General features: G+C 23.9%; 46 protein-coding genes and 3 tRNA genes (1 of these 49 cut by a window edge). 21 read left to right on the top strand and 28 right to left on the bottom strand.

Going from position 1 to position 51109, the window contains the following annotated elements; translation table 11 throughout:
• Nucleotides 1-64, bottom strand: the 5' end (the start) of a protein-coding gene (gene lptC, locus H0H35_RS02490) for an LPS export ABC transporter periplasmic protein LptC (RefSeq protein WP_317167204.1). Its footprint begins 488 nt before the window's first position; the window shows 64 of its 552 coding nt (coding positions 1-64); the start codon lies at nucleotides 62-64; the stop codon falls past the left edge of the window.
• Nucleotides 65-98: 34 nt separating this feature from the next.
• Between lptC and H0H35_RS02495 the strand changes: the two genes are divergently transcribed.
• Nucleotides 99-171 (top strand) — tRNA-Phe (locus H0H35_RS02495).
• A 17-nt stretch (nucleotides 172-188) separates the two neighbouring features.
• On the opposite strand, the gene H0H35_RS02500 is transcribed toward H0H35_RS02495, so the two are convergent.
• Genes H0H35_RS02500 through H0H35_RS02510 form a run of 3 tightly spaced genes read right to left on the bottom strand, consistent with a single transcriptional unit; the run spans nucleotide 189 to nucleotide 4465 of the window.
• Nucleotides 189-2798 carry a BamA/OMP85 family outer membrane protein gene (locus H0H35_RS02500; RefSeq protein ID WP_185882878.1) on the bottom strand — a complete coding sequence of 870 codons (2610 nt, stop codon included), beginning with the start codon at nucleotides 2796-2798 and terminating at the stop codon, nucleotides 189-191.
• Nucleotides 2799-2807: 9 nt separating this feature from the next.
• On the bottom strand, nucleotides 2808-3539 hold the full coding sequence (locus H0H35_RS02505; RefSeq protein ID WP_185882879.1) for an isoprenyl transferase: 732 nt from the start codon (nucleotides 3537-3539) through the stop codon (nucleotides 2808-2810).
• 41 nt (nucleotides 3540-3580) lie between these two features.
• A complete protein-coding gene (locus H0H35_RS02510; RefSeq protein WP_185882880.1) occupies nucleotides 3581-4465 on the bottom strand; it encodes an NAD kinase in 885 nt (294 codons plus the stop codon).
• A gap of 89 nt (nucleotides 4466-4554) precedes the next feature.
• Here H0H35_RS02510 and H0H35_RS02515 point away from each other — a divergent pair, with 89 nt between their 5' ends.
• The 3 genes from H0H35_RS02515 to H0H35_RS02525 are packed head-to-tail and all read left to right on the top strand — an operon-like array spanning nucleotide 4555 to nucleotide 6648.
• Entirely contained in the window at nucleotides 4555-5481 is a 927-nt protein-coding gene (locus H0H35_RS02515; protein WP_185882881.1) for a mevalonate kinase family protein, read from the top strand.
• A gap of 11 nt (nucleotides 5482-5492) precedes the next feature.
• Nucleotides 5493-6245 carry a pseudouridine synthase gene (locus H0H35_RS02520; protein ID WP_185882882.1) on the top strand — a complete coding sequence of 251 codons (753 nt, stop codon included), beginning with the start codon at nucleotides 5493-5495 and terminating at the stop codon, nucleotides 6243-6245.
• Nucleotides 6223-6648: a type II 3-dehydroquinate dehydratase gene (locus H0H35_RS02525; protein ID WP_185882883.1), complete on the top strand. Its 426-nt coding sequence runs from the start codon at nucleotides 6223-6225 to the stop codon at nucleotides 6646-6648. Before H0H35_RS02520 ends, H0H35_RS02525 begins: the two co-directional genes overlap by 23 nt.
• Here H0H35_RS02525 and yihA read toward each other — a convergent pair.
• From yihA to atpD, 7 genes are all read right to left on the bottom strand, one after another.
• Nucleotides 6622-7236, bottom strand: a complete 615-nt coding sequence (gene yihA, locus H0H35_RS02530) for a ribosome biogenesis GTP-binding protein YihA/YsxC (protein ID WP_185882884.1) — start codon at nucleotides 7234-7236, stop codon at nucleotides 6622-6624. The two genes, H0H35_RS02525 and yihA, sit on opposite strands and share 27 nt — an antisense overlap.
• Entirely contained in the window at nucleotides 7211-7993 is a 783-nt protein-coding gene (locus H0H35_RS02535) for an alpha/beta fold hydrolase (protein ID WP_185882885.1), read from the bottom strand. The genes yihA and H0H35_RS02535 overlap by 26 nt, the downstream gene beginning before the upstream one ends.
• A 5-nt stretch (nucleotides 7994-7998) precedes the next feature.
• Nucleotides 7999-8715: a ribonuclease III family protein gene (locus H0H35_RS02540; RefSeq protein ID WP_238892318.1), complete on the bottom strand. Its 717-nt coding sequence runs from the start codon at nucleotides 8713-8715 to the stop codon at nucleotides 7999-8001.
• A gap of 23 nt (nucleotides 8716-8738) precedes the next feature.
• The gene (gene fabF, locus H0H35_RS02545) at nucleotides 8739-10001 is read right to left on the bottom strand and encodes a beta-ketoacyl-ACP synthase II (protein WP_185882887.1); all 1263 of its coding nucleotides are present in this window, start codon (nucleotides 9999-10001) and stop codon (nucleotides 8739-8741) included.
• 10 nt (nucleotides 10002-10011) lie between these two features.
• Nucleotides 10012-10278 (bottom strand): acyl carrier protein, encoded by a 267-nt coding sequence (locus H0H35_RS02550; protein ID WP_185882888.1) that lies wholly within the window; start codon nucleotides 10276-10278, stop codon nucleotides 10012-10014.
• A 1128-nt stretch (nucleotides 10279-11406) separates the two neighbouring features.
• Nucleotides 11407-11646, bottom strand: a complete 240-nt coding sequence (locus tag H0H35_RS02555) for a F0F1 ATP synthase subunit epsilon (RefSeq protein ID WP_238892319.1) — start codon at nucleotides 11644-11646, stop codon at nucleotides 11407-11409.
• Nucleotides 11643-13163 carry a F0F1 ATP synthase subunit beta gene (gene atpD / locus H0H35_RS02560; protein WP_185882889.1) on the bottom strand — a complete coding sequence of 507 codons (1521 nt, stop codon included), beginning with the start codon at nucleotides 13161-13163 and terminating at the stop codon, nucleotides 11643-11645. The genes H0H35_RS02555 and atpD overlap by 4 nt, the downstream gene beginning before the upstream one ends.
• Nucleotides 13164-13246: 83 nt before the next feature.
• On the opposite strand from atpD, the gene H0H35_RS02565 reads away from it, so the two are divergent.
• The 3 genes from H0H35_RS02565 to H0H35_RS02575 all read left to right on the top strand — a co-directional run bounded on the left by H0H35_RS02565 (nucleotide 13247) and on the right by H0H35_RS02575 (nucleotide 16878).
• Complete coding sequence (locus H0H35_RS02565; RefSeq protein WP_185882890.1) at nucleotides 13247-14185, top strand: bifunctional riboflavin kinase/FAD synthetase; 939 nt, start codon at nucleotides 13247-13249, stop codon at nucleotides 14183-14185.
• Between the two features lie 18 nt (nucleotides 14186-14203).
• Nucleotides 14204-14800 carry a hypothetical protein gene (locus H0H35_RS02570; RefSeq protein WP_185882891.1) on the top strand — a complete coding sequence of 199 codons (597 nt, stop codon included), beginning with the start codon at nucleotides 14204-14206 and terminating at the stop codon, nucleotides 14798-14800.
• A gap of 155 nt (nucleotides 14801-14955) precedes the next feature.
• Entirely contained in the window at nucleotides 14956-16878 is a 1923-nt protein-coding gene (locus H0H35_RS02575; RefSeq protein WP_185882892.1) for a PD-(D/E)XK nuclease family protein, read from the top strand.
• Here H0H35_RS02575 and leuB read toward each other — a convergent pair.
• Genes leuB through H0H35_RS02595 form a run of 4 tightly spaced genes read right to left on the bottom strand, consistent with a single transcriptional unit; the run spans nucleotide 16875 to nucleotide 21134 of the window.
• Nucleotides 16875-17939 carry a 3-isopropylmalate dehydrogenase gene (gene leuB / locus H0H35_RS02580; RefSeq protein ID WP_185882893.1) on the bottom strand — a complete coding sequence of 355 codons (1065 nt, stop codon included), beginning with the start codon at nucleotides 17937-17939 and terminating at the stop codon, nucleotides 16875-16877. The two genes, H0H35_RS02575 and leuB, sit on opposite strands and share 4 nt — an antisense overlap.
• Complete coding sequence (gene leuD / locus H0H35_RS02585; protein ID WP_185882894.1) at nucleotides 17939-18538, bottom strand: 3-isopropylmalate dehydratase small subunit; 600 nt, start codon at nucleotides 18536-18538, stop codon at nucleotides 17939-17941. Before leuD ends, leuB begins: the two co-directional genes overlap by 1 nt.
• The gene (gene leuC, locus H0H35_RS02590; protein WP_185882895.1) at nucleotides 18525-19916 is read right to left on the bottom strand and encodes a 3-isopropylmalate dehydratase large subunit; all 1392 of its coding nucleotides are present in this window, start codon (nucleotides 19914-19916) and stop codon (nucleotides 18525-18527) included. Before leuC ends, leuD begins: the two co-directional genes overlap by 14 nt.
• Before the next feature lie 12 nt (nucleotides 19917-19928).
• Nucleotides 19929-21134: a 2-isopropylmalate synthase gene (locus H0H35_RS02595; RefSeq protein ID WP_185882896.1), complete on the bottom strand. Its 1206-nt coding sequence runs from the start codon at nucleotides 21132-21134 to the stop codon at nucleotides 19929-19931.
• Between the two features lie 161 nt (nucleotides 21135-21295).
• Between H0H35_RS02595 and H0H35_RS02600 the strand changes: the two genes are divergently transcribed.
• Together H0H35_RS02600 and tyrS are read left to right on the top strand one after the other, a co-directional pair.
• On the top strand, nucleotides 21296-22849 hold the full coding sequence (locus H0H35_RS02600; protein WP_185882897.1) for a hypothetical protein: 1554 nt from the start codon (nucleotides 21296-21298) through the stop codon (nucleotides 22847-22849).
• A gap of 405 nt (nucleotides 22850-23254) precedes the next feature.
• Nucleotides 23255-24517 (top strand): tyrosine--tRNA ligase, encoded by a 1263-nt coding sequence (gene tyrS / locus H0H35_RS02605; protein WP_238892320.1) that lies wholly within the window; start codon nucleotides 23255-23257, stop codon nucleotides 24515-24517.
• Nucleotides 24518-24565: 48 nt separating this feature from the next.
• On the opposite strand, the gene H0H35_RS02610 is transcribed toward tyrS, so the two are convergent.
• Nucleotides 24566-27181, bottom strand: a complete 2616-nt coding sequence (locus H0H35_RS02610; RefSeq protein WP_185882899.1) for an ATP-dependent Clp protease ATP-binding subunit — start codon at nucleotides 27179-27181, stop codon at nucleotides 24566-24568.
• A 95-nt stretch (nucleotides 27182-27276) separates the two neighbouring features.
• Between H0H35_RS02610 and prfB the strand changes: the two genes are divergently transcribed.
• The 6 genes from prfB to menD are packed head-to-tail and all read left to right on the top strand — an operon-like array spanning nucleotide 27277 to nucleotide 33820.
• Nucleotides 27277-28380: a peptide chain release factor 2 gene (prfB, locus tag H0H35_RS02615; protein WP_185882900.1), complete on the top strand. Its 1104-nt coding sequence runs from the start codon at nucleotides 27277-27279 to the stop codon at nucleotides 28378-28380.
• Nucleotides 28381-28425: 45 nt separating this feature from the next.
• Nucleotides 28426-29817, top strand: a complete 1392-nt coding sequence (locus H0H35_RS02620) for a type III PLP-dependent enzyme domain-containing protein (protein WP_185882901.1) — start codon at nucleotides 28426-28428, stop codon at nucleotides 29815-29817.
• Between the two features lie 7 nt (nucleotides 29818-29824).
• Complete coding sequence (speB, locus tag H0H35_RS02625; RefSeq protein ID WP_185882902.1) at nucleotides 29825-30667, top strand: agmatinase; 843 nt, start codon at nucleotides 29825-29827, stop codon at nucleotides 30665-30667.
• Nucleotides 30657-31364, top strand: a complete 708-nt coding sequence (cmk, locus tag H0H35_RS02630; protein ID WP_185882903.1) for a (d)CMP kinase — start codon at nucleotides 30657-30659, stop codon at nucleotides 31362-31364. Before speB ends, cmk begins: the two co-directional genes overlap by 11 nt.
• The gene (gene fabG / locus H0H35_RS02635; protein WP_185882904.1) at nucleotides 31364-32101 is read left to right on the top strand and encodes a 3-oxoacyl-ACP reductase FabG; all 738 of its coding nucleotides are present in this window, start codon (nucleotides 31364-31366) and stop codon (nucleotides 32099-32101) included. The genes cmk and fabG overlap by 1 nt, the downstream gene beginning before the upstream one ends.
• Nucleotides 32102-32110: 9 nt before the next feature.
• Complete coding sequence (gene menD / locus H0H35_RS02640) at nucleotides 32111-33820, top strand: 2-succinyl-5-enolpyruvyl-6-hydroxy-3-cyclohexene-1-carboxylic-acid synthase (protein WP_185882905.1); 1710 nt, start codon at nucleotides 32111-32113, stop codon at nucleotides 33818-33820.
• Here the strand turns inward: menD and H0H35_RS02645 are convergent.
• The 3 genes from H0H35_RS02645 to H0H35_RS02655 form a co-directional block, all read right to left on the bottom strand.
• Nucleotides 33756-34316: a SanA/YdcF family protein gene (locus tag H0H35_RS02645; protein WP_238892321.1), complete on the bottom strand. Its 561-nt coding sequence runs from the start codon at nucleotides 34314-34316 to the stop codon at nucleotides 33756-33758. The two genes, menD and H0H35_RS02645, sit on opposite strands and share 65 nt — an antisense overlap.
• Nucleotides 34317-34394: 78 nt before the next feature.
• On the bottom strand, nucleotides 34395-37685 hold the full coding sequence (locus tag H0H35_RS02650) for a preprotein translocase subunit SecA (protein WP_185882906.1): 3291 nt from the start codon (nucleotides 37683-37685) through the stop codon (nucleotides 34395-34397).
• A gap of 32 nt (nucleotides 37686-37717) precedes the next feature.
• Nucleotides 37718-37951 (bottom strand): DUF2795 domain-containing protein, encoded by a 234-nt coding sequence (locus H0H35_RS02655; RefSeq protein WP_185882907.1) that lies wholly within the window; start codon nucleotides 37949-37951, stop codon nucleotides 37718-37720.
• Between the two features lie 44 nt (nucleotides 37952-37995).
• Here H0H35_RS02655 and fmt point away from each other — a divergent pair, with 44 nt between their 5' ends.
• Nucleotides 37996-39021: a methionyl-tRNA formyltransferase gene (gene fmt, locus H0H35_RS02660; protein ID WP_238892322.1), complete on the top strand. Its 1026-nt coding sequence runs from the start codon at nucleotides 37996-37998 to the stop codon at nucleotides 39019-39021.
• 94 nt (nucleotides 39022-39115) lie between these two features.
• Nucleotides 39116-39382 carry an HU family DNA-binding protein gene (locus H0H35_RS02665; protein WP_185882908.1) on the top strand — a complete coding sequence of 89 codons (267 nt, stop codon included), beginning with the start codon at nucleotides 39116-39118 and terminating at the stop codon, nucleotides 39380-39382.
• 85 nt (nucleotides 39383-39467) lie between these two features.
• On the opposite strand, the gene pdxH is transcribed toward H0H35_RS02665, so the two are convergent.
• Entirely contained in the window at nucleotides 39468-40118 is a 651-nt protein-coding gene (pdxH, locus tag H0H35_RS02670; RefSeq protein ID WP_185882909.1) for a pyridoxamine 5'-phosphate oxidase, read from the bottom strand.
• A gap of 86 nt (nucleotides 40119-40204) precedes the next feature.
• Here pdxH and H0H35_RS02675 point away from each other — a divergent pair.
• Both H0H35_RS02675 and H0H35_RS02680 read left to right on the top strand, forming a co-directional pair.
• A tRNA-Met gene (locus tag H0H35_RS02675) sits at nucleotides 40205-40278 on the top strand.
• 42 nt (nucleotides 40279-40320) lie between these two features.
• Nucleotides 40321-42360, top strand: a complete 2040-nt coding sequence (locus H0H35_RS02680) for a phenylalanine--tRNA ligase subunit beta (protein ID WP_185882910.1) — start codon at nucleotides 40321-40323, stop codon at nucleotides 42358-42360.
• A 6-nt stretch (nucleotides 42361-42366) separates the two neighbouring features.
• Here H0H35_RS02680 and H0H35_RS02685 read toward each other — a convergent pair whose 3' ends face one another.
• Nucleotides 42367-43797: a glycine--tRNA ligase gene (locus tag H0H35_RS02685; protein ID WP_185882911.1), complete on the bottom strand. Its 1431-nt coding sequence runs from the start codon at nucleotides 43795-43797 to the stop codon at nucleotides 42367-42369.
• Between the two features lie 4 nt (nucleotides 43798-43801).
• Nucleotides 43802-44758, bottom strand: a complete 957-nt coding sequence (gene trxB / locus H0H35_RS02690) for a thioredoxin-disulfide reductase (protein ID WP_185882912.1) — start codon at nucleotides 44756-44758, stop codon at nucleotides 43802-43804.
• 43 nt (nucleotides 44759-44801) lie between these two features.
• Here trxB and H0H35_RS02695 point away from each other — a divergent pair, with 43 nt between their 5' ends.
• Complete coding sequence (locus H0H35_RS02695) at nucleotides 44802-45251, top strand: type I restriction enzyme HsdR N-terminal domain-containing protein (RefSeq protein WP_317167193.1); 450 nt, start codon at nucleotides 44802-44804, stop codon at nucleotides 45249-45251.
• A 2-nt stretch (nucleotides 45252-45253) separates the two neighbouring features.
• On the opposite strand, the gene gap is transcribed toward H0H35_RS02695, so the two are convergent.
• From gap to fabZ, 6 genes are all read right to left on the bottom strand, one after another.
• Nucleotides 45254-46273: a type I glyceraldehyde-3-phosphate dehydrogenase gene (gene gap / locus H0H35_RS02700; RefSeq protein ID WP_185882913.1), complete on the bottom strand. Its 1020-nt coding sequence runs from the start codon at nucleotides 46271-46273 to the stop codon at nucleotides 45254-45256.
• Nucleotides 46274-46310: 37 nt separating this feature from the next.
• On the bottom strand, nucleotides 46311-48104 hold the full coding sequence (lepA, locus tag H0H35_RS02705) for a translation elongation factor 4 (protein ID WP_185882914.1): 1794 nt from the start codon (nucleotides 48102-48104) through the stop codon (nucleotides 46311-46313).
• A gap of 69 nt (nucleotides 48105-48173) precedes the next feature.
• A tRNA-Arg gene (locus H0H35_RS02710) sits at nucleotides 48174-48247 on the bottom strand.
• Nucleotides 48238-48828, bottom strand: coding sequence for an aminoacyl-tRNA hydrolase (gene pth, locus H0H35_RS02715; RefSeq protein ID WP_185882915.1), 591 nt, complete (start codon nucleotides 48826-48828; stop codon nucleotides 48238-48240). The genes H0H35_RS02710 and pth overlap by 10 nt, the downstream gene beginning before the upstream one ends.
• Nucleotides 48829-48858: 30 nt before the next feature.
• A complete protein-coding gene (gene sucD, locus H0H35_RS02720; protein ID WP_185882916.1) occupies nucleotides 48859-49734 on the bottom strand; it encodes a succinate--CoA ligase subunit alpha in 876 nt (291 codons plus the stop codon).
• Nucleotides 49735-49926: 192 nt separating this feature from the next.
• Complete coding sequence (gene fabZ, locus H0H35_RS02725; RefSeq protein WP_185882917.1) at nucleotides 49927-50421, bottom strand: 3-hydroxyacyl-ACP dehydratase FabZ; 495 nt, start codon at nucleotides 50419-50421, stop codon at nucleotides 49927-49929.
• Between the two features lie 478 nt (nucleotides 50422-50899).
• On the opposite strand from fabZ, the gene rpmH reads away from it, so the two are divergent.
• Nucleotides 50900-51049 carry a 50S ribosomal protein L34 gene (gene rpmH, locus H0H35_RS02730; RefSeq protein ID WP_185882918.1) on the top strand — a complete coding sequence of 50 codons (150 nt, stop codon included), beginning with the start codon at nucleotides 50900-50902 and terminating at the stop codon, nucleotides 51047-51049.
• Nucleotides 51050-51109 lie beyond the last annotated feature (60 nt).

Here is a 51109-nt window from a genome sequence, read left to right on the forward strand (position 1 = left end):
AAAAAAATAATAATAAAATAGATAAAATATCTAATTTATTTAGTTTAATACTTATATATTTTATTGTATTTTTGTCTTAAAAATTTTATATTTTTTCGGGTATCTTAGCTCAGTAGGTAGAGCAAAGGACTGAAAATCCTTGTGTCCCCGGTTCGATTCCGGGAGATACCATTTTAACTCCAATTTCTTTATACATCATCCCCCATGATAATATGACTTTTCCATTTTGGATTGAAATAATTATCTTCTTTTTTCATAAATGAATTTATTGGACAACCAAAATCTACACCAATAAATCCTATTGGAGGCCAATAAGATCGAAATCCAATACCAAAGGATTTATTCATTTTTTTACTGAATATTCGATAAGAATCATCGACATTCCCTCCTTCTATAAAGAAAAGAGTCCACATTTTTAGTGTAGGTGCATTATGAAGTAAATACCTTAATTCTAAACCTATTTTCTTATAAAAACTTCCTCCATCACTTGCCATTTCATATATTGAATCTTTTTTTGGAAAATCATATCCTCTAAAAGAAATATAATTGTTTCCTATTCCTTTTGGTTGAACTCCTCCCATATAAAATTTATGAAATGGTAATTCAGGTTTTTTTCCTTGATAATTTCCTATATAACCAGTTTCTCCTATTAATTTTAATATTAATCTATCCATAATTTTTTTATACCAATAAGTAAGGAATTTTACTTTAAAATAATTTTTCCATTTTTTTTGATCATGCACAATACTGATTTTTTTATTCTTTTCATAAAAATCATTATACATAGGTGAAAATACTCCTTCTAATTTTATATAAGAACCAGAAAATGGAAAAATGGGGTTTAGTATCGTAGAATCTCTTTCCAATGAAATTCTAGTATTGATATCATTGAATTGAAATCGTTTATTATAATAAGATGAATCTATTTTTTTCTTATAATAACTATTTTTTTCTCCATTTATAGAAAAAGATACATTAGAATAAGGATCGATGAAAGGAAGAGTTTTACTTACTATCAAAGAACCTAATGTTTGATCTAAAAATAATCGTTCACTTGAAAATTCATTCAATGGTTCAATTGCAGATTCATTTAATGAATCTGCATCTTCATTATTTGTTATTTCTTTTCTTAAATGATTAGCTTCTATTGTTACGGAAATTGGCATTTTTTTTTTAATCCATGGATCTGTAAAAGAAAATCCATAAGAATGAAAATACCGACCAAATTCACTACTAATCTGTAGTTTTTGTCCATCACCTTGTGGAACAGGATCCCATGATCTTGGATGAAAAATGTTTTTAATAGAAAAATTTTTAAAATTGAAATTTAATCTTCCAATAAATTTTGAAATGCAATTACCTCCTAATGACCCTTGTAATTGAATTTCATTAGCATTTTTTTCCACAACATTCCATTCTATATCCACAGAGTTATTTTTATATGGAACAAATCTAAAAGATATTTGATTAAATAAATTTAATTTTTCTAAAGAAACAAAACTTTCTTTGATTTTTTCAGGAGAAATCTTATCTCCAGGCATCATTTGAAATTCTCTTCTAATTATTTCTTCATTTGTAATGACATTTCCTTTGATTTTTATTTCATGAATATGAACAGGCTCTTGTTCATATATTCGAATAAATAAATCTACTTGATTCGTACGTGTTAATTTTTCTTCCAAAAATATTTTAACAAATAAATATCCCAAATTTAAATATTGAGTAAAAACGCTACGACAATCTTTACCGAAGAGACGTTTTTCTAGTCTTATTCTATTATAAACATTTTTATAATATTTACCTCTTTTCATCATTTTAGGAAAAAGAATTCTTTTTAATGTATCTGTATCTACATGTTCATTACCATGAATAGAAATATTTCTTATGTAATATCTTTTTCCTTCGATTATTTTTATTTTTAATCCATAATTTCCAGTTTTTTTTTCCCATACAGAATCTAAAAAAATATTTGCGTATCTATTTCCAATAGATTGATATTGTTTTTGAATCCCTATCAAATCTTGTTTTATGTTTTCTTGAACAAAATAATAAACAGGTTTTTGTATGAAAGGGAAAGGATAATGACTCTTCGTATTTATCATACAAGTTAATAAATCCTGATCAGAAACAATTTTATTTCCATCAAAATCAATTTCTTCTATTTCCACTATTTTTCCTTTTATAACGAGAAAATATAATATATTTTTAGAAGTATTTTTATCTTCTAATATTTTATATTTAACAGAAACATTAGGATATCCTTTTTTTTCATAAAATGATTGAATATCTTCTTTGATTACCCGAATCAAATATTGGGGAATTCGATATCCAAATTGAATATTTGTAATACTTAAAAACTGATTTGGATTCACTTCATTACCTCCTTTTTCCTTAATTTTGATATCATGTATTTCATCTAAGTCCTCTAGTTTATATAAAAGATCAATTTTATTTTTTCCTACTTCTTTTTTAAAAACAGTTACATTTTTAAATAAATTACTTTTCCACAATTCTCGAATAGAATTATCTACTTTGGTATTCAATGTTATATCTCCTGGATGAATACCAGTTATATCATATATATAATTACCATCCAAAATTGTTTTTCCTTTTATAAAAATATTCCTTACAGTTATCTGATGAATATTGTATTTATTATGAATAATGAATTTTCCCTTTTTAGAATCAAAGTATGGATTTGTTTCAGAAAATAAATGGTGTGAGAACAATAATTGTATTAATATAAAAAAAGATAAATAATAACATATATTTTTAAAAACAATACAATTATTCATCATGAATAAAAATTAATGAATATTACCAAAACGACGTTTTCTTTTTTGATAATTGATAATAGCTTTAAAAAAATCTTTTTTTCTAAAATCAGGCCATAAAATATTTGTAAAATATAATTCAGCATAAGCAGACTGCCAAAGCAAAAAATTACTTATTCTTTTTTCTCCACTAGTTCTGATAACTAAATCTACATCTGGTAAATTTTTTGTGTATAAATGATCTTGAAAAAAAGAATCATTTATATCTTCTAATGGGATAACTCCTTGACATACTTTTTTTGCAATATTTTTTGTAGCTCTTATAATTTCTTCTCTAGATCCATAATTCAATGCTAAAACGAGAGTTCCAGAACTGTTATGTTTTGTTTTTTTTATAAAAAAACAAAGTACTTTTTGAAGAAAATCTGAAAATTTTTCCATACATCCAATAGAAATAATTCTCAAATTTTTTCGATGAATCACTTCTAGATACTTTTTTAAATTTTTATGAAATAAATTTAATAGATTTTCTACTTCTTGTTTAGGACGACTCCAATTTTCTGAAGAAAAAACATATAAAGTAATATATGGAATACCTAATTCTTTACAAGCATTCAAAGAATCTATAATAGATATCATAGCTTGTTCATGACCAAAAGTTCTCAATTTTCCCCTTTTTTCAGCCCAACGGCCATTTCCATCCATAATAATAGCTACATGATGAGGTATTTTACTATAATCTATTTTTTCTAATAAGTTTTTCATAAAACATCATAAAAAACATTTTTCACAAATATAATATAAACTTAGTTTCTTTGATCTATACCCCATAATAGTTTTTCTCTTAAGGTTTTAAAATAAGTATTTTTTCCTTCCTGGAATATATATACATAAAAAGGAGCCTTTTTAATATATAATTCATTTTCCTTTTTTAAAGAAGTTAATCTTGTATCCATTGATAATGAATAATACATAGTTCTACTATGTATCTTTAAGTGTACTGTTTGATGATCTGATATTACCAATGGACGTGAAAACAAGTTATGTGGAGAAATAGGAGTAAGAACAAAATTTTTATTATCAGGACTAATAATAGGTCCTCCACAACTCAAAGAATAACCAGTAGAACCTGTAGGAGTAGAAATGATTAAACCATCAGCCCAATACGATGTTAAAAAATCATTATCAATATAAACATCTATAGTGATCATAGAAACAGTTTCTTTTCGTAAAATGACTATTTCATTTAATGCAAAATTGAATGTTTTATGAAATTTGATGATTGATGATTCCAAACATAATAAACTCCTTGGCATTAAATATAGTTTTTTATTAAATATTTGATCAATCTTATGAATAAAAACATCCTTATTAAAAGTTGCGAGAAATCCTAAATTTCCAGTATTTACTCCTACAATAGGAATTCCAGAATCTCTTATGAAATTAATAGCAGATAAAATAGTTCCATCTCCACCAAAAGTAAACATCAGGCTAAAATTTTTTTTTAATTCTTCATAATGAGAAAATATAGGATATTTCATTTCTTTAAATTCACGAAAAGATGATAATGTTTGAAGAAAACATTTTTCTATATACACTTCTATCGATTGATTTAACGCGTATTTAATGAACTTATTTAAATATGGTATATTCTGTTCCGTAATTTTTTGTCCATATACTGCTATTTTCATTTCAATGAAATTCTTTTTTTATATTTATTTTTATATTTATATGATAACCATAGAAATAAAATTTAAATTTAATAATTACAAAGTAAAAAATGAAACATTCTATATTTCCTTCAAAGATTTTATTATTTGGAGAATATGGAGTTTTAGAAAATTACTGTGGACTTTCTATTCCTTATGATTTTTATCAAGGAATTTTAAAGTTTGGAAATAATATTCATCATTTTCATTCTAATCAAGAAATGAAAAAATTCTACAATTTTCTTTCTCTATCAAAAAAACATTCTTCATTTAAAATGCTACATCTCAAAAACTTTTCGCAAGATTTAGAAAAAGGAATATATTTTCATTCTAATATTCCTCAAAAATGTGGGTTAGGAAGTTCTGGAGCTTTAGTTGCCTCTATTTATGATAGATATTCAAGAAGTAAAAAAAATGTTAATGAAATAAAAGATGAAAATCTTCTATTTTTTACAAAAATTTTTAGTGATATGGAATCTTTTTTTCATGAAAAAAGTTCGGGTTTAGATCCTTTAATATGTTATTTCAATAAACCTTTTTTAATTTATTCTAAAAATAAAATATCAACAATTCAAATACCTAAAAAAAACAAAAAAGGAAAAGGGGCTATTTTTTTATTAAATTCAGAAAGGAAAGGAGAAACAAGATATATGATCAAATTTTTCTTGAAAAAATTAAAAAACAACACATTTAAAAAAAATTTAAAAAAGGAATTCGTACAATATAATCAAAAATGCATTAAATTTTTTTTAGAAAAAGACTTTCAATCTTTATTACATTGTGTTAAAAAAATATCTATTTGGATTTTTGATAATCTTTATTATATGATTCCAAAAAATTTTATTAAAATTTGGAAAGAAGGAATATATAATGATTTTCATTATATGAAATTATGTGGATCTGGTGGTGGTGGTTTTACATTAGTATTTTCTCCAAACTATGAATTATCAATTCAAAAATTAAAAAAATATCAGACAAAAATCATTTTTCAATTTTAATTAATTTTTATATGTTTACAAAACAAAAAAAAATAAGATTAAATCATTTCTTATCTTGTGCAGGAATTTCATCTAGAAGAAAATCGGATTTATTAATTCAATCAGGATCCGTAGAGGTTAATGGAAAGATTATTACTAAATTAGGTACCATAATTAATACAAAAGATATCGTAAAATTTAATGGAGAAACTATTAAAATTGAAAAAAAAATTTATTTGTTAATAGATAAACCTAAAGGTTTTATTACAACAACTAAAGATCAATTTCATAGAAAAACGGTGATGAACTTAATTCCTCATGATTTGATAAAGTATAGGTTATTTCCCGTAGGAAGATTGGATCGATTAACAACTGGTCTTTTACTTCTTACAAATGATGGTCAAATATCCGAAAAATTAACTCATCCAAAACACCGTATACAGAAAATTTATCGTGTTTTATTAAATCAAGAAATAGAATCAAAAGATATATATAAAATCAAAAAAGAAAAAATTTTTTTGAAAGAAGGAAGAATAAAAATTAATTTTATATATAAAGGTTATTTGAAAAACGAAATAAAAATTGGATTATATTTAGGATGGAATAAAATTATTAAACGAATTTTCAAAAAATTGAATTACGATGTCATTCAATTAGATCGTATAAATTTTGGAGGATTAACTAGAAAACATCTGAAAAAAAAAATTTTTATTCGATTAAGTAATCATGAAGTTATAAATATTTTGAATCAAAATTTTGTACATGAAAAGAATAATTATCATTAATGGTCCTAATTTAAATCTCTTAGGAATAAGAGAAACAAAATTTTATGGAACGGAAAATTTTCATGAATATATTCATCAAGTAAAAAAAAAAAAAATATTTTCTAATATAAATATTGATTGTTATCAATATAATTGCGAAGGAAAAATTATAGATATGTTACATCAAATAGGATTTAATTCTGATGGCATTTTATTGAATGCAGGAGCGTATACTCATACTTCTATTGCTATTGCAGATGCTATTAAATCCATTACAACTCCAGTAGTGGAAATTCATATATCCAATATATATTCTAGAGAAATTTTTCGAAAAAAATCATTTTTATCTTCTGTTTGTAACGGAACTATTTTTGGATTTGGATTAAAATCTTATGAATTAGGAATAATGAGCTTTTTTTTGTAATTGATTTAATTCTTCTATATATTGTTTCATATTTTTGATCCCCAGTTTTTTTTTTGAAGATATTTTAAAATATTTAGGATAAATCATTTTTTTTTTCATTTTAGAAAAATATGATACAATATGATGATCAAGAATATTCATATTTTTTAATTTATCAACTTTTGTAAAAACAATACAAAATTTGATTTTTTTTTTGTTTAAAAAATTTATAAAATTTATATCAATTTTTTGCATCAAAATTCTACAATCTATTAATAAAAATAAACAGGTTATAGTTTTTCTATAAAAAATATAATCTATAATTAGTTTATTATTTGTTTTCTTAAGGTATTTATTAGAAGAAAAACCATAACCTGGCAAGTCTATTAAATACCACTCTTGATTTATTATAAAATGATTAATCAATTTTGTACTTCCCGGATGGGAGGAAACTCGTGCTATCGATCTTCGATTGGTGATACAATTTATTAAACTAGATTTTCCTACATTAGATCTTCCTGCAAAAGCATACTCAGGATAATTCTTATTAACAATAAATTGATTAATATCAGATATACTCTTTTTAAATTTTACAGAAAATATTTTCATGATTCAAATTAAATTGAGAAAGCCATTTTTCCATAATTATTGTGAATGTTTTAGGATGTTCCATCATAGGAACATGTCCACATTTATCAATCCAATATAAATCCGAATTGGGTAATAATTTATGAAATAAGTTTGCAACATCTGGAGGAGTAATATAATCTTGTTTTCCCCAAATTAAGCAAATCGGAATATGAATCAAAGATAAATCTTTAGACATATTATATTTCATGGAACTTCTTGCCATATATAAAATTTTTATTCCTTTTTTTTTATCATTTACAATATGAAAAATTTCATCCACTAGTTCTTTAGTTGCTATACTAGGATTATAAAATACTTCTTGTGATTTTTTCTTAATATATTCATAATTTTCTCTTTTAGGAAAATGAGATCCAAAAGATTTTTCAAATAAACCAGAACTACCAGTTAATACTAGAGAATGAACCAAATCCATGTTATTTTTTGCTATAATTAAGGCTATATGACCTCCTAACGAATTTCCAATCAAAGTCACTTTTCTTACTCCTATTTCAATTAAAAATTCAATTATATAATTAGATATGCTATATATATTTGTTAAAAATAGAGGTCTATTATAAAGAGGAAGAAAGGGAAAAATGACTTCATAACCTATTTTGGGAAAAAAATCTAATACATATTTAAAATTACTTAATCCACCCATTAAACCATGAAGCAATACTAATGGATGACCTCTTCCTTTTTTTATATGAGGATATTTTTTATTAACAGAATCCATATGATTTAATTTTTTTTTTTTCTTTTTAAAAGAAGAAAATAAGCTTTTTTTGCAGCTATTTCTTCTGATGTTTTTTTTGAAAAACCAACACCTTGAGTGTGAATATTGGATTCCGATATTGTAAATATGGATATATAAGTCATATTATTTTTATTTTTTTCATCCAAAAAAGTATTAAAATTAATTGAAAATTTATTTTTTTGACACCATTCTATCATCCATACCTTATAACGAAATATTTCACCCTGAATTTTCGAAAAATTAATATGGTTATGTAATATTTTTTCATATACAAAATTCTTACATTTTTGATATCCTATTTCTAAATAAACGAATCCAATTAAAGCTTCTAATGTATTTCCTAATACATTATTATTAGATATCATGGTTTTATCTAAAAAAATATCGTATATAGTCAATTTTTTAGACAGTTCATTTAAATTTTTTCTACAAACTATTTTTGATCGTATTTGAGTTAATTCTCCTTCTTTTTTTTCAGGATATTTTTCACATAAAATATGGGATATAATAGTATTTAAAACGGAATCTCCTAAAAATTCTAATCTTTGAAAATTAAAAAAATATTTTTCATGTATATGACTTTTTTTTTCATAAAAATTATATACAAAAACATCTATTAAGGAATTGATATTTTTTGGAGAAAATCCTAATATTTTTTTAATTTTTCTAAATAAAACAGATATTTCTTGTTTTTTGAACATCATGTTATGAAAATCACATTGATTTATTTTTTAAATAAAATACAAACATTATGACCTCCAAAACCAAAAGTATTACATATACTAATTTTTACTTTTTTTCGAATAGATTGATTTGGTGTTAATCTAATTTTTGAGTCTATATTTTCATCTTGATGAAATAGATTGATAGTAGGAGGAATGATTCCTTTAGTTAAAGGAAGTATTGAAGCAATAGATTCTATCGCTCCAGCAGCACCTAATAAATGACCTGTCATTGATTTTGTGGAATTAATATCTATATCAAATATTTTATCAGAAAAAACATTTTGAATAGCGTTTATTTCTGCTATATCTCCTAATTTAGTGGAAGTACCATGAGAATTAATATGATCTACTTCCTCATATTTAATGCATGCATCATTTATAGCCGTTTTCATAGCTAACATAATCCCTTTTCCTTTTGGATGTGGTTTTGTTACATGAAACGCATCTCCAGACAATCCAACTCCCCCTATTTCAGCATAAATGAATGCATCTCTATTTTTAGCATGTTTATATTCTTCAAGAATAAGACAACCTGATCCTTCTCCTAAAACAAAACCATCTCTATCTCGATCAAAAGGTCTAGAAGCCGATTGAAAATCATCATTTCTAGTTGATAATGCATGTAAAGCATTAAATCCACCTACTCCACTTTGTGTTATAGCAGCTTCTGATCCTCCAGCTATCATTACGTCTGCTTTTCCTAAACATATTAAATGATAAGCATCTACTATTGCATGAGAAGAAGAAGCACAAGAAGATACTGTGGCATAATTAGGTCCATGTAATCCATATCTCATGGATATATAACCGGCAGTAATATCTATTAACATTTTAGGAATAAAAAAAGGACTAAATCTGGGTATATAACCGTTTATAATATAATCCGATATAGATTCTTCTAAATTTAAAAGACCTCCAATACCAGAAGACCAAACAACTCCAATTCTTTCTTTTTTTTCTTTAGAAAAATCAATCCCACTATTTTCTATTGCTTCATTAGAAGAAATGATTCCATATTGAGCACATGGATCCAATTTTTTAATTTCTTTTTTACTAAAATAAAGACGAGGGTCATAATTTTTTATTTCACATGCAAATTTTGTTTTATATTTTTTAGTATTAAAATAGGTAATTGGAGCTGTACCACTTTTTCCATTAATGAGAGAAATCCAATATTCCTCTACATTATTTCCTATTGGAGTAATGGTTCCAATACCAGTAATAACTACTTTTTTGAAAAAATTTTCATATTTATTGTGCATAAAAATCTTTCTATTCAGATTTTTTTTCTATATTTTTTTTTTCATATATAAGATCTTTGATAGCTATGATCGCTTCACCAACTGTTGTTATTTTTTCAGCTTTTTCATCAGAAATGCTAATATCAAATTCTTTTTCAAATTCCATAATGAGTTCTACTATATCTAATGAATCTGCACCTAAATCATTCGTAAAACTAGAGTTAGAAAAAATTTCTTTTTTTTCTACACTGAGTTTATCCATAATAAGAGAATAAACTATAGATTCAATATCAGACATATATTTCATAATTTTATTTATAACAACAAAATTAGTAAACTTTTATAAATCACATATAAAAATTTTTTTTCAAAAAATGGAAAAATAATATATGTATTTTTTTATATCATTTAAATAAATGCACAATAAATATTCTTCATCAAAAATTTGAAAATAATTCTTTTCAAAGATCATAAATTTCCATAATCATGAGAAATAAACTCAAATGTGATATATATGTTTCAAATGTATGATGGATATGTTTAACATTTCCATTTCTCTATTTATATAATATATAATTTCAATGAACATATCAATGTTTACATTTTATATAAAGAAAATAAATCTTATAATTTTTTATGAATATGGATAAAAAAACAATTAGATTTTGATTTATAACAAAATATAACACTAAAACAGTATGATAGTATGCTATAAAAACAAAATGTCGATTGATTTACTTCAATATAATTTATATTAAATATATTATAATTGGTTAATAACAAAATTTGAAAAATTCATATTTTTCAACATTTGGAAAAAAAAACGTAGATTTTAATTTAATCAAAATGCAATAAACCGATAAATCAAGTCAATACCCATTATTCTATAAAAAAAGAATTAGACAAAATATGAACATATAGAACAATCAATATTTTGATTACTACTTCCGTAAATAAAAAAAAGGATAAATTATCAAAAATTTCTATTTTTTAGGTCATACGGAATACTTATAAAGTATATTATCAAAAGAATCATGAATAATGATTATATTATTCATAATTAAAAATGAATGAATGAAAAAATTATATATCATAATATAAAATAAATCAAAATTGAATATACAAAAAAATCATAAAATTTATTTATTTTTTTTGAAAATATCTTATAATGAAATTTTTCATACAAAATGATAAAATATCTGTTTTTATGGATATAATTCTGATTTAGGATAAAATAGATTCATAGAATATAAATAATAAACGAAATGAAAACTAGTTTTTCCAATTTTATGTAAAAAAAAATATTTCCTATTCGGACCTGATTTGTGTAATTGATGAATCTGTTTTGAACAAATTTATTTTTAGTGCTATAAAAATATTTACAAATGATATTATTCAAAAAGAATAACAAATCATTCATTTTTAATTATAACAAAACAATTACTACATTTTTATTTACTTGTAAAAATCCATTTTTTATGTTCATTTTTCGTATTTTTTTCGAATTACTTAGAGTAAATGTCAACATTCCATTTTTTAGAATAGATATAAAAAAAATATGTTGATTTAATATTTGGAAATAACCATTCATACCAGGAGCTTTAATGGAAAATACATTATCATAATATTCTACTTTATCTATACTTATAATATTTAGTTCCATCATGATATATTTGTTAATATTTTTTTTCCATGTTCTATTACTTGTTCAATCGTTCCTTTTAAATGAAAAGATATTTCTGGTATATTATCTAATTCTCCATTAAGTATCATATTAAATCCTTTGATAGTGTCCTCAATTTTCACAAACTCTCCTTTTATTCCTGTAAATTGTTTTGCAACATGGAAAGGTTGTGATAAAAATTTCTGAACTCTTCTAGCTCTAGATACTACTAATTTATCTTCTTCACTCAGTTCATCAATTCCCAATATTGCTATAATATCTTGTAAAGAATTATATTTTTGTAGAATTTCTTTTACACGTAATGCACAATCATAATGGTTTTTATCTATTATTTCTGGAGATAATATTCGTGAAGTTGAATCTAATGGATCGACCGAAGGATAGATTCCTAAAGAAGATATTTTTCTAGATAGAACCGTTGTTGCATCTAAATGAGAAAATGTTACTGAAGGAGCAGGATCTGTTAAATCATCAGCAGGAACATAAACTGCTTGTACAGATGTAATGGATCCATTTTTTGTTGAAGTAATTCTTTCTTGCATAGAGCCCATTTCGGATGACAAAGTTGGTTGATAACCTACAGATGAAGGGATCCTTCCTAATAAGGCAGATATTTCAGATCCAGCTTGAGTAAATCGAAATATATTGTCTATAAAAAATAAAACATCTTGACCTTTTTTACTATTTAACGGTTGATCTCGGTAATATTCAGCTAAGGTTAATCCAGATAAAGCGACTCTTGCTCTAGCTCCTGGAGACTCATTCATTTGACCAAAAATAAAAGTAGCTTTGGATTTTTCCAACATATTTTTATCCACTTTAGATAGATCCCAATAACCATTTTTCATTGATTTCATAAAAGATTCTCCATAATTTATAATTCCAGCTTCTAACATTTCTCTTAATAAATCATTACCTTCTCTAGATCTTTCTCCAACTCCTGCAAAAACAGACATACCTCCGTATTTTTTTGCAACATTATTTATTAATTCTTGTATTAATACAGTTTTTCCAACACCAGCTCCTCCAAATAATCCAATTTTACCTCCTTTTGGATATGGTTCAATTAAATCAATAACTTTAATTCCCGTATATAATATTTCAGTATGAGTCGATAAATTTTGAAATAAAGGAGGAGAGCTATGAATCGACCTTTTTTCAGAATGTTTCACTTTACCTAATCCATCTATGCAATTTCCTAAAACATTGAATATTCTTCCATTAATAGATTTTCCTACTGGAATAGTAATTGGTTGATTTAAAACCTTTACTTTTTGACCTCTTCGTAATCCATATGTTTCTTCCATAGAAAGACATCGAACTTTATTATCTCCAATATGTTGTTGTATTTCTAAAATAATTGGATTTTCTTTGGAATTTTCTACTTCTAATGCGTCATATATTTTAGGAATATGTATTTTCTCTTTAAAAGAAACGTCGATAACTGGTCCTATAATTTGTGTGATGATTCCTTTCACTTCTTTATTCTTATTCTTCATTTTTATCTTAAAAAATTTAATTTGATTTCAAAAAATCATTCATATATTTGCATTTATAAATGTAAGAGAAAAGATATAAAATTTTGAAAATTTATTCGTTAATTGAAGAATTTTCTTCTTCATATCCATGTGTCTTTACATTTGGATTTTTTGATGGAGTTCATATAGGACATCAAAGAATCATTCAAAATTTAGTTGTAAATAAAAAAAAAAAATACTGTTCAGTTTTATTGACTTTTAATCCTCATCCACAAGAAATATTATATCCAAACAAAAAATTTTATTATCTAAATACTCTTTCAGAAAGAATATCTAATTTAAAAAATACTGGAATCGAACATTTAATCATTCATCCTTTTACAAGAATTTTTTCAAAATTGAGTACAAAAATTTTTTATCAAAAAATATTACATTATAAATTGAATATTGATAAAATGATTGTTGGATATGATTTTCATATTGGAAAAAATAGAAGAAATTCTTACAACGAACTCAAAATTCTTTCTCAAAAAAAGAAATTTCGATTATATAAAATACCTCCATTCCAACTTCAAAACAAAATAATTAGTTCTACTGAGATACGAAAATCTCTTTTATTAGGAAATTTAGAATGGGCAAATGAATCTTTAGGTTATTTCTATACATTGTCTGGATATGTTGTAAGAGGAATAGGATTAGGAAAAGTAATGAAATATCCAACGGCTAATTTCATAGTTGATTCAAAAAAATTAGTACCAAAACGGGGGGTTTATGCAGTTCAAATACATTATGTCAATCAAATATACAAAGGTATGTTAAATATAGGATTAAATCCTACTATACATCATAAGAATCGAAAAACAAAACTAGAAGTTCATATATTCAATTTTTTTCAAGAAATTTATGGAAAAAAAATAAAAATATCAATGATTAAAATTATACGAGAGGAAATTCAATTCCAATCTATTAATGAATTAAAAAATCAAATTATTAAAGACGAATACAAAATTAAAACATTTTTCAAAATGAAAAATGTTTCTTAAAAAGGTTTTATATATATCGTGAAAAAAAAAATCTATCAAATAATCAAAAAACATATTGCATTATTCAAAAAACAAAATTCTAATAATAGAAAATTAATATTTCTATCTAAGGATTTAGATATTATAGAATATATAAAGGATGAATATCATTGTTTATTTAAAAAAATCAATACTAAATTTTTTACAATAGAAAAATTTTTAGAATTGATTTCTAAAAAGAAAAAATTGGATCAATTTCATCTTTTTTTTTATTTTATTTCGATTCTAAAAAAAGATCATTTTGATAAGAATGAATTAGTGAAGTTTATTAGACTTACTCCTAAAATATTAAATGATTTTCAATATATTGATTTTAATATGATGAATATTCATCATGTTTTTCATTCCATTATATCTACAGAAAAAATAAAACAATGGAATTCAAATTTTTTTGATCAAAAAAAAATACTTTTTTGGAAAAAAATGAATCAATATTATCATATTTTACAATCTAAATTATTAGAAAAAGGATTGACATATCAAGGGTTAATGTATAAAAAATCTATTGATTATTTAGATAACTTTCTATCACATAACTTAAATGTAGAACTAATTTTTTTTTTCGAAAAAATTTAATTTTCGATAAATGGGAAAAAAAATTAGTAAAAAGAATAGATCAAAACAATCAATGTTTTATATATAAATTATGTGATAATACAAAATATTTCAAATATAATAGGAATCCTACTCATAATATTTTCAATAATAAAAAAATAGAAATTTTAAATAAATTGAGTGTTATTGGTGTTTCAAAAGAAATAGAACAAATAAAAATAGTAGAAAATATCATAAAAAAAACAATCAATAATAAAAATCCATTCAAAAAAATATTGATAATTCCATCAGATCATTCTTTATTGATTCCTTTAATATATTCTATTAGAAATGTTTTCAATATTCAATCATCCATTCATATCCATTTTCCTTTAAAAGATATACCTCTTCATTATACTTTTCAAGTAATATTTGAATTTTTAATACAACAAAATAAATTCAACAAAATTGAAACAAAATATGTAAAAAAAATATTTTTAGATAGATATATTCAAAATATTTTTATCAAAAACAATTTTATAATAAAAAAATTACTACATAATAATAATTCATATTTTATTTCCAAACAATTAATAGAAAAATATTTAATGAATAACTATCTTCATGTATTGTTCATAAAATCATTGAATATAAAAAAAATATTAAAAATACTAATTAGTTTTATCAGAAAAATCAAAAACTTTTTGTATAAAGATATTACTAAACATTATATCGAATTACAGTTTTTATACAAATTAGAGTTGTTATTTTTTCGATTGAAAATATTGGATAGAAAAAAAATAATTTCATCATTTATTGTAAATGATCTATTTCACATATACAATGATTTTGTAAAAATGGAAAGCATGGAGTATAGAAACAAAAAATCCCCAAAATTATTTTTTACAAGTTTTACAAAAAACTTTATTGAAAAATTTGACATAACTATCATTACTTCTTTCAATGAAAATGTCATCCCTCCTAAAAAAAAAAATTATTCTTTAATTCCCTATGATATTCAAAAAAAACTAAGAATTCATGACGATTTGATGAGAGAAAAATATTACTTTTCTCATTTTATAAGAATTTATCAATCTTCGAAAAAAATATTTCTCATATTTAAAAACCAACCAGATGAAATCAATTCTGGAGAAATGAGTTCTTTTATTCACCAATTAAAAATTGGTTATAAAATATCAATAAAAAACAAAAATTTTTCATGTTTTCCTAATAAAAAAAAAAAACCAATTTTTATTGAAAAAACAAAATATTTTATCAATCAATTGAATGATTTAAGAATACAAGGTATATCTCCATCTTCTATCATTTTATATAATAAAAATCCTATTCTTTTTTATTCTAAAAAAATCCTGAATCTAAAAAATAAGGAATCTAACTTATGCCAATTAAAAATTGGAGAAATGACTCACAAAGTTTTACAACTGATTTATTCTCCTATAAAAGGAAATTACATTACTAATACTTATATTCATCATATGAAAAAAATAGTTAAGCCAACTATTAAAAAAATTTTATCCGAACAAAAACTTGAAAAAATAAAAAACAATAGACTATATTATTTTCTAATAAAAAATTATATAGAACATTTTATCTTATGGGATGAACAAGTGATTCAAAAAGGAAATAAAATATTGATTAAAAATGTAGAACATAAAATATCTAATATTATTCATATTCAATCAAAAAAAATTCATTTACATGGAATTATCGATCGAATTGACGAGATTAACGGAGTTAATCGTATTATTGATTATAAAATAGGACTATCTAAAAAAAAAGATATAAATATATCTTTTCAACAAAGAAAAGATATATTTACAAATCCAATTTATTCAAATACAATGCAGTTACTCATATATGTTTATTTATGGTTTAATTCTCATATAAACAATCAAAAATCTATATCAAAAATAGAAATAATTTCTCCTATAAAATATAGAAATAATGTAATAATCAAACCTATTCCTATAAATTTTTTTTGTGAAAAAAAAACATTTATAACATATAAAGAATATAAAACAAATTTCTTTCCATTCCTTTCTAATAGAATTAACGAAATTTTAAATCCTAAAATTCCAATTATAGAAAAAATTTACTAGCTTGACAATATCAATTTTTTGATATAATCACCAACTTCATCTGTATTTTTATATGAATTGGGATTGATATCTTTTGTAGAAAAACCATCTTTTATAGATATTCTAACAGCTTTTTCTAATAATTTTGTTTCTTGAACCATACCAAAATATTCTAACATCATCGATCCTGAAAGAATACATCCTAACGGATTTGCTATATTTTTTCCTTTTGCTTGAGGATAAGACCCATGTACAGGTTCAAATAAAGATATTTTTTCTCCTATAGATGCTGAAGGTAACAATCCCAAAGAACTACTAATAATACTAGATTCATCCGATAAAATATCTCCAAACATATTTTCCGTTAATATAACATCGAATCTTTTGGGATTCACAATAATTTGCATAGCTGCATTGTCTACATATAAAAAATCTAAATTAACTTCAGAATAAGTACACCACATTTTTTTTATAATCTCACGCCATAATCTAGAAGTTTCTAATACATTAGATTTATCCACTAATGTTAATTTTTTTTTTCTAGAAAGAGCTGATTGAAATGCTAAATGGCCTATTCTTTCAATTTCTCTTTTTGAATAAGAACAGTAATCATAAGCGGATTCTCCATTATTATATCTTCCTTTTTTCCCATAATAAATTCCTCCTGTTAATTCGCGATATATTACAAAATCAACATTGCTGAATAATTTTTGATTATTTATATGATAAGCATCATTATCAATTTCTGGATAGGATTTAATTGGACGAATATTACAATATAAATCCATTTTTTTTCGAAGTTTTAATAATCCATCTTCTGGTCTATTTCCTAAATCATTATTATCGTATTTAGGATCTCCTACACATCCAAATAAAATAGCATCGGATTTATAACAACTATTTATAGATTCTTTTGGCATTGGATCTCCAAATTTTTCTATAGCAGATCCTCCAGCTAAAACTTTTGTATAAAAAAATTGATGATTATATTTTAATCCAATAGCATTTAGAATTTTAATTGTTTGTTTTATAATTTCAGGTCCTATTCCATCACCTTCTATTACAGAAATATATTTGATCATTACTTTTTTAGTAAAATATTTTTCTTTTCAAAAATCTCTATTTCTTTTTTCATGGTAATTAAAAAATCAATATCATCATATCCATTTAAAAAACAACTTTTTCTATATGGATGTATATAAAATTTTTCAAAATTATTTTTTTTCATAATTAATACTTTTTGATGAATTAAATCTACTTGTATTTCCGTTCTAGGATTATTTGTTATGATTTTAAACAATGTTTGAACAAAACCTTCAGATAATTCTACAACTAATAACCCATTGTTTAATGCATTATCTTTAAAAATATCAGAAAAAGAATTAGCTATGACAACTCGGAATCCATAATCAAATATAGCCCAAACAGCGTGTTCTCTACTAGAACCACATCCAAAATTTTTTCCCGATAAAAGTATTTTACCAAAAAATTCATCACTATTTAATATAAAATCTTGATTTAAAGAACCATCTTTTTTATAACGCCAATCTGAAAATAAATTTTTTCCTAATTTTTTTTTATTTGATTCTTTTAGAAATCGAGATGGTATAATCTGATCTGTATCAATATTTTCTATTGGAATTGGTACAACTCTACTGATCATATTTTTAAATTTCTTCATGAATATATTTATTTATATCTACAATTTTACCTTCAATAGCTATAACAGCTGCTGTTAAAGGACTGGATAGTAAAGTTCTCGAACCAGGTCCTTGTCTTCCTTCAAAATTTCTATTCGATGTAGATACACAATATTTCCCTGAAGGAATTTTATCGGAGTTCATACCTAAACAAGCAGAACATCCTGGTTCACGAAAATCTAAACCAGAATTATTAAAAATAACATCTAATCCTTCTTTTTTTGCTTGTCTCAGTACTTTATTCGACCCTGGGACTATCAAAACATGTATATGACGAGATTTTTTTTTTCCTTTAACAATAGATGCTACTAATCTCAAATCTTCTATTCGAGAATTCGTACAACTTCCTATAAATATATAATCTATTGTTTTTCCTATTAAAGATTCTCCTGGAGAAAACCCCATATATTTTAAAGAATTCATTTTTTTATCGTCAAGAAATGATTGATTCGGAATTGTACCATTTATTTTCATAGCCATTCCAGGATCCGTTCCATAAGTAATCATCGGATCAATATCATCAGCCATGAATGAATATTCTCGATCAAACACATATTCCATATCCGTTTTTAATGATTTCCAATATTTCATCATTTTATAGTCTATTTTTTCATTACTATGTTCAACAACATAGTCAAAAGTTTTTTGATCTGGAGCAATTAAACCTCCTTTAGCTCCCATTTCTATACTCATATTACAAACAGTCATCCTCTCTTCCATACTCATTTTTTGAAATGTAGATCCACTATATTCTACAAAATAACCAATTCCAGAGTCCACTCCTAGTTTGGAAATAATATATAAAATTACATCTTTTGATGTAACTCCCTTTTTCAAATTTCCATTCAAATGAATCCTCATTTGTTTTGGTTTGGATAATAAAAGGCATTGACTAGCCATAACCATAGCAACTTGAGTTGTACCAATTCCAAAAGCGATACAACCAAATGCTCCATGAGTAGAAGTATGACTATCACCACAAACAATAGTCATACCTGGTTTAGTATGACCTAACTCTGGTCCAATAATATGGACTATTCCATTATTTTTATGTCCCAATCCATATAAAGAAGAAATTCCAAATTTTTTACAATTTTTTGTTAATAAATTGATTTGTATCCTTGATAAAGAATCGAGATCAGGACTCGATTGATGAATTGTAGGAACATTATGATCTGCAGTAGCTACTATTTGTTTTGGTCTAAAAACGGAAATATTTCTTTTTTCTATTTCTAAAAAAGCTTGTGGACTTGTCACTTCATGGATATAATGTCGATCAATATAAATAACATCTATTCCATTATCTAATTTTCTTACTAAATGATAATTCCAAATTTTATCGAATAATGACTGTATCATTTTTTACAATATTTAACATTTTATTTCAATTGAATTTCTATATCTTTTTTGATCATTATCATTGTTGATATTCGAATTCTTCAAAATGATTTTTAATTCTTCATCCGTTATTTCTTTTTTTTTGTCTGCATATTCTAAAAAAATCGGATAAATTCTATCTATAGAATTTCGATTTAAAAAAAAACCTAATTTTTCATAACGATAATTTAATGCGGCTCTTCCACTCCGAGCTGTAAGAATAATGGAAGATTGATGAACTCCTACATCTTTTGGATTAATACTCTCATATGTTTCTTTTCTCTTAATTATACCATCTTGGTGTATTCCTGATGAATGAGAAAAAGCATTAAATCCAACTATAGCTTTATTTGCAGGAACTGTTATTTCTGTAAGTTTAGAAATAAAATTGCTGATAAATGTAATTTTTTTTGTATTTATATTAGTAAATAAATTCAAATGTTTATTTTGTTTGATAATCATAACAATTTCTTCTAAAGAAGTATTTCCAGCTCTTTCTCCAATACCGTTTACTGTACATTCAACTTGCCTTGCTCCATTTATTATTCCATATAATGAATTAGCAGTGGCTAATCCTAAATCATTATGACAATGAGTTGATAATATTACTTTATGAATACCTTGAACATTTTCTTTTAAGAAACGAATTTTTTTTCCATATTCTTCTGGTAAACAAAATCCTGTCGTATCCGGTATATTGATTACTGTTGCTCCATATTGTATAACTTTTTCACAAATTTTTAATAAAAAATTATTTTCTGTTCGTCCAGCATCTTCTGCATAAAATTCCACGTCTTCTACATACTTTTTGGCTAATTTTACTGCATTAATTGCTCTTTCCAAAATTTTATCTGGGGTACTATTAAACTTATATTTAATATGCCAATTAGATGTTCCAATTCCTGTATGAATTCTTGGTAGTTTCGCTTTTTTTAACGATTCTCCTGCTATTTCTATATCTGTTTTTACAGCTCTAGATAACGCACATACTATTGTATTGTTAATAGATTCAGATATTTTTTCAACAGATTTGTAATCACCTGGACTTGATACAGGAAAACCTGCTTCAATGACATCGACTCCTAAGTATTCTAATTCTTTTGCTATTTCTACTTTTTTATTAGTATTTAAACTACATCCTGGAGATTGTTCACCGTCCCGTAATGATGTATCAAAAATTTGAATTTTTTCTTTTTTCATACTACATTAATATTTATGCTATCAAATTTCAAAACTATTTTTTCCAAAAAGAAAAGAGAAATATATAGTTATAATATTTACAATTGTCAATGCCAAGTATTATTTTTGATTAAGTTCATTATCAACATATAGTATAAAAATAAACTACAATATATAAATACATGAAAAATCAATCAGATTATTTATTTCTATTAATTCAAACTATGTCTAAATCTGAGAAAAGAAATTTCAAGCTTTATGCAAATAGTATTAAAAAACATAAAAATGTAAAATTTTTAGAATTATTCGAAATCATGATGAAAATAAACTTTTATGATGAAAAAAAAATATTAAAAAACACAACAATTACTAAAATACAATTATCTAATATTAAAAAATATTTATATCACAAAATTTTGAAAAGTCTGAAAATACAACATATTCAAAAAAATTATGATCTTCAAATACATGAATATTTAGATTTTTCTAAAATATTATATAACAAAGGTTTATATATTCATAGCTTAAAACTAATTAAAAAAGCAAAAAATATTGCTAAAAATTATGAATGCAACTCTATTCTATTCGAACTTTTAGAATTTGAAAAAATGATTGAATCTCAACATATAACTAGAAGTTTATGTACAAAATCATCGGAATTATCGGTAGAATCCAAAGAATTACTAGAAATAATAAAATATAATAATGCTTTATCCAATTTATCATTAGAATTATATGGACTATATTTAAAAGTAGGATATGTAAGAAATGAAAAAGATCGAATATTTATAGAAACATATTTTCGTACAAATTTCCCGAAATTTAATTTTAATAAACTTCGTTTTTATGAAAAATTATTCTTATATCAATCTCAAGTTTGGTATCATTATATACGACAAGATTTTATCATGTGTTATCGATATTCTTACAAATGGATCTGTTTATTCCAAGATTATTCCAACGCAAAAAAAATAGCTCCTGTAAGCTATTTAAAAGGGTTTCATCATTTATTAGATTCTTTATTTTACCTGAATTATTACTCAAAATTTTCTTATGTATTAGAAAAATTTGAAAAAGAAATCACAAATGGAGAAATAACGATCAATGAAAACACAAAAGTACTCATATTTATTTATACATATACTAATCGCATTAATAAACATTATATGAATGGAACTTTTTGTGATGGAGTAAAAAAAATCATTCCATCATTAATAGTGAATTTAAAAAAAATGTCAAAATATATGGATACTCATTATATAATGATTTTATATTATAAAATGGCTTGTTTGTATTTTGGAAGTGGAAATTACCCCAAAACTATTCAATATCTATCAAATATTATAGAAAATAAAAAAATACACATACAAAAAGATTTACAATGTTTTGCTAGACTTTTACATTTAATTGCTTCTTATGAAAGTGGTATGGATGAAAATATGGATCAAAAAATTCGATCTACATATAAATTTTTTATTAAAGTAGATGATTTATACATGGTTCAAAAAGAAATGATTAACTTTTTTAAAAATCTAGGAAAAGTATATCCACATCAAACAAAAATTCAATTTAAAAAGTTGAAAGAAAAATTAGTAAAATACTACAACCATCCTTATGAAAAAAGGACTTTTTTATATTTAGATATAATATCTTGGTTATCATCAAAAATAGAAAATAAATCGGTAGAATCAGTTATAAGAGAGAAATTTATAAAAAAAAATAAGAATCTACAATAGATTCATCAAAATTTATTGTTCCTATAAAAAGGAAGAAAAATAAATAAAGTAATAAAATATAACAACATAAAATGAATACAAAATGAAAGTAAATGATGATAAATAGAAATTGTATAATAATATATATAAATTCCAAATATTAATCTTAATGAACTACATATTATATAAATGATTATAGATAATTTATATAAATTTTTTAAAAAAAAATGAATGAATAAGACAATACTATTGAAAAAAAATAAAAAAATATATGTTTTACATACTATAAACACCATATTTTGATTGAATAAATAACACAAAAACATATGAATCAAAATCAAAAAACATGAATAAAAAGTCTGTAAAATTTTACTTTTGATCATTATTAATATAATTTCTTTTATATTGAAAAATATGGAAAATTTGATGGAAGAACTATTATGGAGAGGATTGATCCAAAATCAAGTTCCTGGATTAAAAAATAAATTAAACCAATCGACTACAATATATAGCGGATTGGATCCAACTTCGGATTCACTTCATTTAGGAAACTTACTTCCTATTATTGTATTAATTCATTTGCAAAAAAAAGGACATAAGTCCATAATATTAATTGGAGGAGCTACAGGTTATATAGGAGATCCATCTGGAAAAAAGAATAAAAGAATCCTATTAGATAAGGAAGTTTTAAACAAAAATGCAATATCTATAGAAAAACAAATACACCATCTTTTAAATTTTTTTTCTGAAAAAATAGAAATAGTAAATAATAAAAATTGGATGAAAAATACCAATTTTGTTGAATTTATTCATTACGTAGGAATACATTTTTCTATAAATTATATGTTATCCAAAGAATCTGTGAAAAATAGAATTGAAAATAAAAAAAATGGAATTTCATTTATGGAATTTTCATATTCTCTGATACAAGGATTCGACTTCTTTTATTTAAATAAAACAAGAAAATGTGAAATCCAAATTGGAGGTTCTGATCAATGGGGTAATATTATTACTGGTATAGATCTTATCAAAAAAAAAACAGGAAAAAAAACATATGGCTTTACATTTCCTTTAATTACAAAATCTAATGGGATCAAATTTGGTAAGAGTGAAAAAGGAGAAAATATATGGATAAACAGTAACAAAACATCGCCATATAAATTTTACCAATTTTGGATTAATATATCTGACAATGAAATTGAAAAATATATAAAAATATACTCTTTTTTAAATCCAAAAACAATAGAAAATCTCATTCAAAACCATAGAAAAGAACCTAGTAAAAGAATATTACAAAAAAACTTAGCATATGAAATGACTCGATGGATTCACGGGGAAACAAAATCAAAAAAAATAATAGAAATCACATCTATTTTATTTGAAAAAAATCATCGTATTATTCATATTTTAAATGAAAAGATTTTTGATACTATATATGAAAATATACCACATGCATGTTTATCCAAAAAAGAATTTAATAAAGGTTATTTTTTAACAGATTTTTTGAAAAAAATCGGCTTTTTTTCATCCAAAAAAAAAGCCGATTTTGCTATAAAAAATCAATCTATATCCATAAATAAAAAAAATGTAAAAAAAAATTTTTTAATAAAAAAAGAAAATATCATAGGAAATAAATATATTTTATTTCAATTTGGGAAAAAAAATTTTTTTATTGTAAAAATTTTTTAGATCAATATTAAAACTTTTGATGTTTTTCCCAAATATTTTAATTCAAATTCACTCATTTTTATCAATTGAAATTTGTCTAAATATAATTCCTTGTTCTTTAAAGAAATCTATTAAAATTTTATATTTTTTTTGTATATTTTCTTTCAGAATTTCTTTAGATAAACTATTTAAAATATCACTTTGAATGACTCTTTTTAATGGTCTTGCACCAAAATGATGGTCATATCCTTTTTCTGATAAATAGTCAATAACTTCATAAGTAAAATCAATACGGATATTTTTTTTGAATAAAATATTTTTTAATTTTTCCATTTGTATTTTTACAATACTTTTAATTTCTTTTCTAGAAAGAGGGTTAAATAATATGATTTCATCAATACGATTGATAAATTCAGGTTTCACTATATTTTTTAATAAATCTATTAAAGCTTTTTTAGTCGTTTCAATTCTATTATATGATATATCCTGATATAAATTATCCTGTATTACATCAGATCCTATATTAGAAGTCATAATAATAATAGTATTTGTAAAATTGACGGTTCTTCCTTTATTATCAGTTAATCTTCCATCATCTAAAACTTGCAATAGTATGTTAAATATATCTGGATGAGCTTTTTCAATCTCATCTAATAAAATAACACTATAAGGCCTTCTCCTGATGGATTCGGTTAGTTGCCCACTTTCTTCATATCCTACATATCCTGGAGGTGCTCCTATTAATCGACTGATTGAATGACGTTCTTGATATTCACTCATATCAATACGAATCATATTATTTTCATCATCAAATAAATATTCTGCTAAAGTTTTAGCCAATTCTGTTTTTCCTACGCCTGTACTTCCCATAAAAAGAAAAGATCCTATAGGTTTTTTTTCATCTTGTAATCCAGCTCTAGAACGTCTTATTGCATTTGATATAGATGCTATAGCATCATCTTGTCCTATAACTCTTTTATGTAATTCTTTTTCCAAGAATAATAATTTATTTTTTTCACTTTGTAACATTTTAGTAATTGGAATACCAGTCCATTTGGACACTATTTGAGCTATATCTTCTCTAGATACTTCTTCCTGAATCATTTTTTTTCCTTCAAATTCTTTTTTTTTTAATTCTGTTTCAAATAGCTTAATTTTATTTTCTTCTTCTTTAATTTTTCCATATCTCAATTCAGCTACTTTTCCATAATCACCAATTCTTTCTGCTTGTTCTGATTCAAATTTAAAGTTCTCTATCTTATCTTTTGATTTTTGTATTCCCTCTACTAAATCTTTTTCATTTTGCCATTGATATTCTAACTGTATTTTTTCCTCATTTAATTTGTATAATTCATTTTTAAGAGGTTCTAATTGTTTTTCATCATTCTCTCTTTTTAAAGCTTCTATTTGAATTTCCATATGCATGATTTTTCTTTGCAAAACATCTAAACTTTCTGGTTTAGAATTAATTTCCATTCTCAATTTGGAAGCAGCTTCGTCTATAAGATCAATAGCTTTATCTGGTAGATATCGTTCATGAATATATCTTTTTGATAATTCCACTGCAGCAATAATGGATTCATCTTTAATCATCACTTTATGATGACTTTCATATTTATCTTTAATCCCTCGTAATATAGATATTGCATTGGTGATATTGGGTTCATCAACATATACTTGTTGAAATCTTCTTTCTAAAGCTTTATCTATTTTAAAATATTTTTGATATTCATTTAATGTAGTAGCTCCTATAGCTCTCAACTCTCCTCTAGCTAAAGCGGGCTTTAAAATATTTGCAGCATCCATAGATCCTTCTCCTCCTCCTACTCCAACTAAAGTATGAATTTCATCAATAAATAATATAACTTCTCCATTTGATAATGAAACTTCTTTTACAACCGATTTCAAACGTTCTTCAAATTCTCCTTTATATTTAGCTCCTGCAATCAAAGAAGACATATCTAAAGAAAATACTTTCTTTTTTTTTAAATTATCTGGAATATCTCCACTAATAATACGATGAGCTAATCCTTCTGCTATAGCTGTTTTACCAACTCCTGGTTCTCCAATCAAAATTGGATTATTTTTTGTCCTTCTTGATAAAATTTGTAATACTCTGCGTATTTCATCGTCTCTTCCAATAACAGGATCTAATTTTCCTTTATACGCCCATTCATTTAGATTTTTTGCATATTTTTTTAAAGAATTATAGGTATTATCCATGGTAGAGGATAGGACCTTTCCATTTTTTTTTCTTATGTTTTCAATAATATCTTTTATTTTATTTTCCGTAATTCCTTCATTTTGTAAAAGTGTGGAAGTTTCATCTAAAGTCATGAAAATTCCATAGAAAATATGTTCTACGGATATAAACTCATCTTTTAATAAATGAGCATAATTTTCTGCTATATTTAACATTTTTGTAAAATTCTTTCCAAAATGTTGATGAAATAAACCACTTGTTATTTTTGGATAAGCATATATAATTCGATCTAATCCGATTATTATGGATTGGTGATTTACTTGCAATCTTCTTAAAATAAAAGGAATGATATTCTTATCGTTATCTAATATAGATTTTAATATATGTGCATTTTCAATGGATTGTTGATTTTTACTTAATGCAATATTTTGTGCATTTTGTATGACTTCTTGAGATTTTATAGTTAACTTATTGGAATTCATATAAAACTTTAATTCTATCAAATAGGTCTAATTTAAAAAAAATTATAAATATAATTCCCTAAAATTAATTATCTTAAAATACTTATTTTCGTGATATGAAAATAAATATAGAGGAAATTCAAGCTCTTTCAAAAAGAGTACATACAATTTATAATGATTGTAATATCAATGAAATACATACATATATTCGTGAAGAACAAGAAAAAACGTTCGATCCCAATTTCTGGAATGATCATAATGTTTTAAAAAGTTGGTCTCAAAATATGCATAAATTACAATCATCTATCAATGAATTTAAAAAATTAAAAGAAGAATTAGAAGAATTGAAAATAATATATTCTCTTTCTAAAAAAGAAAACTTAGAAAAAGAATTAAATGATCAATACTGGAAAACAAAAAAACTTGTTTCGAATATTGAATTTAAAAAATTATTCCTTGAAAAAGAAGATTCTTTTAATGCAGTACTTCAAATATCTGCTGGAGCAGGAGGTACAGAAAGTTGTGATTGGACTTCTATGTTAATGAGAATGTATTTGATGTGGGCTGAAAAAAAAAAATATTTAGTAAAACAAATTCATCTTATTTGTGGAGAAATTGCTGGAATTAAATCAGTCACAATAGAAATAATTGGATATTATGCTTTTGGATATTTAAAAGGCGAAAATGGCATACACCGATTAGTAAGAATTTCTCCTTTTGATAGCAATTCAAAACGTCATACATCTTTTTCTTCTGTATACGTCTATCCTATGATAGACAATGACATTAATGTCAACATTCACAATTCAGATATTCAATGGGAAACTTTTCGTTCAAGTGGTGCAGGTGGACAAAATGTAAATAAAGTAGAAACAGGAGTGAGATTAAAACATAAACCAACAGGTATTGTTATAGAAAATACTGAAACTCGTTCTCAAGTACAAAATAGACAAAAAACCTTACAACTTTTAAAATCTAGACTATATAACCTAGAATTAATTAAAAAAAATGAACAAAAAGAAAAAATACAGTCAACAAAAAAAAAAATAGAATGGGGTAATCAAATACGAAACTATATTATGCATCCTTATAAATTAATAAAAGATTTAAGAACAAATTATGAAACATCTAATATTCAATATATTATGAATGGAAATGTAGATGTATTTCTAAAAAAGTATTTAATATTTCAAAATTTTCATCAAAATACATTGAAATAAATACTATTTATTTTTTTTATAAAACATTTTCTATATTTCATTTCAATGAAAATACGTTATTCTGATTTTATCGATCAAACTTTTGATTTTCCTACTGAAGAATTTTCAATAAAAAATAATTTTTTAGAATTTCACGGGATTTCATTAATAAATCTTATAAAAAATTATGGAACTCCATTAAAGTTTACATATTTACCTAAAATATCAGAAAATATAAAAAAAGCTAAAAAATGGTTTAGAAGAGCTATAACTGTCAATCAATATAATAATAAATACACTTACTGTTATTGTACAAAAAGTTCTCATTTCTCTTTTATTTTAGAAGAAGCATTAAAAAATGATATTAGTATTGAAACTTCTTATGCATATGATATAGAAATTATTAAAAATCTTTATAAAAAAGGAAAAATTGATCAAAATATTGAAATTATATGCAATGGTTTTAAAACTAAAAAGTATATTCAAAATATATCAGAACTAATCAATAATGGATTTTTCAATACAATTCCTATTTTAGATAACTCTGATGAATTAGAACAATTGAACTCTTCTATTCATTCTCCATTTAAATTAGGGATTCGTATTGCTTCTGAAGAAGAACCAAAATTTGAATTTTATACATCTAGATTAGGAATAGGATATAAAGACATTATTATTTTTTATATGAATAAAATAAAAAATAATCCTAAATTAAAATTAAAAATGCTTCATTTTTTTATTAATACTGGTATAAAAGATACTGCTTATTATTGGAATGAACTTTTTAAATGTCTTCATGTTTATGCTAAATTAAAAAAAATAGAACCAAAATTGGATATTTTAAACATAGGAGGAGGTTTTCCTATAAAAACATCACTTACTTTTCAATATAATTATGAATACATTACTAATGAAATCATTTATCAAATAAAAAAATTTTGTAAAGAAGAAAATATATCAGAACCACATATATACACCGAATTTGGATCATTTACTGTAGGAGAAAGTAGTGGAATTTTATATCGAATACTTAGTCAAAAACGTCAAAACGATCGAGAAAAATGGAATATGATAGATAGTTCATTTATGACTACACTACCTGATACTTGGGCAATTAGACATAGATTTATTATGATGGCGATAAATCGTTGGGACGATTTTTACGAAAGAGTTTTTTTAGGGGGATTAACATGTGATAGTGATGATTATTACAATTCTGAACAACATATGAACGCCATTTATTTACCTTGTTTTCGTAAAGAAAAACCACTTTACATCGGATTTTTTAATACTGGAGCATATCAAGATACAATTAGTGGATACGGAGGTGTTCATCACTGTCTAATTCCTCAACCTATTCATGTTTTAATAAATCAAGATCCAAAAAATAATTTAATTCACCGAGTGTTTAGAAAATCACAAAATCCTCATGAAATATTGAAAATATTAGGATATTAATTGTTTTATGAAATGTACTCAATTTAAAACATCAAAAATAATACTGATTCCTGTCCCATATGACCAAAATCAGACATGGAAAACAGGAGCAAAAAAAGGTCCTCAAGCTTTTTTATCTGCGGCTAATTACATAGAATTATATGATATTGAAACAAATTCGGAGGTATATAAAAGAGGAATATTTATCTCTCCTTTTATCAAAATTAAATCCAAATCTTCCAAAAAAATGGTCAAAACAATATATGATATTACAAAAAAATATATTTCAAAAAAAAAGTTTATCACCTTTGTAGGAGGAGACCATTCTATCTCTATAGGAAGTATAAGAGCTTTTGGAGAACAATATTCTGACTTAAGTATCCTTCATATGGATGCTCATGCAGATTTACGTCCTACATATAAAGGAAGTCGATATAATCATGCATGTTCAATGTATGAAGCATCTAAAAAACATCCTATTGTTCAAGTAGGAATTCGAAGTATGGATATATCAGAAAAAAAAAATATACAAAAAAATCACGTATTCTATATGCACGATATAAATTCAAATGATTTTTGGATGAAAAAAGCTATTCAAAAATTATCAAATAATGTATTTTTAAGTATAGATATCGATGTTTTTGATCCAAGTATAGCTCCATCTACAGGTACACCAGAACCAGGGGGATTAAGTTGGTATACTAGTTTAAAATTTTTTAAAAAAGTTTTTCAACAAAGAAATATAATAGGATTTGATATAGTGGAATTATTACCCAATACAAAAAATGTTACGACAGACTTTTTAGCTGTAAAACTTTTTTATAAGTTATTATCATATAAATATGAATTATGTTCTTGTTATGAATCATAAAAAAATGATTATTGCTATAGATGGCTATTCTTCATCTGGAAAAAGTTTATTATCACAAGATATTTCTAATCTATTAGAATACAAATATATAGATACTGGATCGATGTATCGAATTATAACTTTATTAGCTATTCGAAAAAATTTTGTTCCAGAAAATAATTGGAATATGACAAATTTTATTTCATTTTTGAAAACAATCAATTGGACATTTCAATGTAAAAAAAAATCAACCAAAATAACTATTCTTATTAATGGAAAAAATGAAGAATCTAAACTTCGATCAAGTAAGATAACCAAACAAGTACATTTTTTTGCAAAAATACCTGAAATACGCAATATATTAACAGAAAATATAAAAAAAAACGTAGGAAATAAAAAAGGATTTGTAATTAATGGAAGAGATATAGGAAATCATGTATATCCACAATCAGATTTAAAATTTTTTATTAAAGGATCTTTGAAAGTTCGTGTTTATAGAAGATACAAGTCTATTCTTATCAAAGGAAAAAACGTTTCTTATGAAAAAATAAAAAAAAGTATCATCATCAGAGATGATACAGATACTTATCGTCAAACTTCTCCATTAAAAAAATCAGCAGATCATATTGAAATAGATAATACATTTTTAAATAGAAAAGAACAACTTGAATTAGTTATGAAATTGATAAATCAAAAAATCATCAAAAAATTATATTAATGAAATTATTAGATAATAAAATATCTATAGTTACTGGTGGATCTGGAGATATTGGAAAATCAATAGTGGAAACGTTTGTTAAACATGGATCTTATGTAATTTTCACATTTTTTTCGTCAAAAAAAAAGGCTAAAGTATTAGAATATAACTTGAAACATCATGCGGAATCTTATAATATTGATTTATCAAAAAATGAAACATCATCAAAACAATTAGTTGAGTATGTTATTCATAAATATGGAAAACTTGATATTTTAGTAAATAATGCTGGTACGACAAAAGATAATTATTTAATCAAAATATCCGAAAAAGATTGGGATTATATAATGAAAATAAATCTTTATTCTATTTTTCACTTAACTAAATATGCTATTTATCCAATGATAAAACAAAAAAAAGGATCTATCATCAATATGAGTTCTATTGTTGGATTAATAGGAAATATTGGTCAATCTCATTATGCGGCATCTAAAGCTGGCATCATTGGATTCACAAAATCAATAGCTAAAGAATTTGGAACAAGAAATATTCGTTGTAATACTATAGCTCCTGGATATATTTCTACAAATATGAGCTTACATCTTAAAAAAAAAATTCAAGAAAATTGGATAAATAAAATTCCATTAAAAAGAGCTGGATCTCCTCAAGATATAGCTAATTGTGCACTATTTTTAGCTTCTGATTTATCAGATTATATTACAGGATCAACATTAAATGTAAATGGAGGAATAATTTAAAATTAATTTATGTATTCGACAAAAAAAGTAGTACAAAGTTTAGGAGAAATATTAAAAAAAAAATCTATATTTCATATAATTATATCTCCAGGATCAAGAAATGCACCAATTATTATACATTTTACGGAAGAAAAAGATTTCACGATTTATAGTATTGTAGATGAACGTTGTGCAGCTTTTTTTGCTTTAGGTATTGCCCAGCAAATTACCAAACCAGTTGTCGTAAACTGTACATCTGGATCTGCTGTTGTAAATTATTATCCCGCTATAACTGAAGCTTTTTATCAAAGAATTCCTTTAATTATACTTACTGCGGATAGACCTAAAGAAATCATTGATATTTTTGATGGACAATCCATTTATCAAAAAAATATATTCCAAAAACATGTAATATCATCTGTACAATTAACGGAAGATGAATCGAATCAAGGATTGTGGTATAATGAAAAATTAATGAATGAATCCATAAATGAGTGTATAATCCATAATAAACCTATACATATCAATATTCCTTTTTCAGAACCACTTTATGAAACTACAAATGATATACAGGTTAAACCAAAAATTATAAAGGTTATATCAGTAAAAAGTCATATTGAAAAAAATAATTCTTATAAAAAAGAAAAATATTTATGGAAAAACAATGAAAAGAAAATGATCCTATTAGGATTAAATTATCCAAATTCTGTTATCAAAAATCAATTACAAAAATTAAATTTAGATCCTTCCGTTGTTATTACTTCAGAAATATCATCATGTGATCATCTATTTTTTAATATAGATTATGTACTTATTGGTCAAACGAATAAAGAATGGAATATTCATTTAAAACCTCATATTTTAATAACTATTGGTACAAATATTATTTCTAAAAAAATAAAATATTTGATTCGAAAATATCCACCGATACATCACTGGCATGTTGGAGAACATTATAGTAAATATCCCGATACTTATTATCAATTAAGTACTTATTGGCCTATAGATCCTAATGCATTTTTGGATATATTTTGTAATATAAATACAAATTATTTACATTCAAATTATAAAAAAATATGGAATCAATTACAAAATATAAATACAAAAAAACAAGTAAAATTTTTCAAAAAAAAATATATATTTTCAGATCTAAAAGCACTTTTTTTAATTTTTTCTAAAATTCCTAATCATTCTATATTACAATTAGGAAATAGTATGATCATTAGATATTATCAATTTTTAAACAAAAAAAACGATTCTATAAAAACATATTGCAATCGGGGAACATCAGGTATAGATGGATGTATTTCTACAGCAATAGGAGCTTCCTTAGTAAGGAAAAATATTGTAACATTGATTATTGGTGATATTAGTTTTTTTTATGATAGTAATGCTTTATGGAATAATTATACTCCAACAAATTTTCGTATTATACTCATGAATAATGGAGGAGGAGATATTTTTAAATTCATTACAGAAAAAAAATTTTCTCAAAAAACAACAGATTGTTTTCAAACAAAACATTTTTTCACAGCAAAAAAAATATGTGAAATGTATAAATGGAAATATAAAATGATATCTAATCAAAATAGATTGAATGAAGTTTTAAATAATTTTTGGAATGAATCGAGTTATCCATCTTTACTAGAAATTAATACAAAAAATTATAACAATATCAGTATTTTAAAAAAATACATTTCTTATTTATCTTTAAGGAAAAAAGATCCCAAAATACCTTAATCCTTGAACAAATTTCTCTTATTTGAATTTTACTATCAAAAGATGGACTTTTTGCATTAAATCCTACGATATTTAATCCTAAACAATTTCCAATAAAAATTGCTCGTTCATTATGAAATTTTTGGGATACAACTGTAAATTTTGTTTGATGAAAAATAGTGTAAACTCTTAAAATAGAATATATAGTACTAATTCCATTCAAGTCTTCACATATCAAATGTGAAGCAATTCCTCTTTTGATTAATTCATTTTTCATCATTTTTGGTTCATTATAACTTTTTTCTCTATTATCTCCACTTACAATAATGTATTGTATCTTTTTTTTTTGAAAAAGAAAACATATAGCATCAATCCTATTTGTAAAATAGGCATTTAAACCTCCTCCATGTAAATATTTTGATGTTCCTAATACAACACCAAATGTATTATGTGGTACATCTTTTACGTGTTCATAGTTTTGATGAATAGAACAAAAACTTATGCTTATATAACACAAAAAAACAAAAAAAAATATAAAAAATATTGTACGTTTTATCTTTTATGAATCATAATTTTATTCCAAATCGGAAATTAATTATTCTACGATAATCCAGTTCCCCTTTTTCAAAAAATATTCCAATTGTTTAAAGTGAACATTTTTAATTTCTCCTGTTACTAAATGACGAATATTCATTCGATTATATTTACCTAGTTTTTTTTTTTCATAAATACTTTTTTTTATAGGAAAATCCATTATATTATTGATATCACTTTTTCCAATAAAAACAATATTTTTATTTATTAATATAGATTTCATCAAAAAAGAAACAATATTTTTGTTGATATCATAAATTCTATCTTGAAATAGATTAAAAGCATTTTGTTTATAAACTATGAGAGGATCTTTTTGTTCAAAAACTGCATTTTGAACTGAAAATCGTAACCAATCCATATCTCGAAGATGTTCTTTCCACTTTTCGTCCATAAAACATAATGTAGTTTTTTTTTCAAATGTTGAAAATAGAGATTTTCCTTTTGATTGATGAAAATCAGACATATTTAACGTCGAAATTATATTTTTATGTCCATTTGTAAATATTACTTGAATTTGATAATTATCAATATTATAATTGTTAACAAAATGAGAAGGAATCATAGGAACAATTTCTTTTTTCAAAAATTTTTGTTTTCTTTTTTCATAATCATCCATGATTATTTCATGAAGTTTATGGATAGAAATGTCCTTTTTATAAGAAAAAAAATTTTTTTTTGAAAATGGATATTGAACCCCAAAAATTTGATCAAATTTACATTTCAAATTTGAATGATGATTTATAGATTTGCTATGCATAATAATATCTAATAAAAAATAAATCATATTAGATATATCTATATTTAAATCATCTCCACATAATGCATTTTTACGTTTTTTATAAATAAATTCTCTTTGTTTATTAATTACATCATCATAATCTAATAAACGTTTTCGTATACTAAAATTATTTTCCTCTATTTTTTTTTGCGCTTTTTCAATGGATTTTGTTAATAAAGAATGTTGTATAATATCACCTTCTTTATGTCCAAGTCTATCCATTATTTTAAAAATTCGTTCGGAATCAATAAACAATCGAATTAAATTATCTTCTAATGAAACATAAAATTGACTACTTCCTGGATCTCCTTGACGACCAGATCTTCCTCTTAGCTGATTATCCACTCTTCTAGAATCATGTCTTTCTGTACCTAAAACATATAATCCTCCATTGATCACTACATCTTTTGATAATTTAATATCCGTACCTCTTCCTGCCATATTTGTAGCTATTGTTACAGTACTAGGTAACCCAGCTTTTGCTATAATTTCAGCTTCTTTATCATGTAATTTTGCATTTAAAACATTATGTGGAATCTTTTTAAATTTTAGAGTTCTACTTAAAAATTCAGAAACTTCAATTGATGTAGTTCCAACAAGAACTGGTCTTTTTTCATACACAGATAAATGAATAATTTTATTTATGATCGCATTATATTTTTCTCTTTTTGTTTTAAAAACAAGATCTTGCAAATCAATTCTTTTTGCATATTTATGACTCGGTATTACTACTACATCAAGTTTATATATATGCCAAAATTCTCCTGATTCAGTTTCAGCTGTACCAGTCATTCCACTTATTTTTTTATACATTCTGAAATAATTTTGAAGAGTAATAGTAGCAAAAGTTTGACTTGAAGATTCTATTTTTACATTTTCTTTAGCTTCTATAGCCTGATGTAATCCATCAGAATAACGTCTTCCTTCCATTATACGACCAGTTTGTTCATCCACAATCTTGATTTTATTATTTATATTAACATAATCAACATCTCTTTCAAAGAGAGTATAAGCTTTTAATAATTGATTAATGACATGTATCCTTTTTGATTGAATAGAAAAATTATTCAATAATCGTTCTTTTTCTTTAATTTTTTTTTCCTTTGAAAAATGTTTTTTTTCTAAATTGGATAATTCGAAATTAACATCAGGAAGTAAAAAAAAACTTTTGTCTTTTATATTCTTCGATAAAAAATCGATACCTTTATCTGTTAATTCTACTGTATTGTTTTTTTCATCAATAACAAAATATAGGTCTTTATCCACCTTATACATTTCTCTTCCATAATCTTGGATATATAATATTTCCGTTTTTTGTAATATTATACGTATATTTTTTTCACTTAAAAATTTAATTAAAGATTTTTTTTTAGGTAAACCTCTATACGCTTGAAAAAGTTTAAATCCACCTATTTGAGTTTTTCCATTTTTTATTAAATATTTAGATTTGTTTAAAGAATTGTTTACTACTTGATTTTGCTTTTCTACCAATACTTTCACTTGTTTTTTAAATAGTTCAAATTCTTTTCTATTATCTTTTACAGGATCAACAGATCCGGATATGACTAAAGGAGTTCTCGCTTCATCTATTAATACAGAATCTATTTCATCTATAATAGCATAATTTAAATTTCTTTGAACTAATTCTTCTTGAGTACGAGCCATATTATCACGTAAATAATCAAATCCAAATTCATTATTCGTTCCATAGGTAATATCCGCTTGATATGCTTTTTTCCTATTTTCTATATCAACAGAGGAATAATTATCGATACAATCGACTGTTAGTTGATGAAATTCTATTAAGGGAGCCATCCATCCAGTATCTCTTCTAGATAAATAATTATTGACTGTTACAATATGAACTCCTTTTCCAGATAAAGCATTTAAATAAGCTGATAAAGTAGCTACAAATGTTTTTCCTTCACCCGTGGCCATTTCCGCTATTTTACCTTGATGTAAAACTATTCCTCCCATCAGTTGAACATCATAATGAACCATATTCCATATAATAGGTTTTCCATAAGCATTCCATTTGTTATTCCATACAGCATATTCCCCATTTAATATTACATAAGATTTTTTTTTTGCCAATTTTTTATCAAAAACAGTAGATTTTACTACAAGTTTTTTTTTAAATTTAAAACGTTTAGCTGTTTCTTTAATAATGGAAAAAGCTTCAGGTAAAAGTTTTATTAATAATTTTTGTTCTGTTTGGTAAGAAATTTTTCGAATTTTTTCTATATTTGAATATAATTCTTCTAAATACTTAATAGAAGAAATATTATTTCGTATATCTTTTAATATTCTATCTTCTTCGTCTGAAAATTTCTTTAATGATTTTTGAATGATATGTTTTAAATATGTAGTTTTATTTCTTAATTCATCATCAGACAAAATAGATATATTTTGTTCTTTCCTTTTAATTTTTTCTAAAAAAAAATGGATTTCTTTTAGGTCTTTTTGATTTTTATTTAATAAAAATTTATTTAATATTTTTCTAATAAAATTCATTAATATTATTATGTTATCATACAAATAATTTGTTAAAGTTCATATTCATCTCTATTCCAATAAAAATCTTCATCATCACGTGGATAATCCGCCCATATATCTTCTATAGATTCAAAAACATCTCCTTCACTATTTTCTAATTGCTGTAAATTTTCAACAACTTCTAAAGGAGCTCCAGTCCGAATAGCAAAATCGATCAATTCTTCTTTTGTTGCAGGCCAAGGTGCATCTTCTAAATGAGAAGCTAATTCTAAAGTCCAATACATATTATTACAGATATTTTTATTATATATTTGATTTTCAAAAATCAATGAACCTTTTCACAAAATTACAAAATAAAATTAGTGAATTTAAATTGCAAATAAATTACATGAAAAAGTTTCCAAGAATTGTTTTTATAGGATCAAATAACTTTTCTCTTTTTTCATTAAAAAAATTACATAATAAATATAATATTATAGGTATTATTACTATACCGGATAATTATTTTTTCAAAGGAGAAAATGCATTTTCTCCTTTGAAAAAATATGCGATAAATTATCATATTCCTTTTATGCAACCTAAAAATTTATTAGATTTTTATTTTTTAAAAAATCTAAAAAGATGGAACGCAGATATTCAAGTAGTGGTATCTTTTCGAATACTACCTCAATCAGTATGGAATTTACCTAAATTTGGTACTATAAATTTTCATGCATCTCTTCTTCCTCAATATAAAGGTCCTGCTCCTATTCATTGGGCTATTATTAATGGAGAAAAAAAAACTGGAGCTACAATTTTTTTTATAGAAAAAAAAATTGATTCCGGAAAAATTATTTTACAAAAAGAAGTTACTATAGAAAAAGAAGAAACGGCAGGAGACTTAGAACAAAAAATAGGAAAAATTAGTGGACCTATGTTAATAACATCTATAGAAAAAATTATCACAAAAAATATAACAAAATTGCATCCAATCCAATCTAATAAAAATATAACGTTCAAGTATGCTCCAAAAATATTTTCTCAAGATTGTAGAATACAATGGGAACAAGGTTCTATTACATCTATATGTAATAAAATAAGAGGATTAAGTCCTTATCCCACTGCATGGACTTTATTATGTCTTAATAACACAAAATATTATAGATTTAAGATTTTTTTAGCAAAAAAAATTCAAAAAAAACATAATTTATCAATAGGTATCATCTTATTTTCACGTGATAATATGATGATTAGTGTTAAAAATGGATTTATTTCTGTTATCATAGGTCAAATAGAAGGTAGAAAAAAAATGAATGTTAAAAATTTAATTAACGGAATAAATATCAATGCAAGAAAAAATTCTTTTGTTGAATAAAAAAATATGACATTTATTGATCCTTTATATATATTTGCTATCGTTAATTATAGTATTTTTTGATAATTAATTAAAATTAATAAAATTAAATTTCATGAATAAAACAGAATTGGTAAATACAATAGCTGAAAAAACTGGGATCACAAAAATCATAACAAAAAATATTACAGATGCATTTATAAAAACGGTAATTGAATCACTAAAACAAGGAGAAAAAGTAACTCTTGTTGGATTTGGAACTTTTTCTGTCGTAGAAAGAAATCCTAGAAATGGAGTGAATCCTAGAACAGGAGAAAAAATCTATATTCCAGGAAAAAAAGTGGCTAAGTTTAAAATAAGTGCAGAACTTTCCAATTTATAAGAATATAATTTGAATAAGGGGATTTGATATCATACCCCTTATTTTTATATAAAAATATATTTTTTCCATAAAACGATATTTTTTTTTATGGAGATAGCCTTTTTATTATCCATTTTTCTTCTAAAAAATATACAATTCTATCATGAAGTCTATATGGTTGTCCTTGCCAAAATTCAATTTGATATGGTTTCACAATATAACCTCCCCAATAAAATGGTCTTTCTATCATTTTTTTATTTTTTTTGAAAAAAAAAGACCATTTATTATATTGTTTTAATAAATATTCTCTTGATGAAATAATTGTGCTCTGTAAAGAAGCCCAACATCCTATTTGATTTTCTTTAGGTCTTTTATAAAAATATTTATCTGATTTTTCTTTATGAATTTTACGGGCTAATCCTTTAACAAGAACTTGTCTTTCTGTATTCTTCCAATAGAATAAAAGAAAAACTTTTGGAAATAAATAAATGGATCGTCCTTTAGAACTAAAATAATTTGTATAAAAAATAAATCCATTATCAGAATATTCTTTTAAAAGAACAATTCGACCTTCTGGTCCACCATCTTTCCCTACAGTAGAAATTGACATTACGTTGATTTCTTCATCTTTTCCACAAAGATTTTTTTCTAGTTGAAACCAATGATGAAATAATTTCATAGGATTTTTAGGAATTTTGTTTTCTAACAAACAATTATTAGAATAATTTTTTCTATAATGACTTAAATCGATACACATATTACGGTTAAAAAAAAATTGTAAAAATATATTAAATTTGAAGTAAAAATATCGATAAAAAACTTGAAAAAAATAATACAAAAAAAGGCGTGATAGCTTAGTTGGTTAGAGCATTGGATTCATAACTCAAAGGTCGGGGGTTCAAATCCCCCTCACGCTATTATAATAGGTTATACAATTATTAGTTATTTATAAAGAAAAAATGAATTTTTCATTTAATTGGATTAAAAAATATATATTTTTTGATATCGATGTAAAAAAAGTATCCGAATACCTAATTGATATAGGAATTATGGTAAAACAGATAAAAAAAAAATATTTATTTGGGATTGAAGATTTTATTATGGACATAGAAATTCCACCGAATCGTTCCGATTTAGTTTCTTATCATGGAATTGCTCGAGAATTATATACCATATTAAAATTCCATAATTATCAAACTCATTTATTAAAAATTGAAATAGATAAGGATTTAACTTCTAAAAAGAAAAATATTCAATTTATTTTGAATAAAAATTTGAATTGTATTAGATTTTCTGGATTTTCAATATTTAAAATGAAATTAACTCCTTCTCCAAATTGGTTGATATATCGATTAAATTCTATAGGAATAAAAACTGTAAATAATATAATAGACATTATCCGTTTTATAATGTATGAATTAGGTATTATCATCCATATTTTTGATTTAGATCAAATTGAAGGAAAAAGGATTTTTATAAAGAATTACGATAAATTCTTCATTTATTCTTCGAATAAAAATATGATAAAAGAAATACAACCGTTATCAATAGCAGGTATTATTAATAATATGAAAGAATATCATAAAAATTTTTTTTTGGGAAATATATATATGCATTCTTTTTTCTTTCGTTCTTTATATAAAAAATATCATTTAAAAAAAGAATATTATTCTTTTTTTAACAAAGAAATGGATCCTAATTCATCTCTATTCTCTTTGAGAAGAATATCTTTTCTTATCAAAAAGATTGTAGAAAAAAAGACAAATAATATAATTATTTCAAATATAATAGATATATATCCTAATAATATTGAACCATTCAAAATAAAAATTTTTTATAAAAGAATTGTAAGTATCATTGGTAAAAAAATATCTAAACATAAAATTCGAAAAATTCTTATTTTATTAAATATTTCTATTTATGAAGAACATACTCATTATTTTGTAGTGATTATTCCTTCCTATAGAACAGATATAAAAAGAGAAATAGATTTAATAGAAGAAATATTGAGAATTTATGGGATTAATAAAATTGAATCAAAAAATGAAAAACAGATCAATATCCCTTCTAACATATTTTATAAAAAAGAAAATAATATTCAAAAAAAAATAATCGAACAATTAATTTATTCTGGATTCCAAGAAATTATTTCATATTCTATGAGAATTCATGATATTAATACATTATTATTAAATTCTTTTTTCAAAAGAAAAGTAATAAGGATCCTCAATCCTATTAGTAGTAATTATCATGTTCTACGTACTAGTTTAGTATTTGGAATGATAGATTGTATATCATATAATTATAATCATAATCATTTCAATACCAATTTGATCAATACTATAAAAATATTTGAAATAGGAAAAATATATTATAAAATAAATAATCGGTTGTTGGAACCGACTTATTTAGGTCTATCTATTTACCAAAAAAAAATTAAATCTATAAAAGATACTTTTTTTTATTTAAAAGGAATTATTGAAAAAATTTTTCAAAAAAATGGAATTATTGATTATACACAACAATGTAATCAACATCCATTCTTAGAAAATAGTGTTTCTTTATTATATAAAAAACAACATTTATCTACTATAGGAAAAGTTATAGATAGTTTAACTAAAAAAAAACATATTTTTTATGCAGAAATTAATTGGGATTATCTAATATCTATTATTAAAAAAAATAAACAAATAACCTATATTCCAATATCTAAATATCCTGCTTCAAGAAGAGATTTATCGATTTTAATCGATAAATCTATTTTATTTGAATATTTAAATCAATCGATGAAAAAATATCAGAATTCTATTATTAAAAAAATTCATATATATGATTTTTATGATCAAGGATATTTTTGTAATTCAAAAAAGTCTTACACCATTAGTTTCTTATTTGAAAGTACAAAAAAAACTCTCACATCTCAAATAATAAATGATACAATGAAAAAAATAGAACTATTCTTAAAAAGAAAATTTAAGGCTGAAATAAGAGGTCAATAAAAAAATTTACATTAATATTTTTTTTAAAATATTTTTTAATCCAGTTTCTTTTTCAATTATATTAGATATTTCTTTAATGTGTATTCTATTTTGATTCATAGTATCTCTAAATCTAACAGTTACGGTATTTTTTGCAATTGTTTCATAATCCACTGTAAAACAAAGTGGAGTCCCTATAGCGTCTTGTCTACGATATAATTTTCCAATAGAATTTTTATCATCATATACTAATTTATGATCGATTTTTAATTCATTAAATAATTTCTTTGCTATGTTTGGAAGGCCATTTTTATTTGTTAATGGTAAAATAGCTGCTTTGATCGGAGATAAATATGGAGGTAATTTTAATATGATACGGGAATTTTTCTCATTTTTTTTGATCTGTTCCTTTTTAAGAGAAGAAGATAATAAAGCAAAAACAAGTCGATCTAATCCTAGAGATGTTTCAATAACATAAGGTATGTAACTTTTTTTTGAATCAAAAATTCGAAATTTTTTTTTTGAAAAATATTCATGTCTTTTTAAATCAAAATCTCTTCGAGAATGAATTCCTTCTATTTCTTGAAATCCAAAAGGAAAATCGAATTGTATATCTGCACCAAGACTAGCATAATGAGCTAAATTTTCATGATTAAAAATTTTATATTTTTTTTTTCCTAAATTTAATAAAAAATGCCACTTTAAACGAGATTTTATCCAATATTCATACCAAATTTTTTCTTCGTCAGGAAAAATAAAAAATTGCATTTCCATTTGTTCAAATTCTCTAAGTCTGAATAAAAATTTTCTTGCAATAATTTCATTTCTAAATGATTTTCCTATTTGAGCTATTCCAAATGGAATTTTCATTCTACTTGATTTTTGAACATTATGAAAATTACAAAATATACCTTGTGCAGTTTCAGGACGAAGAAATAATTTTTCTTTATTATGAATTTGAAACATCATGTTAAAATATCGAATATTTGTCCAATTTTTTGTTTTACAAATGGGATCATGAATTTTCAATTCATCAATCAAATTTTTTATTTTTAACAAATTTTTATGTTCTATATATCGATCTAAACGAAGTAAAAATTTTTTTTTTTCAGGAGAATTAGAATCAAAATTTTGTTCTAGATAATCTCTTATTAAAATATCAGGACGGTATCTTTTTTTCGAATCCCTGTTGTCAATTAAAAATTCATTAAAAGCATCTATATGGCCAGAAGCATTCCAAACATTGGAATTCATTAAAACTGATGAATCAATTCCTACAATGTTTTCATGAATTTGAGTCATTGATTTCCACCAATATTCTTTAATATTATTTTTTAATTCTATTCCATTCTGTCCATAATCATAAATGGCATTAATTCCACCATAAATTTCGCTTGATGGAAATATAAAACCATAACTTTTAGAATGAGACATTAAAAAATCAATAAAATTACTCATAATTTTAATTATTTAAAGATGATAAATATTTATCTAAATCTAATGCAGCCATACAGCCTGTCCCAGCAGAAGTAATTGCTTGTCTATAATATGGATCCATTACGTCTCCTGCTGCAAAAACACCAGGCTTACTAGTATTAGTCCTTTTTTTAGATACCACTATATATCCCTTTTTGTCCAATTTGATTTGATTTTTTAAAATTTTTGTATTAGGATTATGTCCAATGGCAATAAATAAACCATTGATTGAAATCACATAATCTTTTTTTTCTTTTTTATCTAAAATTTTAATTCCTTCTAAAGAATTTTCACCCAAAATTTTTTTGATAACAGAATCAAATATTACTTTAATATTTTTTCTTTTTTTAATTCGATATTGTAATATTTTAGATGCTTTAAAATAATTTTTTCTAACTAAAATTAATACTGTTTTACAAATTTTTGATAAATAACTAGCCTCTTCTAATGCTGTATCTCCTCCTCCTACTACTGCTACATTTTTTCCTTTATAGAAAAATCCATCACAAGTAGCACAAAAAGAAATACCGAATCCAATAAATTTTTTTTCTTTATCAATTCCTAAACAATTAGGAGTTGATCCAGTTGCAATAATGATACCTCTACTATCTAAATGTAACTTTTCGTCTTCAAAAAAAATACGATGTATACCTCCTATTTTATTGGAAAAATCTATTCGATTTACAGAATAGGTCAAAACGTGAATATTAAATCGTTCTATTTGTTTTCTACAATTTTCCATAAATATATTCCCATCTATTCCCTTAGGAAAACCTAAATAATTATCAATATTTGTTGTATTTGTTAATTGTCCACCTGGTAAAGGTCCTAAACAAATAACCGGATTGAGATCAGATCGAGCCGAATATATAGCTGCAGAATAACCAGAAGGACCAGAACCTATAATAACACAATTATGTATTTTGTTTTTGATTACAAACATAATAAAATAACTTTATGAATTAATAAGATAAATTCTATTATTTATGATGAATACTTTACATATTTTTATCAATAACTTTTTGAAGTTAAAAAAAAATAGAGAAAAAAAATATATATTTTGCGAAATTAGAAAAAGATATATGTCTTTCAATAAAGAAGAAGTAATACGTCAATATGTTATTTTTTTACTCAAAAATATAGGCCATTATAAAAATTCAAATATCTCAGTCGAATCATCTATGAAAATGTATGAATCCATAAAAAGATATGATGTATTAGTACGATGTACTAAAAAAAATCCTTATATCTTAATTGAATGTAAATCTCCTTATCAAAAGATAACACAAAAAACATTTGATCAAATATCAATGTATAACCAAATCATTAATGCGTCATTTTTATGGATTAGTAATGGAATAAAAAATTATATATTTCAAGTAAATAAACACAAAAAAAAATATTTATTTATCAAACATATTCCATTGAGAAAATAAAATTATGATGAGTATGATTTAACATGCATATATTCAATAAGATCTATTAATTTATTTGAATAACCAATTTCATTGTCATACCACGATATGATTTTAATAAAATTTGGTGTTAACATGATACTCGAACTTGCATCAAAAATAGAAATTCTTTTATCTCCTACAAAATCTGTTGAAACAAGTGGTTCTTCTATATAACCTAATATTCCTTTTAATGAAGTATTTGACGCTTCTTTCATTAGATACTTAATTCTATCAAAATTAGTACCTACTTTTAAACAAACTGTAAAATCTAATACGGAAACATTTAAAACAGGTATTCTAAAAGCCATTCCAGTTAATTTACCATTTAAACTAGGTATTATCTTTCCAACAGCATTTGCTGCTCCTGTAGATGAAGGAATAATATTATTTAATGAAGATCGTCCCAATCTCCAATCTTTTTTTGAAATAGAATCAACAACTTTTTGTGTTGCAGTAGTTGCATGAATAGTTGTCATTAGTCCATTTGATATACCAAAATTATCGTTTAAAACTTTGACAATTGGAGATAAACAATTTGTAGTACAAGAAGCATTAGATATAATATTTTGATCTTTTTTCATTTTATAATGATTAACTCCAAATATAAACATTGGTATATCATCATTTTTAGGTGGTGATGATAAAATTACTTTTTTAGCTCCAGATTGGATATGTAAACTTGCTAGTTTTTTGGTTAAAAACAAACCAGTAGATTCTACTACATATTCAACGTTTAAATTTCCCCAATTTAATTTATTCGGATCTTTTTCTTTTGTAACTTTAACTTTTTGATTATTTAAAACTAAATAATTCCCATCTTCAATACGTACTTCTCCTTGAAAAACTCCATGAACAGAATCATATTTTAATATGTACGCTAAATTTTCTATGGAAATTAAATCATTTATAGATACAACTTTAATATTTTTTCTACTTAAAGCAGATAATAAAACCATTTTACCAATCCTGCCAATACCATTAATTCCAAGTTTAATAGACATATCAAATAATTTTTTTAATTAAAATTTCAAAAATTTTTTATACTTTTAAAAAATTGATAAAAGTAGAGGATGGAATTTCAACTTTTCCCATGTTGCGCATTTTTTTTTTTCCTTTTTTTTGCTTTTCTATCAGTTTTTTTTTTCGCGTAATATCTCCTCCATAACATTTATCAGTTACATTTTTCCTAAAAGATTTTATAGTTTCTCTAGCTACTATTCTTCCAGATATAACAGCTTGTATCGGAATATTGAATTGATGTCTTGGAATTAAAGTAGATAATTTCTGACATATTTTTTTTGCTAAAAAAAAAGCTTTGCTCTTATGAGATAAAATAGAAAAGGCCTCTACCTTTTCATGATTAATTAATATAGTGATTTTTTTTAAATCAGACTCTTTATAACCAATAAAGTGATAATCACAACTAGCATATCCTTTAGATACTGTTTTTAATTGATTATCAAAATCAAAAATGATTTCTGATAAAGGCATTTCAAATGAAATTTTGATTTTATCCGATGTTATATAATTTTGATTATTTACTATAATACCACGTTTATTAATACACAGAGAAATGATATTACCGATATAAATATCTTTAGAAAAGATTTCAATGAAAACATATGGTTCTTCTACCTTTTTGATATGTTCTATTTCTGGATAATCTGAAGAATTATTTACTATTAGAATATTTCTATTTTTCATGTAAACTTTATAAGAAACATTAGGAATAGTAAGAATAACAGGAACTTTGAACTCTCTTTGTAAACGATCTTTTGCAATTTCCATATGCAGAAGACCTAAAAAACCACATCGAAACCCAAAACCTAGAGCACTAGATGATTCTGATTTAAAAGAAAGAGAAGCATCATTTAACTGTAACTTTTCTATAGAAGAACGCAATTCTTCATACTTATCACTACTTACTGGATAAATACTAGCAAAAACCATGGGTTTTACATCATCAAATTTATCTATCGATTTTTCTGCAGGATTATTATCGTCTGTTATAGTATCACCTACTTTTACTTCATTAACATTTTTTATTCCAGATAAAACATACCCAACGTCACCTGTTTCAATTTTTTTTTTAGATACACGTTTTAATTTCAGAATTCCTATATCAAAAGCAGAATATATTTTTCCTGTAGACATAAATTTCAATTTTTGTCCTTTTTTTATAAATCCATTAACTACTTTAAAAAATACTTCAATTCCTGTAAATGGATTATATAAAGAATCAAAAATAATAGCTTGTAATGGAGCATTTATATTTCCTTTTGGTGGGGGTATTTTTGTAATTATATTATTTAAAATATTTTCTATTCCTATTCCATTTTTAGCACTAACTGGAATCACATCTTCTTTTTTACATTTCAATAAATTTACTATATCTTGTATTACTTTTTCTGAGTCTAAAGAATAATTATATAAGTCAATTTTATTTAAAATTGGAATAATTGATAGATTTTTTTTCAATGCCAAAGAAAGATTGGATATAGTTTGAGCCTGTATACTTTGAGTCCAATCAATAATTAATAATGCACCTTCACATGCAGAAATTGAACGAGAAACTTCATGGGAAAAATCTACATGACCAGGAGTGTCGATTAAATTCAGAGTATATTTTTTACCTTTATATTGATATTCCATTTGAACAGCATGACTTTTTATAGTAATTCCTCTTTCTTTTTCTAAATCCATGTTGTCCAATAATTGATGATTGTCTTTTTTTGATACTGTATTAGTAAACTCTAACAGACGATCAGCAATAGTACTTTTACCATGATCGATATGTGCAATGATACAAAAATTACGAATATTATGAATCATAATAATTCAAGAAAAATTATTGTTTCTAACAAAAATTTGCTATGTATTTTCTAATATTATATTTGTACATAACCTTGAAGGGACTCGAACCCATACCATAGGAATCGGAATCCTATATTCTATCCTGATTAAACTACAAGGTTGAAAAATTTTTTTTATTATATAAATTCATTGTTTTTTGTAATCCATTTGTGATAAATGAAAATATTATTTTTATACTTTTATTGGATTTCGATAATAAAAACAACATATTTTGTTTATTCCATTCTCCTAATACATAAAATTCTTTTTTTCTTTTTTTTAACAAACAATCATGAAATCCAATTCCAAAACGAAGACGAGCATATTTAGAAGTATTTAATTCTTTTTCTATATTTTTTAAACCATTATGTCCACCACTTCCACCTCTTCCTTTTAATCGAATCATCCCAAATTGGAGATATATATCATCAGAAATAATAAGAATATTTTCTAATAATATTTTTTCTCTTATCATCCAATATTTCACAGATTGTCCACTAAAATTCATATAAGTAGATGGTTTTAAAAAAAAAATTAATTTTTTATCATAATTGAATTTTGAAATATAACCTAATTTTTTTTTTTGAAAAGAAAAAAAAAATGTTTTAGAAATTTGGTCTAAAATCATAAATCCAATATTATGTCTTGTTTTTTCATAAGAAATACCAGGATTTCCCAATCCAACCACTAAAAATTTTAACATAAATGTTGACTCTATATAATAGGATTATATCTATGATAATAATTGATCTACAAAAATACCTATATTTTCTGGAGAATCTACAACATAAGCTCCATTTTTTTTTATTATATCTATTTTATTTTGTGCTGTTTCTATTTCATTTTTTATAATAGCACCTGCGTGTCCCATTATTTTTCCCTTCGGAGCTGTTTTTCCAGCTATAAATGCTATTATTGGTTTTTTATGTTTTAATTTATTCATCCATTCTACTGCTTCTATTTCTAATTTTCCACCTATTTCTCCGATCATGACAATGCAATTTGTTTCATCATCTTTTATAAATAATTTCATGATTTCTATAATATTCATACCTAAAATTGGATCCCCACCTATACCAATAGCAGTAGAAATTCCATATCCCATTTTCATTATTTGATAAGCAGCTTCATAAGTTAAAGTTCCTGATCTAGATACTATTCCAATAGATCCTTTTTTACTAAATACAGAATTTGGCATAATTCCAGCCTTAGATTTTTCTGGAGAAATAATTCCTGGACAATTTGGTCCAATTAAATTTGATTTTGTTCTTTTTATAAAATGTTTAATCTGAATCATATCTAATATGGGGATCCCTTCTGTAATACAAATAATCAGATGGATATCCGAGTAAATAGATTCTAAAATAGCATCTGAAACAAAAGAAGAAGGAACAAAGACTACACTAACATTTCCCCCAGTATTTTGTACAGCTTCTTCGACAGTATTAAATATAGGAACTCCTATATATTTTTTTCCACCTTTCCCTGGAGTTACTCCACCTACTACTTTAGTTCCATAATGAATCATTTTTTCTGTATGAAACAATCCTTCTTTTCCTGTTAATCCCTGTACAATAATTTTAGAATGTTTGTCAATTAGAATACTCATATTAACTAAATTTTGATTATTTTATTTTTTCTATGTGAGATGAATGATTCATTTTTTTTTGATAATAAATAGAATTTTTTTTCTATTTTTATATAAATACAGTTTTTTCCTCGGAGGATAACTTTTAATTTTATTAAATGAATCATCATTTGTAATATTCATAATTAAAATTTGTTTATTCAAAAATATATTTTAATATTTATGATTTTTAACTATCTTAGCCTTAATATCTGCTTCTACAACTATTTTTTTATCTACATACCCTTTTCCATACATATGAAAAATTCCCATTTTCATAGATTCTAATAAAGAAACATTAAATACAATCATATCACCGGGTATAATTTTATGTTTAAATATAGCTTTATCTATTCTTAAAAAATAAGTAGAATATAATTCAGGATTTTTGAATTTACTTAATATAAGAATTCCTCCTACTTGAGCTATTGCCTCTATCTGTAAAACACCTGGCATAATTGGATTATTAGGAAAATGACCAGTAAAAAAATATTCATTTATGGTAACATTTTTAATTCCAATTACATGTTTTTCTGATAAATCTATAATCTTATCTACTAATAAGAATGGAGGTCTATGAGGTAAAATATTCATAATATTTTTAACATTAAGAATTGTTTTTTTTTCCATATCAAATTCAAGATTATCTATTTTTTTTAGAATTTTCATTTTTTCTCATTAATTTTCCGTTTATATCGAAATATTATGAAGTAAAAAATTATATTATTCCTGTTCTTTTACAGCCTAATATAATTTATATTTACATTGATGATATCTATTTAATGAAGAAAATTAAATAAAAAATGAAATACTTGTATTATATATTCTACTTTTTTTGAAAAATGATAAATAAATTTTTATTTATATGTATATTGTTTTTTTATTCTTAATTATATAATTTCTTTGTATTTTATTTAATATTTTTTTGAAAACAATATATATATATGAATATTTCAAAAAGAATAATTTTTTTTTTTATAGGATTTTTTATTGGAATGTTAATTTTAATATTTTCATATAAAAAAAAGAAAATACATCATAGAATATTACAACATCAAAATATAAAAATGATAAAATATTGAATAAAAAAAATATTTTATACATTCATATACAATAAAAAATGATTCATTAGAATGAACATATCAAAATGAAAAGAACATATCAACCTTCTAATAGAAAAAAAATGAATATTCATGGTTTTATAAAGAGAATGAGTAATAAATCTGGTCGGATCATTATATCTAGAAGAAGAAGAAAAGGAAGAAAAGTATTATCTGCATATCTTTACAAAAAATAAAAAATAATTTTTCTAGATCTCCAATATCAGAAATCATATGTTCTTTATAAAGTAAAGAAT

It is taken from the genome of Blattabacterium cuenoti (assembly GCF_014252435.1).
GTDB lineage: Bacteria > Bacteroidota > Bacteroidia > Flavobacteriales > Blattabacteriaceae > Blattabacterium > Blattabacterium cuenoti_X.

What these genes read in the sequence shown, in the direction of transcription:
- H0H35_RS02500 (WP_185882878.1), bottom strand. Translation starts at nt 2,798, where the DNA reads ATGATGAATAATTGTATTGTTTTTAAAAATATATGTTATTATTTATCT.
- H0H35_RS02505 (WP_185882879.1), bottom strand. Translation starts at nt 3,539, where the DNA reads ATGAAAAACTTATTAGAAAAAATAGATTATAGTAAAATACCTCATCAT.
- H0H35_RS02510 (WP_185882880.1), bottom strand. Translation starts at nt 4,465, where the DNA reads ATGAAAATAGCAGTATATGGACAAAAAATTACGGAACAGAATATACCA.
- H0H35_RS02515 (WP_185882881.1), top strand. Translation starts at nt 4,555, where the DNA reads ATGAAACATTCTATATTTCCTTCAAAGATTTTATTATTTGGAGAATAT.
- H0H35_RS02520 (WP_185882882.1), top strand. Translation starts at nt 5,493, where the DNA reads ATGTTTACAAAACAAAAAAAAATAAGATTAAATCATTTCTTATCTTGT.
- H0H35_RS02525 (WP_185882883.1), top strand. Translation starts at nt 6,223, where the DNA reads ATGAAAAGAATAATTATCATTAATGGTCCTAATTTAAATCTCTTAGGA.
- yihA (WP_185882884.1), bottom strand. Translation starts at nt 7,236, where the DNA reads ATGAAAATATTTTCTGTAAAATTTAAAAAGAGTATATCTGATATTAAT.
- H0H35_RS02535 (WP_185882885.1), bottom strand. Translation starts at nt 7,993, where the DNA reads ATGGATTCTGTTAATAAAAAATATCCTCATATAAAAAAAGGAAGAGGT.
- H0H35_RS02540 (WP_238892318.1), bottom strand. Translation starts at nt 8,715, where the DNA reads ATGTTCAAAAAACAAGAAATATCTGTTTTATTTAGAAAAATTAAAAAA.
- fabF (WP_185882887.1), bottom strand. Translation starts at nt 10,001, where the DNA reads ATGCACAATAAATATGAAAATTTTTTCAAAAAAGTAGTTATTACTGGT.
- H0H35_RS02550 (WP_185882888.1), bottom strand. Translation starts at nt 10,278, where the DNA reads ATGTCTGATATTGAATCTATAGTTTATTCTCTTATTATGGATAAACTC.
- H0H35_RS02555 (WP_238892319.1), bottom strand. Translation starts at nt 11,646, where the DNA reads ATGATGGAACTAAATATTATAAGTATAGATAAAGTAGAATATTATGAT.
- atpD (WP_185882889.1), bottom strand. Translation starts at nt 13,163, where the DNA reads ATGAAGAATAAGAATAAAGAAGTGAAAGGAATCATCACACAAATTATA.
- leuB (WP_185882893.1), bottom strand. Translation starts at nt 17,939, where the DNA reads ATGATCAAATATATTTCTGTAATAGAAGGTGATGGAATAGGACCTGAA.
- leuD (WP_185882894.1), bottom strand. Translation starts at nt 18,538, where the DNA reads ATGAAGAAATTTAAAAATATGATCAGTAGAGTTGTACCAATTCCAATA.
- leuC (WP_185882895.1), bottom strand. Translation starts at nt 19,916, where the DNA reads ATGATACAGTCATTATTCGATAAAATTTGGAATTATCATTTAGTAAGA.
- H0H35_RS02595 (WP_185882896.1), bottom strand. Translation starts at nt 21,134, where the DNA reads ATGAAAAAAGAAAAAATTCAAATTTTTGATACATCATTACGGGACGGT.
- H0H35_RS02600 (WP_185882897.1), top strand. Translation starts at nt 21,296, where the DNA reads ATGAAAAATCAATCAGATTATTTATTTCTATTAATTCAAACTATGTCT.
- tyrS (WP_238892320.1), top strand. Translation starts at nt 23,255, where the DNA reads ATGGAAGAACTATTATGGAGAGGATTGATCCAAAATCAAGTTCCTGGA.
- H0H35_RS02610 (WP_185882899.1), bottom strand. Translation starts at nt 27,181, where the DNA reads ATGAATTCCAATAAGTTAACTATAAAATCTCAAGAAGTCATACAAAAT.
- prfB (WP_185882900.1), top strand. Translation starts at nt 27,277, where the DNA reads ATGAAAATAAATATAGAGGAAATTCAAGCTCTTTCAAAAAGAGTACAT.
- H0H35_RS02620 (WP_185882901.1), top strand. Translation starts at nt 28,426, where the DNA reads ATGAAAATACGTTATTCTGATTTTATCGATCAAACTTTTGATTTTCCT.
- speB (WP_185882902.1), top strand. Translation starts at nt 29,825, where the DNA reads ATGAAATGTACTCAATTTAAAACATCAAAAATAATACTGATTCCTGTC.
- cmk (WP_185882903.1), top strand. Translation starts at nt 30,657, where the DNA reads ATGAATCATAAAAAAATGATTATTGCTATAGATGGCTATTCTTCATCT.
- fabG (WP_185882904.1), top strand. Translation starts at nt 31,364, where the DNA reads ATGAAATTATTAGATAATAAAATATCTATAGTTACTGGTGGATCTGGA.
- menD (WP_185882905.1), top strand. Translation starts at nt 32,111, where the DNA reads ATGTATTCGACAAAAAAAGTAGTACAAAGTTTAGGAGAAATATTAAAA.
- H0H35_RS02650 (WP_185882906.1), bottom strand. Translation starts at nt 37,685, where the DNA reads ATGAATTTTATTAGAAAAATATTAAATAAATTTTTATTAAATAAAAAT.
- H0H35_RS02655 (WP_185882907.1), bottom strand. Translation starts at nt 37,951, where the DNA reads ATGTATTGGACTTTAGAATTAGCTTCTCATTTAGAAGATGCACCTTGG.
- fmt (WP_238892322.1), top strand. Translation starts at nt 37,996, where the DNA reads ATGAACCTTTTCACAAAATTACAAAATAAAATTAGTGAATTTAAATTG.
- H0H35_RS02665 (WP_185882908.1), top strand. Translation starts at nt 39,116, where the DNA reads ATGAATAAAACAGAATTGGTAAATACAATAGCTGAAAAAACTGGGATC.
- pdxH (WP_185882909.1), bottom strand. Translation starts at nt 40,118, where the DNA reads ATGTGTATCGATTTAAGTCATTATAGAAAAAATTATTCTAATAATTGT.
- H0H35_RS02680 (WP_185882910.1), top strand. Translation starts at nt 40,321, where the DNA reads ATGAATTTTTCATTTAATTGGATTAAAAAATATATATTTTTTGATATC.
- H0H35_RS02685 (WP_185882911.1), bottom strand. Translation starts at nt 43,797, where the DNA reads ATGAGTAATTTTATTGATTTTTTAATGTCTCATTCTAAAAGTTATGGT.
- trxB (WP_185882912.1), bottom strand. Translation starts at nt 44,758, where the DNA reads ATGTTTGTAATCAAAAACAAAATACATAATTGTGTTATTATAGGTTCT.
- H0H35_RS02695 (WP_317167193.1), top strand. Translation starts at nt 44,802, where the DNA reads ATGATGAATACTTTACATATTTTTATCAATAACTTTTTGAAGTTAAAA.
- gap (WP_185882913.1), bottom strand. Translation starts at nt 46,273, where the DNA reads ATGTCTATTAAACTTGGAATTAATGGTATTGGCAGGATTGGTAAAATG.
- lepA (WP_185882914.1), bottom strand. Translation starts at nt 48,104, where the DNA reads ATGATTCATAATATTCGTAATTTTTGTATCATTGCACATATCGATCAT.
- pth (WP_185882915.1), bottom strand. Translation starts at nt 48,828, where the DNA reads ATGTTAAAATTTTTAGTGGTTGGATTGGGAAATCCTGGTATTTCTTAT.
- sucD (WP_185882916.1), bottom strand. Translation starts at nt 49,734, where the DNA reads ATGAGTATTCTAATTGACAAACATTCTAAAATTATTGTACAGGGATTA.
- fabZ (WP_185882917.1), bottom strand. Translation starts at nt 50,421, where the DNA reads ATGAAAATTCTAAAAAAAATAGATAATCTTGAATTTGATATGGAAAAA.
- rpmH (WP_185882918.1), top strand. Translation starts at nt 50,900, where the DNA reads ATGAAAAGAACATATCAACCTTCTAATAGAAAAAAAATGAATATTCAT.